Below are 57,671 nucleotides of genomic sequence, written 5' to 3'. Positions count from 1 at the left end.
GGATTAACCTGGCGAGCATCCGGTTGTAGGTTTTCACGTTGGCCTGGCCAGTGCCCATGGATTGGCCCTTCGTGAAGAACTGACCGAAATCGAAGGCCAGCTTGCCCTCTTTCTCCAGGGGGTCGATTCCGTTCGGATCCTGTGGCACGAACACGCCGACCACGCCGATGCGACCGGTTGCTTTCACCGACTGCACCAGGTTGTTCATCGTTAGGTTCGGTTCCTCTTTGCCGTGGTGCCCGCAGCATTGATAGCCGACGCACTCGCAGCCGCAGTCCGCACCTTTGCCCTCGGTCATGTCCTTTACCTGCTGCACCGCTGAACCATCCGAGTCGTCGATGGGGATTGCGCCCATCTTTTCGGCAAGCGCCAGGCGGTCCTTGTGCATGTCCACCACCATCACCTTGGCAGCGCCCTTGATGACTGCGGAATGTGCCGCCATCAGGCCCACCGGGCCGGCGCCGTAGATCACCACGTTGTCGCCTGGGCGCAAACGTGCCAGTTCGGTCGCGTGGTATCCAGTCGGGAAGATGTCGGACAGCATGACGTAGTCGTTCTCCTTCTCTTCGGCGTCTTCCGGGAGGATCAGGCAATTGAAATCCGCCCATGGGACGCGCAACAGATCGGCCTGGCCACCGGCGTAAGGTCCCATGTTGGCGTAGCCGTAGGCGGCGCCTGCCATTTCCGGATCGGGGTTGGCGTGCAGGCAGAATCCGGTGAGCCCACGCTCGCAATTATGGCAACAACCGCACGCAATATTGAACGGCAGGCAGACGCGGTCGCCCTGCTTCACTCGCCAGACGGCATCGCCGGCCTCGACCACCACACCCATATTTTCGTGGCCGAAGATCTTGCCCTGCTCGACGCCGGTGCGGCCTTCGTACATATGCAAGTCCGACCCGCAGATGTTGGTCGTCGTAATCTTAACCAGCACATCGGTCGGTTTCTCGATTGTCGCGTCAGGTACATCCTTGACGACGACCTTACGCGGTCCTTCGTAGACGACTGCTTTCATCGGTTGCTCCTCTGGTTCGTTAGTCCATGTGGCAGAACATGGCTCATACGATAGTCCCGTGAAGCGAAAGGGGGCGCCAGCTTGCCCAGGAAATAGCTAACCTCGATTACCAGGGGTATCGTGCGGCTCGACCACAAATCACAGCTAGGCTGGCATTCCGCGCCTGCTGCCGCGCTGGCGTCCAGGCGGAGTGGCGCTTCGGTTAAGGAGTCCGTCATGGCAGAGCAGCGATCCTGGCCGGTGCGGGCGCCCATGGCGCCGCCGACGAGCTGGTGCAGGTGGCCGAACTGCTCGGCGCCGGCGTGGCCAAGGCGCTGCTGGGCAAGATGGTGCTGCCGGACGACCTGCCCTTCGTGACCGGATCGATCGGCGTGATCGGCACCCAGGCCAGCTTCCAGATGATGAATGGGTGCGACACCCTGCTGATGGTCGGTTCCAGCTTCCCTTACTCGGAATTCCTGCCACCCGAGGGCAAGGCGCGACCCGAACATGCCGCCGCTGCCGCCCCACATCACGCGCTCACAGGCCGAACGTATTTCAAGGCGATCGAGGCGGGAGACGCCGAGGCCGATGCCGTGCGGCGTGCGCTGGAGCTGCGGGGGGCGGATTGACGCTTGTTTGGGGATGGGATTGCGCTCCATCGCACATTTTGTTGTCGAGTAGCCAATCTGTTGGCCGCCAGAACTAGAAAACTATAGAATTTTCTCTTTACGTCCACGCAATTTTATCGCGCTATTTACTAAGCTATCGATAAACATAACCATCACCCCGAAAACCGAAAAAATCAGCACGGCGTATAAAATTTCCTCTCTTCCTATCACACCCAATGAGAACAACTTAATGGAAAATAAAACAGCGAGACACAGGAGAAGAGTGTATTTGGCGAGAGAAATATTCATGATTACCTTATTTTTGGAAGTGGAATATGGATTTGATCTTGTATTTCTATCGGCGCCAAACGCCCAATGGCTTCTCTGGCGAATTACTGTCACAAGAATAACAGATTCCGACGTCCGCTAACGCTGCATTCCAGTCGTTCACTGGTCGCAATAATTCGGCCTGGCGTGCCACCACCCGCCCAAGACCGACCCATCAATATCCGCGCGCGGACTCATCTACGGCCGAGACTCCGCTCCATTACCAGCGTCTTGATATCGTTGAGCAGCACACCCTGGTGCAAAAACGCCGGCGTATAAATTTCGCGCACGCCACCACCGGTGTCGATCAGGTAGACCTTCAGCATATGCGTCAGCGTTGGCACGCGCTGGTTGGGCGGCTGCTCGGCCGCCACCGACACATCCTGGCCGAAGCCGTCCAGCAACGGCGCCAGCGCCTTGCCGGAACTGGTGGTCAGAAAATACCAGCGCACGCCGCCCCGGTCGCGCGCATCCGCATCCCCATAGCTGCGCATCGCCTGCGGCGTATCGTACTGCGGATCGAAGCTCATGCTGACGAAACGCACCCGCCCTCGCAGCGCGCGATCTCGATCAATGGTCTGCTTCAGGCCATGCAGCGTCTCATACGCCAGCGGGCAGCCGCGCGCATCCGTGCAGTAAGTGTAGATGAACGAAAACACCGTCACCATCCCGGTAGAAAACTCCGAGAAGCGGTGTGCGCTGCCGTCGCTGTCGAGCACCATGCCGTCGGGCGCGCGCAGGATGTGCTGCAGCTGGTAGCTGCCCGGCGGCGGCGGTACGAAACCAGTGGCCACCGCCGCCAGCAGCAAGGCGGCAATCGTCACCGCGCGGCGATGGCGCCGCCCTGCGCCTTCGCCCCCAGCTTCATGTGGTGCGCGCGGCCAAGCTTGAGCTTGTAGAAGTCAACCTTGAAAGTCTCGGTCAGCTCCTTGCCGTTCCAGGCGAACAGCTTGACGAACTGCTCGTCGTCGACGCCCTTCTTGTCCCATTTGGCCAGCAGCGAACTGCTGACGTAGACGCGCTTGCCGTCCCAGCTTTGCGAAATCATGTTGACCTGCGCGCCGGTATTCTTGGCGTACGTTTGCTTCGGCGCCTCCGGGTTGGAGATGTCGAAGTAGCGCGTGGTGCCGTCCATGAAGGTGTTGACCCACAGGCCGCGGCTGTCGGCCGTGATCGACATGTCCACCGGCAGCGGGATCTTGGCCGGGTCGCCGATGGCGCCGACCGCTTTTGCCTGCCACTCGCCGGCTGCGTCCTTCTTCACCAGCCACAGCTGCGACGTCAGCGCGCTGGCCGTAATGGCCCAGTCGTCGCCCTCCTTCAGCGACCAGCGGATCTCCAGCGGCGCGCCGGGCACGCTGAACACCTTCTCCGGCTGCATCGACTTCAGGTTCCACAGCACCATGGTCGAGCCGAACTGCTTCATCGCGCCGGCGTCCTTCATCAGCGCGCCGAGCTCCATCATGTAGTTCTTGTGGCCGGTGAAGCTCGACGTCAGCATCACGTTGCGGGCGGGATTGAAGGCGATGTCGTAGCCGTAGCCGTCGCCGCCTTTGCTGGTCGGCATGTCGACCTTGCTGATGAACTCGCCCTTGTTGTTGTACAGCGCCATGCCGGTGGCGCCGCCCTTGTCCTTCGCGTTCGACAACGCGCCGATCAGCATGCGGCCCGGCAGCGCGTGGAAGGTGTGCGGTCCGACCAGGCCCGAGCGCGCGGCGAAGTCGCCGATCGTCTTCACCAGCGTCGGCTTGCCCGGATCGCTGTGGATGTCGAACACGTAGATCTTGCTGTCGTCGAGTCCGCCGGCCCACAGGAAGCGGCGGTCATCGGTGAAGCCGGCGTGGTGCGCTTCGCCGCGCGTGCCCACCGACAGCTGCGCCACCACCTGGCTGAATTTCTTCGATGCCGGGTTGACGTCGAGCGTGACGAGCTTGTCGGAGCCGTCGCCCATGCCGGCCACGCCCAGCGTCCACACGTACAGGAAATCTTCCTGTCCCTTGATCAGGTTGGTGATGTAGGGCGAGTTGCACGTTTCGTCGGCCAGCACGGGCGCGCTGACGATACTGGCGCCGGCGGCGACAGCGGCGAGCGCAATGGCCCGCAAGAATGGTTTAGGATGCATGTGCCGATCTCCGGTGAACGAGGCGAATCTAGCAATGTACGCCTGCTCCTGTCTTTACAATCCTAGTACTTGAATCAGCTTGATTTATTCTGCGGGCGAAGGTTGCCATCGTTTATGATTCGCTATCGATCCCCAACCTGAACCCCTAGCGACCATGACAAGCAAGCACTGGCTGAGCACCCCCCTCCTGATCACCTGCCTGGCGGCGAGCCAGGCGCTGGCCGCAGCGCCGGAAGTCAAAGAAACGGCGCAGCCCAAACTGGTGGTGGTGCTGGTCGTCGACGGCCTGCCGAACGAACAGGTGCTGCGCTACCGCCACCAGTTCGGCGCGGGCGGTTTCCGCCGCCTGCTGGAACAAGGCGCGTCGTTCAACAATGCGCACCAGGCGCACGGCATCACCGTCACCGCCGTCGGCCACGCCGCGGTGCTGACCGGCGCCTATCCTTACCAGCACGGCATCGTCGGCAATGGCTGGGTCGATCCGGCCACCAAAAAGCAGATGTACTGCACCGAAGACACCGCCCACACCTACATCGGCGAAGCGACCGACCCGGACGACGGCACGTCGCCGGCCAACCTGCGCGTCGACACGCTGGGCGACCAGCTGCGCTACGCCAGCGGCGACCGCGCCAAGGTGATCACCGTGGCCGGCAAGGACAGGAGCGCCATCCTGCTGGCCGGTAAAACCGGCACCGCCTACATCTACATGGAAAAGACCGGCAACTTCGCCAGCAGCACCTACTACATGGCCGCGCACCCGCAATGGGTGCAGAGCTACCAGGCGAGCCGGCCGCAGGACCGCTACTACGGCAAATCGTGGACGCCGCTGCTGGCCGATTCGGCCTACGCCCAGGATGCCGGCGCGGAGTTCTATCCGGCCAAGCCGAACGTGCGCAACCGCCTGCCGATGCTGTATTCGAGCGACAGCGGCAAGCCCGATGCGGCCTACTACACGCGCCTGAAGAGCGGCCCCGCGGTCGACGAGCTGACGCTGGACTTCGCGCGCGCCGCCATCGAAGGCGAGAGCCTGGGCCGCAATCCGGCCGGCGTGCCCGACATCCTTGGCGTCAGCCTATCGGCGCACGACTACGTCAACCACTCGTTCGGCCCCGAGAGCAAAATGTCGCACGACCACCTGCAGCAGCTGGACCGCCTGCTGGCGAAGTTTTTCGGCTATCTCGACCAGCGGATCGGCATGGACAACGTGATGGTGGTGCTGACGGCCGACCATGGCTTTACCAACGTGCCGGAATTTGCCGCGGCGCGCAAGCTCGATGCCCGCCGGCTCGATGGCAAGAAGCTGGTCGCGTCGCTCAACAAGTACCTGGCCGACAAGTACGGCGCCGACAAGCTGGTGGCAGCCTTTTCGCTGCCGAACATCCAGCTCGACTACGCGCTGATCGACCAGCGCGGCCTAAAGCGCGCCGACGTCGAGGATGCGGCCGCCACGTTCCTGCAGGCGACCAACGGCATCGCGCACGTCTACACGCGCACGCAGATGGCGTCGGGCGCCCTGCCGGACACGCGCTTGTCGATGCTGATGCAGCGCGCGTGGGACCATCAGCGCTCCGGCGACCTGATGGTGATCACCAAGCCGTTCTGGTATTTCAGCGGCGGCAGCACTGGGTCATCGCACGGCACGCCGTACACGTACGACAGCAACGTGCCGCTGGTCTTCATGGGCAAGCGCTGGTTCAAGCCGGGCGTCTACGGCCAGTATGCGGAAGTGGCCGACATCGCGCCGACGCTGGCGCACCTGCTGCGCGTGCGTCCGCCGGCCGCATCCGAAGGCCGCGTGCTGACCGAAACGCTGCGCTGATCGCGCCTGGGGCTATCGGCGAGGTTCGTCACACCTGCGATCGCCGCTGACCATTCGATTTCGGCTCAGGCGGCGGGGCGCGTGACGCGGCGCAGGCGCCGCGCGCGCGTGGCCGGCTGGCGCAGCAGGCCGCTCACCTGCAGGGCCCTGCCCTCGCCGAGCATGCGCGCGCACGTCTCGGCGTCGACCGGCCGGCTGAAATAGTAGCCCTGGATCTCGTCGCAGCCGTTCTCCGCCAGCAGCGCCAGCTGCCCGGCCGTCTCCACGCCCTCGGCGATCACCGTAAGCCGCAAGCCGTGCGCCATGGCGATTACCGCGCGCGCGATCGCCAGGTCGTCCTGGTCGGTCGTGATGTCCTTGACGAACGACTGGTCCAGCTTCAGCTTGTCCACCGGGAAGCGCTTCAGGTAGTTCAGGTTCGAGTAGCCGGTGCCGAAATCGTCAATCGCCAGCTGCACGCCCATCTTCTTGAGCTCACACAAAATCTCGAAGGTGCGCTGCGGGTCTTCCATCGACGCGCTCTCGGTCAGCTCCAGCTCCAGCAGCTGCGGCGCCAGGCCGGTTTGGGCCAGGATGCGGCCGACAGTGTCGGCGATGTTGTCGGTGAACTGGCGCGCCGACAGGTTGACCGACACCGGCACCGGCGGCAGGCTGGCCCGCTGCCACTCGCAGCTTTGCTCGCACGCGCGCCGCATCACCCATTCGCCGAGCGGCAGAATCAGGCCGGTTTCCTCGGCCAGGCCGATGAAGACTCCCGGCGCGATCAGCCCCAGTTCCGGGTGCTGCCAGCGCACCAGCGCCTCCATGCCGATGATCGCGCCGCTCGCCAGACTCACCTGCGGCTGGTAGTGCAGCACGAACTCGTCGCGCTCGAGCGCGCGCCGCATCGCCCCTTCGAGCTGGAAGCGCTCGTGCGCCCCCTTGTTCAGTTCAGGGCGATAGAACTCGTAGCGCTCGGCGTCGTTGGCGCGCGCGCGCCGCACCGCCGCTTCGGCCGCGTGAGCGAGGCTGTCGTAATCTTCGCCGTCGTTGGGCAGCAACGCGATGCCGATGCACGGCTCGATGTACAGCTCCTGTCCTTCGTACTCGAACGGCTCTCGCATCACCGTCAACACCAGGCGCGCCAGCGACGACAGCCCGCCGACCGAGTCGCGCAGCGCGGCGATGGCGAAGGTGCGCTCGCCGATCCGGCCGACACTGTCGGCGCCCTGCGCCCACTGTCCCAGCCGCGCCGCCATCTGGGTCAGCATCGCCTTCTCCGCTTCGATGCCGAGACTGTCGCCGATCACCCGCAGGCGGTCACCCTTGAGCATCAGGAAACCGAGCACCTGGGTGCCGGGGGCCGCCTTCTCCTTCAATTGCAGCAGGCGCTCGCGCAGCAGGATCCGGTTCGGCAGGCCCGTGAGGACGTCGAAGTTGGAGACGTAGTTCAGGCGCGCCTCTGCGCCGCGCAGTTCGGTGGTGTCGATGCCGGTGGCGACGAAATATTCGATCGTACCGTCGGCGCGGTGCAGCCACGTGGTCGACCACAGGATCGAACGCACGCCGCCGTCCCTGGCCAGCCACTCGCCGCGCAGGTGCGACGGCTTGTCGGCATTGCGCGGCGCATGCTCGAAAAATTCGCGCAGCGCCGCGCTGCCATTGGCGCGGCCGAACACTTCCCAGCATGGCTGGCCAATCGCTTCGGCCGCCGTCCAGCCAAGCACCCGCTCGCAGGCGGGATTGAACAGGCGGATCACGCCGGCCGCATCGATCAGGCACACCAGCGCGCCGGTGGTATTGACCACCGCCGACAGCAGCTGGCGCTCGGACTGCCACGCATCGGTGCGGTCCCTGACCTGCGCTTCCATGTCGCCGTACAGGCGCGATCGTTCGAGCGCGACGGCGATCTGGCTGCCGACCGTCTCAAGCACATGCCACTGCTCCGCGCCGAGTGCGCCCTCCACCGTCAGCAAACACAGTACGCCGCGGCTGCCGGCGCCGGTGCCAAGTGCGATGCAGGCGTGCGGGTGCGGCACCATGCCGCACGATTGCACCAGCTGCGGCGCGCCGCGAACCGGCGCGTCGCCGCGGCAGCCGGCGCAGGCCGCGCCGTCGTCGGTTGTCGGCACGAAGTCGCGGCTGGCGACCAGGCGCGTCGCGCCGGCCGCGCCGAACAGCCGGATGCTGGCGCCCAGCACCCCGGGAAACGCCAGCAGGCGATCGAGCGCCAGGTCGGCCACCGCGCCTTCCGTCAGCGCAGGGTTAAGCGCCTCGGCGATCTTGTAGAGCCCTTCAAGCGCGTCGTAGGAGTGCGCAATGCGCTCCTGCTGCTGGCGCAGCTGCGCGGCCATGCGGATCGCTTCCTCATACGTCGACAGCAGCAGGTCGAAGATCTGGCGCCGCTCGGCCGTGATGGCGTGGGTCTGGCCGGCGATCGTCACTTGCATGGCGGACGGCGGCGCCGCGCTGCGCTGCGTGCGGCCGGCGAGCACGGCGCCGATGCGCCCGAGCAGGTAGCGGTCGTCGAAGGGCTTGCGCAGAAAATTGTCGGCGCCGCAGTCGAGGCCCTTGATGACGTCGTGCAGGCTGGAGAGCGCCGTCAGCAGGATCACCGGCACGTCGCGCAGCAGCGGATCTTGCTTGATGGCGTGGCACATCGCAAAGCCGTCCATCTCGGGCATGGCGATGTCGCTGACGATCAGGGTCGGTGCCGACGAGCGCGCGGCGTCGAGCGCGGCGCGGCCGTTGGCGGCGACGCGCACGCGGTAGCCGCCAGCTTCCAGCAGCTGCGCCAGGTATTGCGCCTGGGTGGCGCTGTCTTCCACCACCAGGATGTCGATGGTCGGCTCGCGGGCGGGTCTGTTCATGGCGTGGCAGTTCGGTGTTCGGGTGACCGATTGCAGGGAGTGACGACGGCCAGTTCGCGCGCCAGCGCATCGAGCTGCGCGACCAGGGTCAACGGCCGCTTGCCGGAGTGCTCGCCGGCCCCGCCCAGCAGCTGGTGCGCCAGCGCGACCGCTTCGGCCAGCAGGGCACGCCGGGGCGCGCTCAGTTCGGCGTTCGCTTTGGCGGCGGCGCCAATAACGCGCTCGAGCGCCTGCGACAGCCATTCGAGCTCGCGCAGGTCGACCGCGCGGGCAGCGCCGGCCAAGGTGTGCAAGGCGTCGAGCATCGCGTCTCGCGCGTGCGCCGCGGCGCCGCGGGCAAGCGCGGCCAGGCCGGCGTCGAGCGCTGCCATGTGCACGCGCGCTTCGCCGGCAAAGATGGCCCGCAGCGACGGCGCGGACGGGGCGGCCAGGTCGCTCATGCAGCCGGCCGGCACGGTGGGGAACACTTCATCATATGCAGGTTGGGTAGTCTGTCTCAGATAACAAAAATGATACTTTTGGGAACTAATTACCCATGGGGTCATGTTAGCGAACAATTTCACATTCGGGGTATTGACAGACGCATACGTGGGGGATTACGGACGCTGCAACAGGCTATCCCATACACTTGCAAGTTATTGATTTTAATGGGTGCTTTGCTCATCAGTTACGAAATTCGGGATACCGAATGTCGTGCAAACATTTGCTTGCTGTCACAAATTTAGCGACAGCAATACTACACAGATGGGCGTCGGCCGCCGAATTTAGCTCACCAGCCCGCTTTTGAGAGCGTAGCGGATCAGTGCCGCGTTCGACGCCAGCCCCATCTTGCGGAAGATCCGGTTGCGGTATGTATTGACGGAACTGACAGAAATACCCAGTTCGGCGGCGACCTGCTTGATCTGCATGCCGGCGCCGATCAGGGCGACAATCTCCGCTTCGCGCGCCGTCAGGCTGTGATGCGACGGCTGCGGCTCGGGCTCGAGCGCCTGGCGCGCCATCAGTTCGGCCAGCTGCGGCCCGATGTAGGTGGTCCCGGCCACCACCTGGCGGATCGCCTTGACCAGCTCCTCGGCCGCCATCGCCTTGGTGATGTAGCCGGCGGCGCCGGCGCGCAGCGCGCTGACGGCGTAGCGCTCCTCGCCGTACATGCTGAGCATGACGACGCGCTGTTCGGGAAACCGGCGGCGCAGCTCGGTGAGCCCTTCGAGGCCGTCGTGTCCGGGCAGGCTGATGTCGAGCACGACGACGTCGGGCCGGTGCTGCGCCACCAGCGCGATGGTGCGCGCCAGGTCGGCCGCTTCGCCCACCAGGCGCAGGTCGGCGCTGGAGCGGAAGATCTTCTTGACGCCCTCGCGGATCAGTTCATGGTCGTCGGCGATGACGATGCGGATCATTGCTACTTTCGGTGATGGTTGAACGGCGCCGCAGTATGCATGGGAATGAGCGCCGACACCAGCGTGCCTTTCGGGCGCAAGGGACCTACCGTCAGGCGCCCGTGCGCCAACGTGGCCCGCTCGCGCATGCCGGTGATGCCGAGCGAGCGAGCGCCGCGCGGGCCGCGCCGCGCGATGCCGGCGCCGTCGTCGCGCACGCGCAGCAGCAGCGCGCCGGCGCGCCGCTCGACGCTGACCCACACGTGGCCGGCGTGCGCGTGGCGCAGTACATTGGTCAGCGCCTCGTGGAAGATGCGCAGCAGCGCTTCGGCTGCCGCCGCGCCAGGCTGCTGCTGGCCGGCGCATAGCTCGACGTCGACCTTGATGCGGGTGCGCCGCTCGAAGTCGCGCGCATGCCAGGCGATCGCCGCGTACACGCCCTGCCCATCGAGGTCGGGCGCGCGCAGCTCCGTGGCGATGTCGCGCACCAAGTGCATCGCCCGGTCCAGGGTGGCGCAGGCCGAGGCCAGCTCGGCCAGGATCGTGTCGAGCGGCAGCGCGGCGCCGTGCTGGCGGATGTCCGCTTCGAGCAGCTTGACGTCGATCTTGGCGGCCGACAGGATTTGCCCGAGCTGGTCGTGCACTTCACGCGCCAGCGCGATGCGCTCTTCCTCGCGCACCGTCTGCAGGCGCTCGTACAGCACCTTCAGTTCGCGCTGCCCGGCGGCGCTTTCGGCCTCGCCGCGCTTGCGCGCGCTGATGTCGTTGGCGATGTGGACGAAGTAGCGCGGGCGGCGCTGCTCGTCGCGGATCAACGAGACGAAATTGTCGGCCCAGATCACGCTGCCGTCGGCGCGCCTGAAGCGCAGCTCCACCTGGAACGATTCGATGTCGCCCTCGCGCAGCGCGGCCAGCCGGGTGGCTGCCGGCAGGTAGTCTTCGAGCGCGGCCAGGTCGGCGACGCCGCGCTGCGCCAGCGCCGCCTCGTCCAGGCCGGCCAGCTTCTGGTAGGCCGGGTTGGCGCGCACGAAATGGCCGTCGGTGCCGGTGATGGCGATGCCACCCGGCGCGCGGTCGAACACCGCCGCCAGCAGCGCGTTGGCCTGGCGCAGCTCTTCGCTGCCGCGCTCGACGCGGCGTTCGAGGTCGCGCTTGGCCGTCAGCAGAACCTGCTCGGCCTGCTTGCGCTCGGTGATTTCGTTGGCGAACACGATCAGCCCGTCCGGCGCCGGAAAGCAGCGCACGTTGAACCAGCGTCCAGACGACTTGTGCGGCTGCTCGACCGTGACGGGGCCGCCGCCGGCCAGCGTGGCGTGCATGGCGCGTTCCAACGCGCTGCCGGCCAGGTCGGCGACGACCTCGACGAGCGGCCGGCCGATCAGGCCCTGCTTGCCCAGGCCCAGTTCGATGGCGGCCGACTCATTGAGCGAGAGCACCTTCAGTGCGCGGTCGACGCTGATGAAGGCGTCGCTGGTGCGTTCGAGCACGCTGGCCAGGTCGTGGCGCGCGGCGGCGACCTGGCGCTGCAGGCGCCGCTCGGCAGCGATGGCGGCAACGGCGACCACCGCGGTGGCGACCAGGCTGGCGATGGTGTCGATGAAGTGGCGGTACTCGGCGTCGAGCGGCGCGCGCGGGTTCAGGCCGACAAGCATGAAGGCGTGCGCAATGGCCTGGCCGGGCGCGGTAAACGGCAGCGCGAGCACCTGGCGCGGCGACTCCGGCCAGCCGCCGCGGCAGTCGGTCGCGCCGAGCAGATCGGCGCCGTCGACCAGCACCGGCTCGAACGCATCGGCCAGGTGCGACAGCGGGTGCGCGCCCTCGCGCTCGGCCGCCGGCCACGCCACGCGTTTGGGAACGCCGGCGCAACCGCCCTTCAGGCCGGTGCAAAACACCTGTTCGGCAAAGCCGGAACCCGGGGTGGCGACGTACAGCGCCGTCAGCGGCAGGTCGTAGGGATTGCCGGCCAGCGCCTGGCGCACCGGCTCGAGCGTGTGTTCGCCGGCGCCGCGCAGCGCCACCTGCGTGGCCAGTTCGCCGAGCGTGCGCTGGCGCCGTTCGCCGAGCACGCGCCGGCTCGTTTCCATCGCCGCCACGAACACGCCGACGGCGCTGCCGGCCTCGCACAAAATCGGGCTGTACGACAGCGTGAAGTAGGCTTCTTCGGGGTAGCCGTTGCGGTTCAGGACCAGCAGCCAGTCGTCCTGGCGCACCGCCTGGCCGGTCGCCAGCACCGTGCTGAGCACCGGCTCGATGGCGCCCCACGCTTCGGGCCAGACGTCGGCCACGCGCTGGCCGAGCGCCGCCGGATGCTTGTTGCCGAAGATGGGAATCGACGCGTCGTTGTAGATGTAGCGCAGGGTCGGACCCGGCAGCACCATGATCTGGAACTGCGACGCGAGGCAGATGCGCACCGCGGTGCGGATCGCCGGCGCCCACGTGGACATGTGGCCGAGCGGCGTGGCGCTCCAGTCCTTTTCGTTGATGGCGCGCACCATTTCGCCGTCGCCGGGAAAGAAGCTAGTCGTCGGCCGGGTGATTGAATCGTCCATGGTGGCTCGTTTGACGTGTAAGCCATGTTACCGCAGTAGCGGGCACGCCGGCGCAGCGCTGGCTTGGCGGTGAAGAACGACGAACTCGCTACGCACCGTTGCAGGACACCGGCGGCACCGGCGTATTGACAGGATAGGTAAGGCTGTACTTGCCGAACAGAACTCTTTATCCTGTCATACCTCGTATCGCACCCACCTCACATGACTTTGCGCCGCACCGTTTCGCCCGCCTGCCTTTCCCGCCTGCTGCTTGCCGGTGCGTTGACGTGCGCGGGCGTCGCGGCGCAAACCGTGCCGGCGCCGCCGCTTGAAACGAAGCCGCCGGTCAAGAAGGAAGAACCGGCGCCGCCGGCCGGTCTCGAAAGCGCCACCGTCACCGTCAGCGCCGAGCGGCCGACCAACCGCATCGACCGCCAGGTCTACGACATCAAGGCCGACGTCGGCGCCAGCAATGGCTCGGCCGCGGACGCATTCAACAACGTGCCGTCGGTGGCGGTGGACCCGGACGGCACGCTGACCTTGCGCGGCAGCCCCAACGTGACGATCCTGATCGACGGCAAGCCGTCGGCAATGATGCAAGGCGATAACCGCGCCGCGACGCTGGCGTCGATGCCGGCCGAAGACATCGAGTCGATCGAAGTGATCAACAATCCCGGCGCGCAGTACGGCAACGAAGCAGGCGGCGGGCCGATCCTCAACATCATCATGAAGCGCACGCGCAAGCCGGGCGGCTTCGGCGCCGTCAGCGCCAACGGCGGCTCGGCCGGCCGCTACAACGCGGCCGTCTCGGGCAGCTATCACGCCGGCCGCTTCGGCGTCCAGGGCGGCGCCAACGTGCGCCACGATGGCCGCAACTCGGTCGCCGCGGCCGACCGCATCCGCACCGACCCGGCCACCGGCATCGCCTCGCACAGCACGCAAGATTCGCGCGCGACGGGGCTGAACGACTCGGCCGGCTTCAACGCGCTGGTAACATACAACCTCGGCGCCACCGACACGCTCGGCGCCAACGTCGCCTACTCGCGCCGCACCAACGACGCCCGCGCCGAAGACCGCTACATCAATTTCGGCCAGGACGATATCGCCGACAGCAATTACCTGCGCACCACGACGCGCACCGGCAGCGGCGAAACGCGCAGCGGCGGCGCCCGCTACGAACACAAGGGACAGAACCCCGGCGAACTGCTCAAACTCGACCTGCGCATGTCGTCAGCCGGCAGCAGCAGCGACGCTGCCTACGTGAACGCCTACACGGTGCGCCCGGCCGGCGTGCGCGACAGCCGCAGCCGCCAGGCCAACCAGGCCGACTCGCGCATCGTCGACTTTACCGGCGACTACGAGCGGCCGGGCGATGCGGGCGTGCTCAAGCTGGGCTACAAGCTGGCGAAAAACAGCAACGAGTTCGACGTTCGCTACACCAACATCGATTCCGTGACGCAGGCCGAAAGCACCAACGCGCTGCGCAGCAACCGCTTCGCGCTCGACCAGACCACGTTGGCGCTGTACGGCTCGTACCAGATGCGGCTGAACGAATCGTGGGGCGTGCTGGGCGGCCTGCGCGCCGAATACACCGGCATGGAAGTGGCCCAGCTGACCAGCGCGCTGGTGTCCGACAACAACTACCTGAACGTCATCCCCAGCTTTTTCGTCACCTACAAGGCAACCGACCAGACCAACGTGCGCCTGAGCTACGCGCACCGCATCCGCCGGCCGGGCGCCAACGACCTCAATCCGTTCGTCGTCTACCGCGACGAATTCAACGTGTTCTCTGGCAATCCAGACCTGAAGCCAACCGAGACCGATTCGCTCGAGCTCGGCATCGAGACCAAGACCGGCGTGCTCGACACCAACCTGCGCGCTTACTTCCGCCAGGACACCGGCTTGATTTCCGAGCGCAAGGTATTCATCAGCGACACGGTGTTGTTGACCACGCGCGAGAACACCGGCGACAACCACGCGGGCGGACTCGAGTTCACGGTCAGCGGCAAGCTGCTGCCCAAGCTTACCGTCAACACCAGCGGCAACCTGGCGTACACCGAGCAGCGCATCTACAGCGCCGTGACCGGGCTGTACAACATGCGCAGCGCGACGTCGCTGACCGGCCGCGCGCGCTTTAATGTGACGTTGTCGGAGCAGGACCAGTTGCAGGTGAGCTTGAACGCGCAGGGCAAGACGCTGTTCGGCCAAGGGTATCGCGATCCGAACACAACGGTCAACTTCAGCCTGCGCCATGCGATTACGCCGATGCTTAATGTGGTGCTGAACGTGACCGATGCGTTCAATACGAACAAGGTGGCGATCAGCACGGACACGGATGTGCTCAGGGAGAGCAATGTGCGGCGCTACGACGGGCGCGTGATTTATCTCGGCTTGTCGTACCGGATGGGTGGCATCACGCCGCCGGCGCGCCGTCCGCCAAAAGCGTGACGCGCTCTCGGTAAAATCTCAGCGCCGCTGTTCCCGCTGCACGTGTTTCATGATGTTGAGGAAGGTATCGGTCCAGTACCGCTTGCGGTTGGCCGCGAGGAAGCGCACCAGCTCCTCATGTGCCTCGTTGGAAACTGACAGGTGGTCGCCGCCGACGCCGTGGAAGGTGAAGTTGACCATGGTGCCGCGCTCGCCCGCCTGCTTGACCTGCGCGATCAGTTCCTGCCCGCTGACATTGGTCGGCGTGGCCACCGGTACCCGGTGCAGATCGAGCGTGCGCATCGACGGCACGATGGCGCCGGAACCGACCTTGATGGCGACGAACTGGTCGTGTACCAGATCGACGTAGTCCTGTCCGCCGGCGATGCGGTCGCCGCAGGGGACGGTGAAGGTGCGTTCGCGCTTGCCGTCAAGCGCATGCAGCATTGTGTTGGCCAGGGTGACCTGGTCGCGCATCTGCTCGGCCGTGGTGCTCTTCAGATCGCGGTGCGACGGTACCCAGGTCCGGTCCGGCGTGCCGCCGGCGCACTGGTGGAACAGCGTGTGGTTGGCCAGCTCGTGGCCCTGTTTAGCGGCGGCACGCCATTCCTCTATGCGAGTCTGCAGTGTGGGCATGCCCAGCGACAGATAGAAGGTGCCGTGCAGGCCGTGGCGGTTCAGCGCGGGAATCGCGTTGTCGAGCTGGGTCGGGGCGGCATCGTCATAGGCCAGGCTGACCGCTGCGCGGGCGCCGTTCGGCCAGCGGAAGGGTTCTTCGGCCTGCGCGCTGGTGAAGCCAAGCGCGGCGAGAATGGCGCCGGCATAGGCGATTCGTGTGAACATCATCCTCCTCTGTTTTTGTTTGCAAGATTGAACCAAGTGCACAATTGCCGTCCGTTGAGGCAAAAATGCCCGGGTTGTGAAGTAAATATGCCGCGCCAGGAAGGGTGCGTTCCCTAGCGGATCCGGCCTTCGCCGAATGGCCGGATTCGACCCATTGCGGACATGCGCCGGTTAACTATTGCAACCGTTCAATTGCTGCCGCCTTACATCGCCGACTACCGCTCAGGCGGCCATGGCAGAAGTGTGTGAGTTAGTTGTTCTTCAAGCGACCAGTTCGGAGGGCGGGCTTTACGGTCAAATCAAGGGCATCCCTTCGCGACCCACTGCTCATAGTGCGCCACATTATCGTCGTTGCCATACTCACAGCCACAGCAACCGCAGATTTCGTATGACAAGCGCAATTCTTCCGGCGAATCGTGTCCAAGACCTGGGCCATAGCCGCAAACCGGACAATAATCAATCACCACGACGTCCCCCTTTTGTAACTACGGATTTTCCAGCTTGCTACGCGAAACGATACTCGTCCAACGAACGGACACACACATTGCGGACGGCCGCTTCTGGCCGACCGCAGCCGTGTAAAAAAGCCTCAGTGTATGGGATTGATGTTCTTACGACAAGAACAGGTTTTATTAGGCGCTTTCATTCAACACGACGGTCAACTTCAGCTTGGGCGATGCGATCACGACGATGCTCAACGTGGTGTTGAACGTTACGGATGCGTTTAATACCAACAAGATCGCGATCAGCACGGATACGGACGTGCTCAAGACGAGCAATGTGCGGCGCTACGACGGGCCCGTGATTTATCCTGGGGCTATCGTACCGGATGGGTGGCATCGCGCCGCCAGCGCGCCGTCCGCCAAAGCCTGTTCCGCCGGTTAGTACCACGGACTCAAAGACCGTCATTCCTGCCCTTGGCAGAAATGACTTCCCGCGAAGGCGGGCCTACCACGCTAGCTCATAGATGGTAAGGATTCCCGCCTGCGCGGGAATGATGGTTTTGAGGTTGGCGGTGAGAGCGCCGCCGCCGGGCCGGCGGCCGCCCGCCCGCGGAGAGATCCGCGCTCGAGCAAAGTTCTGGTGTCAGGTCTGACATTCGGACATTTCGCCTTGAAATGTCCGAATGTCAGACCTGACACCAGAACTTCCCGGCGCCAATAGTTGGTTCGGATATATTGCACTGCACGATAAATATTTGCGCGCGCCGTACTCCTGTCGCGTGAACAATTTGTTATTCTCTTGGGCGCACATCACCTTACCAAGGGGAAGCTTCATGAATCAGAGTAAGCCTCTGACACTGCACGTCCCGGAGCCTACCGGCCGCCCGGGATGCAAGACGGATTTTTCTTATCTTCACCTCAGCGCCGCCGGCGCGGCCCCGCGCCCACCAGTCGACGTGCTGGCGGCCGACACCGCCGAGCTCGCCTCCACGCTGGTCCGCGTGCTCGACGACGACGGCAATGCTGTCGGGCCATGGGCGCCGGAGATCGACAGCGACATGCTGCGATTCGGCCTGCGCACCATGATGAAAACGCGCATCTTCGACGCGCGCATGGTCATCGCCCAGCGCCAGAAGAAGATGTCGTTCTACATGACCTCGCTCGGCGAGGAAGCCATCGGCACCGCCCACGCACTGGCGCTGCAGGACGGCGACATGAACTTTCCCACCTACCGCCAGCAGAGTCTGCTGATGGCGCGCAATTTCTCGCTCGTCGAGATGATCTGCCAGCTGCTGTCGAACGAACGCGACCCGCTCAAAGGGCGCCAGCTGCCGGTCATGTACTCGGTACGCGAGAAGGGTTTCTTCACCATTTCCGGCAACCTGGCGACGCAGTTCGTGCAGGCGGTCGGCTGGGCGATGGCGTCGGCCATCAAGGGCGATACTAAAATCGCCTCCGGCTGGATCGGCGACGGCGCCACTGCGGAATCGGACTTCAACACCGCCCTCACCTTCGCCCACGTCTACCAGGCGCCGGTGATTCTCAACGTGGTCAACAACCAGTGGGCGATCTCGACCTTCCAGGCGCTGGCCGGGGGCGAGAGCGTCACCTTCGCCGCCCGCGGCGTCGGCAGCGGCATCGCGTCGCTGCGGGTCGACGGCAACGATTTCCTCGCCGTGTACGCCGCCTCGAAATGGGCCGCCGAACGCGCCCGCAGCAACCTCGGGCCAACGCTGATCGAATGGGTCACCTACCGCGCCGGCCCGCACTCGACGTCGGACGACCCGTCGAAATACCGGCCGGCCGACGACTGGGCGCACTTTCCGCTGGGCGACCCGATCGCCCGCCTGCGCAAGCACCTGACGCTGAAAGGCCTGTGGTCGGACGCCGAGCACGAGGCCACGCAGGCCGAACTGGAAGCGGAAATCGTCGCCGCGCAAAAGGAGGCCGAGCAGTTCGGCACGCTGGCCAACGGCCGCGTGCCGAGCGCCGCGTCGATGTTCGAAGACGTCTACAAGGACATGCCCGAGCACCTGCGCCGGCAGCGTCAACAACTGGGAGTGTGAACGTGCGCAGAGATCCAGACATTAAAACAGTGCCGATGACGATGATCCAGGCCTTGCGGTCGGCGATGGACGTCATGCTCGAGCGCGACAACAACGTCGTCGTCTACGGCCAGGACGTCGGCTACTTCGGCGGCGTGTTCCGCTGCACCGACGGCCTGCAGGCCAAGTACGGCAAGAACCGCGTGTTCGACGCGCCGATTTCAGAAGGCGGCATCGTCGGCACCGCCGTCGGCATGGCCGCCTACGGCCTGCGGCCGGTCGTCGAGATCCAGTTCGCCGATTATTTCTATCCGGCGTCGGACCAGATCGTGTCGGAGGCGGCTCGGCTGCGCTACCGCTCGGCCGGCGAATTCACGGCGGCGATGACGATCCGCATGCCATGCGGCGGCGGCATCTACGGCGGCCAGACCCACAGCCAGAGCCCGGAAGCGATGTTCACCCACGTCTGCGGCCTGCGCACGGTGATGCCGTCGAATCCCTATGATGCCAAGGGCCTCTTGATCTCGTGCATCGAGAACGACGACCCGGTGATCTTCCTCGAACCAAAACGCCTCTACAACGGCCCGTTCGACGGCCACCACGACCAGCCGGTGGTGCCGTGGTCCAAGCACCCGCTCGGCGAAGTGCCGGAAGGCTACTACACGGTGCCGCTCGACAAGGCGTCGATTTTCCGCGAAGGCGCCGCGCTGACCGTCATCACTTACGGCACCATGGTGTTCGTGTCGGACGCCGCCGCCCGCGAGACCGGCATCGACGCCGAGATCATCGACCTGCGCAGCATCTGGCCGCTCGACCTCGACACCATCGTCAACTCGGTGAAAAAGACCGGGCGCTGCGTGGTCGTGCACGAGGCGACGCGCACCAGCGGCTTTGGCGCCGAACTGTGCGCGCTGGTGCAGGAACACTGTTTCTACCACCTGGAAGCGCCGATCGAGCGGGTCACCGGCTGGGACACGCCGTATCCGCACGCCCAGGAATGGGCTTATTTCCCTGGCCCCGACCGCGTCGGCGAAGCCTTCAAACGTGCGATGGGAGTCTGACATGGGCATTCATGTGATCAAGATGCCCGACCTGGGCGAAGGCATCGCGGAAGTGGAAGTTGTCGCCTGGCGCGTGCAACCCGGCGACAGCGTGGTCGAAGACCAGGTGCTGGCCGACGTGATGACCGACAAGGCCACCGTCGAGATTCCGTCGCCGGTGCACGGCACTGTCGTGGCCCTCGGCGGCGCGCTGGGCCAGGCGCTGGCGGTGGGCGCCGAACTGATACGCCTGGAAGTGGAAGGCGCCGGCAACGTGGTGGCCGGCAAGGCTGCCGCTGCGCCGCGCGAAGCGGTGATGGCGGAAGCGCCGCCACCGCCGCCCGTTCAGATCAAGCAACAGGCGGCGCCGGCCGCCGTTCCGGTGCTGGCCGCCGCCAAAGCGGCAGCGCCGGCAGCGCCTGCCCACGCGACGCGCCCGGCTGGTGAAAAGCCGCTGGCGCCGCCCGCGGTGCGCCAGCGCGCCTGGGATCTCGGCATCGACTTGCAATTCGTGTTCGGCAGCGGCGCGGCAGGGCGCATCACCCACGCCGACCTCGACGCCTACGTGGCGCGCGGCGGCAAGCCGGCAGCCGGCGTGGTGGCCGAGCGCTACGCCGAACTGAGCGGCGAGCAGGCTGTGCCGATCATCGGCCTGCGCCGAAAGATCGCCGAAAAGATGCAGGACGCCAAGCGCCGCATTCCCCACTTTACGTATGTGGAGGAAATCGACGTCACCGAAATCGAGGCGCTGCGCCAGCAACTGAACACGCGCTGGGGCGCCGAACGCGGCCGCCTGACCTTGCTGCCGCTGCTGATGCGCGCCATCGTGCTGGCGGTGCGCAGCTTCCCGCAGGTCAACGCCCGTTTCGATGACGACGCCGGCATCGTGACCCGCTTCGAGCCGGTGCACATCGGCATCGCCACGCAGACCGATCCGGGCCTGATGGTGCCGGTGGTGCGCCACGCCGAAGCACGCGATCCATGGTCGAGCGCGCTTGAGGTGGCGCGCCTGGCCGAAGCTGCCCGCAACGGCAAGGCGCTGCGCGAGGAGCTGTCCGGCTCGACCATCACGATCACCAGCCTGGGCGCGCTGGGCGGCATCGTCACCACGCCGGTCATCAACAGCCCGGAAGTGGCGATCGTCGGCGTCAACCGCATGGTCGAGCGTCCGGTCATCCGCGACGGCGCCATCGTCGCGCGCAAGATGATGAACCTGTCGTGTTCGTTCGACCACCGCGTCGTCGACGGCATGTATGCGGCCCAGTTCGTGCAAGCGATCCGCGGCTACCTCGAAAGCCCCGCCACCCTGTTCGTGGAGTAAGGCATGAATTCAGCAACCACCACCTTGCTGGTGATCGGCGGCGGGCCTGGCGGCTACGTCGCCGCCATCCGCGCCGGCCAGCTCGGCATTCCCACCATCCTGGTCGAAGGCGACAGCCTGGGCGGCACCTGCCTGAACATCGGCTGTATTCCGTCCAAGGCGCTGATCCATGCGGCCGAGGAATTCGACAAGGTGCGCCACTACGCCAACAACTCGCCGCTGGGCATCAAGGCCGACGCCGCCCGCATCGACATCGGCCGCACGGTGCAGTGGAAGGACGGCATCGTCAAGAAGCTGACCGGCGGCGTTGGCGTGCTGCTGAAGAAGAACGGCGTGCAGGTGGTCAAGGGCTGGGCCAAGGTGGTCGACGGCAAGACCGTCGAGGTCAAGCTGGTCGGCGTCGACGAGCCGATGCGCATTCATTGCGAGCACCTGCTGCTGGCGACCGGGTCGCAGGCGGTCGAGCTGCCGTTCATGCCGTTTGGCGGCGCCGTCGTGTCGGCCACCGAAGCGCTGTCGCCGGAAACGCTGCCAAAGCGCCTGGTGGTGGTCGGCGCCGGCTACATCGGCCTCGAACTTGGCATCGCCTACCGCAAGCTGGGCGCGCAGGTGACGGTGGTCGAAGCGATGGACCGCATCCTGCCGGCGTACGACGAGGAATTATCGAAGCCCGTTGCCGCGGCCCTGAAGCGGCTGGGCATCGACGTGCACCTTGGCTGCAATGTGGAAGGCTTGAACGCGGCCGGCGACGCGGTGCGCATCCGCGACGCGGCCGCCAACGAGACCGGCCTGGAAGCGGACCGCGTGCTGGTGGCTGTGGGCCGGCGGCCGGCGACGACCGGCTGGGGCCTGGAAAACCTGCTGCTCGACATGAATGGGCGCGCCGTCCGGGTCGACAACCAGTGCCAGACGTCGATGCGCCACGTGTGGGCGATCGGCGACATCACGGGCGAGCCGATGCTGGCGCACCGCGCCATGGCGCAAGGCGAGATGGTGGCCGACATCATTTCCGGCAAGCGGCGCCACTTCACGCCGGCGGCGATTCCCGCCGTCTGCTTTACCGATCCGGAAATCGTCGTGGTCGGCATGACGCCGCAAGACGCCGAGCGCGCCGGCATCGATTTTATTACCGCCAACTTCCCGTTCGCCGCCAACGGCCGCGCGATGACGATCGAAAGCACCGACGGCTTCGTGCGCGTGGTGGCGCGCAAGGACAACCACCTGATTGTCGGCTGGCAGGCGGTCGGGCGCGGCGTGTCCGAGCTGAGCGCCGCGTTCTCGCAGTCGATCGAACTGGGCGCCGTGCTGGAAGACGTCGCAGGCACGATCCACGCCCATCCTACCCTGGGCGAGGCAGTGCAGGAAGCTGCACTGCGCGCGCTGGGCCATACTCTACACATCTAAAAGGAAAAACCGCATGAATGCTCTCCCCGCCGCCCGTACGCGCCTCATCCTGACGGCGTGCGCGCTCGTTTTCGAGCTCGTCCATCTAGGCTGGGAGCACACGCACGGCGGTGTCGCCGCCCATCACATCCTGAACCGGGCCGACCTGCCCGCGATCTCCAACTGGTGGGGCCTGCTGCTCATCCCGGTGCTGACCTGGTTTCTCGTCGGCCGCATGCTGCGCCGTGCCGAACAGCAGCCGGGCGCCAACACCGGCATGCTGGCCGGGTTCGTCGGCGCACTGGCCTACGGCGCAGCGCTCGCCTTTGCGTTCACGACCAATTCCCCGGTGGTGTCCACCTTCTTCCTCGGCCTGTTCGCGGTGTCGCTGCTGGTGCGCACCTACCGCGCCCAGTATGTGCTTGGCTTCGTGCTCGGCATGACCTTGACCTTCGGCGCGGTGCTGCCGACCGTCATCGCGATGGTGGTCGCCTCGGGCGCCGCCCTCTTCCACTGGCTCATCCGGTCGGTCCGCCGGTTGTTCTCGAAGCCCGTGGCGCCGCAGGCAGGCATTCCGGTCACGGCCGCCAAACCGGGGTCGGACCAACTGGTCTAGTCTGCCCCCTGTTTAGCCCAGCAGTATGCGAATCCAGGAGAGCTATACTTTTCGGCGGGCGATAACCGTCGAAAAGCGTTTCACCGTCGCGCGTGGCGCCTCGAAATCATGAAATGATGCCACAATGATTTCCCACTCCGCCATCGACTCTTTTAATTCATCGGCACCGAATAGGTAGTAGCTGGCCGGGTCGAACATATCCAGAAATGTCGTTCCCTCAATCAGCACATTGACCGACAAAATCCCTCCAGGGCGCACGCTGGACTGCATTTGAGCGAGCTGCGCCAAAGCGGTCTTGCGGTCGAAAAACATCAGCAGCCCGATGGAGACGACGGTGTCGAAGCAAGCCTCAATGCGGTAGGAGCCAAGATCAGCCTCGATGGCAGTAATAGGCAAACCGCGCTCGCCAGCAAGCTCTCGAAGATGAGCAATCGCTGTCGGCGATCCATCTAACGCCAGTACGTGACAACCGGCCTCGGCCGCCGCAACCGAAAGATTTCCGAGGCCGCAGCCAAAATCGAGGACCTCGCCGGCCAAGTACGGGAGCGTCAACGATTCAAACGGGTTCAGTAACTGCTGCTTTTGTAGAACCTGCTTTGAAAATTGATTCTCAAAAAATTCTACGCTCGATTGCATCGGTAAGCTCTCTTAAGCAAAAAGTGACAGGGGACGGCATATGTCAAATCGCCGCTGGCATTTTTGAAAATTGGCACAGAACTGGAAAAGCCATCAACAGCTGCCAGGATGACCGATTCCGGCCAGTACAGCGCCGGCGATTGTTCGCTCGCGGCTTATTCGTAGACGTAGGCGTAGGTGCGAACTTCTTCCTGGGTGGTCGGCACAAGGCCTTTGCCGGCGACCTGAAGATTCATCGAGATGATGCGCCGCACCTGCTCCGAATAGATCAGCATCGTCTTTGGATCGATCAGCCGCGTAAGCGAGCCCGACACGCGTGCGCCTTTGTTCGACGGAACGACCAGCCCCGCAGCGGCGGGTGTTGCAGCCGTCACACGCTGCATGACGCCATTGGCAATGTTCGCCAGCGCTGCCGCGTCCGACTCGTAAATCTGTTCGAGCCGAACACACTGGCCGGCCGGACACGGCTCCCACCCCGCAATCGTCGTGCGGATCGTGTAAGTGAGCGTTTCACCGTTGGGAAGCGGCTGAGGCGCCTTGACGTCGATGACCTGGCCGATCGCAAACTCGCCATCGGCCCAGTCCGCGTAGCGGGCGTTCCACTCGGCAGTTTCGCGGCCAGCCATGGCGGCCTCGTTGACGATCGGCGCCAGCGCCGCGGCGACCTGGGGCGACACCGTCGACTTCAGTAACGCCTCGACCTCACCATACCCCTTGATCGATGTTGCTTCGCCGCCAGCCGAGATCACGAAGGTGACCGGCACTTTCGACATCAGCGCGACGATTGGGTCGTTCAGCAAGTTGCCATTGCGATTCATCGTGCTCGACACAGTCCTCGGGGCGTACTCGAAGCCGGCGCCGACGCGCTTGAAAACGCCTTCCGTCCTCGTCTCGCCGACGTCTTTTACCTGGGGCTGCCCCTCGACCAGGCGCGTGCGCTCCAGGCGGTACGACATCTTTACCTTCACCCCATCGGGAGGCTGGAAGCGCATCACGAACTCCGCCGGCGCGACGGCGAGCTGCGCGAAGGCGGCCGACGGCAGCGCGACGAGGGACAACAAAACTAGCGGAAATTTAATCATGAAGGGACTGCCTTTTCACTGTTGAGTACGCAACTGGCTATCCGCCGCGGCCCAGCTGACCGCCAGGTCGCGCCGCGTGCGCTGGGCGTCCGCCGTCTTGTCTTGCGCCGCCAGCGCTTTCGACAACCCACTCAACGCCCAGCCGTTGGCCGGACGCAGGGCCAGGGCATCGCGGAAGGTCCTCTCGGCCGCTGCATAGCTGCTTGCTTTCAGCTGCATTTCGCCAAGCCGTTGCAGCGGCGCGCCGGCAAGCATCGGCGGCTCGCTGCGGTCGGCGTGCGCGGCGGCCTCGGCGGCAAGCGCCTGCATCTTGACGGCTTGATCGGCGCTGCCGTCCATCAAGGCGACCTCCGCCTTCAACTGCGCCAACGCGGTGGCGGAAAGGCTGCTCATCATCTTGCCCATCCAGTCCTTGTGGCGATGCTTTTTACGCAAAGCGGCGACCGCCGGCTCCAGCCGCGCAAGCGCTCCCCTGGCGTTGGCCGGCTGGCCGCTGCGCGCCTGGGCGATTCCGCGCGACATTTCACCAAGCACCATCGCGAGTCCTTTACCGCCGCGCGGCATCGGCTCCTTCAGCAGCGCATCCCAGCGCTGGAAGTGCAGCAAGGTCAGCATCGGCAAGCTGCGGTTGTATTCCGAAAACTCGTGCTCGCCGCGCGAGCGCTTGGCCGCCGCGCGCGCGGTGGCCAGCGCCAGGTCGCCGCGCCCTTCCATGACCGCGGCATACCACTGGAAGTGCGTGTTGTGGCCGCGCCAGTCTTTGGTGATGGAAAAATTTTGCCGCTTCAGCTCGGCATCCATCGCGTCGTCGTTGGCGTTGGCCATCTGGTTGGCGCGCGTGGCGTCGGCGTAGCGGCCCACCAGCGCAAACGTATGCGCCGGCATGTGCACCAAGTGCGGCGACTTCGGCGCCAGCTTGCCGAGCCGGTCGGCGGCGGCCACGGCGCGCGCGGCAACGCGCACATCGTCGACCGCATGGATCATGTAGTGGTTCAGGCCGACGTGATTGGGGTCGCGCGCCAGGCCCGCTTCCAGCTGCGTGGCGAGCTCCCCGGTGCGGCCCGACGGTTTGCCGGACACCGGATCCCACGGCTCTCCCGTGGTGACGACCATTTCGGCCTCGGCGTAGAGCGCCAGCACGTCGGAATCGGCCGGAAAGCGCGCGGTCAGCGAGCGCATGTAGTCGGCGTAGGAACTGTCGAGCGGATCGGCGGGCTCATCGCCGGCAGAGCCCGGCGCGCGGCAGACGGCGCCAGGCAGCGGCGCGATCGCCTTCGCCGAGCTGTGGCCGTAGCGCAGCGCCAGCGACTCGATCAGCGCCTGGTCGCGCGGGGAGGCGCCCTTGCTGTGCCTGATGGCATAGTCGGCGTACTGCTTGGCGACAGTCAGGTCGCCGCGCGTCGGGTTGTTGATGATCGGCCCCATCTGCAGCGCCACGCCCCAGGCGCACAGGCCGCAGTCGGGGTCGCTGGCCAGCGCCGCCTTGAAGGCGCGGATGGCCTCGGCCTCGTTGAAGCCGTACATCTGCGCCACGCCCTGGGCAAACAGGCGGCGTGCCGCATCGTTCGCCTGCGACGGCACCAGCGTGGTCGCGCCAAAGCCGTCAAGCACGGGTGCGCTCGCCTTGCTGTCTACCGTCAGCGGCAACACGGCGCAGGCGGCCAGCATGGTAAGCGACGACGCGAAGTACAGTTGCCGTGCAAAGTGGGAGCGAAGATGGTGGCGCATGCAAGACCCTTGCTGTAATTAGAGACGGACGAGCGGCTGGTAAAATTGCGTAGCTGCAATCTTGCTATTTTGCCCCAAACTCCCTGCGGAGGACACTACTATCTGGCGGCAGCCGGCGCGTTAGAACGCCTGACAAAACCGTTCGACATACAAATCGCCAACAAATGAGCGAGCAGGCAAATGAAAGAAACCCCTGATGAATGCCTCCTCGTCTCGCGTGTCGGATGCGCAGTCGGCGAAAGCGGTGTAGCCGACATAAGGTGCGCGCAACGACCCAACGCCGGCGGCCCAACCTTTTCACATAAAGGATTCCTCGGGTAGTGTCGAGCGGTCCCGATATCGACCCATTGCAGACGTCGACTTGTTATCAATAGGGGGCCAGGCCGACTTCATCTTCAACGGCGATTACAGCTTGAGATGTGACTTTTGCTCTGATGCTTCCGACATGGGTGGGCTGAAAGTAGCAATCGATAGTCAGGCGGCGGCCATTTGAAAACTCCAACGCAATGTGCGAGTCGCCGAGAGCATTAAGCTTCACCGTTTTGCTGCTTCCCGGGGGCATATAACCAAGCTTATATGATCTACCAGTAACTTCTACAACGACTGCATGGAGCGCATCAGACCCAACATTGTTCAGCGTAAACTCAACTCCAGCAGCTTCTGCTCTTTGTTGAAAAATACATAGTGCCTAGTGCCTCTGTTAGCCAGTTCAGGATCACTAGTACCAACGTTGCGATGACCAGGGTTCGTTTTTTCATTGACTTAGTTGGTAGCGACAAGAAACCAATGGATGATGTCTGCTTCTGGCCGATAGCGGACGGTCGGTATGGCTCAGTGTATGGGCGAGATGCCATCCCAGCAAGTAACCGGTTTCGTTTGGCGCTCTTAATCCCAAGCCTCGGACAAGCTGTGTCGGAAAATCAGATTTAACGGCGCCGCCAACTCAGCACGTTGCTGAGGTACCGGGACAAGCGCTTCAAGCCGGTCAAGCTGACTTTCTACAAAGTCGTGAATGCTGAGAACGGGCGGCTCCAATCCCATCTCCGGCGCGGCGCGTTTTCGATCCAGCAGGGCCGCGATGTCGGCGAGCAGCGGACGGTTGCTCTCGATCAGGTGCAACAGCTTGTGGAATTCGATGGGCGCGGCCACGCCGTAACGTTCGAGCCAGAGAACAGACAGCAATGGGCGCAGAACGTAAAAATACTTTTTCAGCGGCACAAGGTCGGCCTTCAGATAGCCGCGATAGTTGGTCCTGGCCATGCTGCGATAGTGATAGATTCCGTGCTCGCATGAGTATGCCGCTGGCAGCAAGTCGCGCGCCCGCGTGGCAAATTCCCCGCGCTCCTGGTAGACAATCGGCGACTGTATCCACTCGACGAAGGCCGGATTAGACTTCGAGAAAAGTCGCAACGCCTTGCGCAGGTCCCAACCATTCAAGTCGATGTCGTCGACAATCGGGTACTCGATCACGTCGCGCTGATCTTCCAGGCTGACCGACAAGTACCAGTCGCGCCTGTTCACGTAGATAAACCTCGCATCGTAGTCGCTATTGGACGATTCGAATCCCCACGCGCGGCTGCCCGATTCCACCGCCAGCAGGATCTGCACGTCGTGTTCGCTTTCAGCAGCCTTCATCCGGCGCAGTATCTCGAAACGTACATCGGCAGGTATCATTGGTGGCCCACATGGTTAATGCGACCAGAATATCAGATCACCCGCGGCACCTTCTCGGTTACCGGTCAAGTTCGATCCAGGTCGGCGCATGGTCGCTCGGCTTTTCGCGCCCGCGCACGTCGCGGTCGACGCCGGCCGCCTTCAGTTCGCCGGCCAGCGATGGGCTCAGCAGCAGGTGGTCGATGCGCAGGCCGGCGTCGCGCCCGTAGGCATCGCGGAAGTAATCCCAGAAGGTGAAGATTTTCTCGTCCGGATGCATGCTGCGCAGAGAATCGGTCCAGCCTTGCGCCATCAGCCGGCCGAACGCTTCGCGCGTTTCGGCGCGAAACAGCGCGTCGTTGACCCAACGCTCGGGCTTGTAGACGTCGAGCTCGGTCGGGATGACGTTGAAGTCGCCGGCCAGCACGACCGGCGAGCCGCTGGCGAGCAGTTCGGCGCCGCGCAGGATCAGCCGTTCCATCCACTGCAGCTTGTAGTCGAACTTGGGGCCGGGCGCGGGATTGCCGTTGGGCAGATACAGGCAGGCGATCAGCACGCCATTGACTGCCGCTTCGATGTAGCGGCTTTGCGCGTCTTCCGGGTCGCCGGCAAGGCCGCGCCCTGCTTCGACCACCGGTTCGGTGCCGCGCACCAGGATCGCCACGCCGTTCCAGCTCTTCTGGCCGTGCCAGATGGCCTGGTAGCCGGCTGCGTTGATCGCTTCCTCGGGAAACTTTTCGTGCGGCGTCTTCAGCTCCTGCAGGCAGGCGACGTCGGGCTGCTTTTCCTCCAGCCACTGCAGCAGGGCCGGCAGGCGGGCGTTCAATCCGTTGATGTTGAAAGTGGCAATGCGCATTGGTTCTCCGCAGTTAATAAACGACACGTCATTTTGAACGCAGAACGGCGAGCCTGCCGCGCGACTGCGATTCCAGCGCTTACTCCAACTTCACGTCTTCCTTCTTCGCCTGCGCCATCGCCTCGGGCTCGAGTAGTTCTGCCGCTTTATTGAACCAGATGAACGCGCCCCAGCCGGCCAGCAGGAAGCCGACCGAAACGAGAATGGTCGCCGCGTGCGGTAGCAGGTGCGGACTTTGATGCAGCGCCTTGAACGTGGCCACCAGTCCCTCCACCGCCAGCGCCACGACCACCACGACGAGAAAGCGCGACAGGTAGCGGCGCACCCGCGTCGGCGCGCTAACCTGCGCCTCGCGGATGACTTCTTCTTCCATGATCGTCTGGGCGATCTGCAGTGACACCACCGCCACCGCCAGCAGGCCGATCGTCTCGATGATGGCGTTGGCGCTCTCGCCGTTGTCAGCGCCAAGCGCCATCCAGGCGGTCTTGGTAGCAAGCACCACCAGCATCCCCGCGACACACACGAACAGGACCGCGATGACGGCATGCGCCCCGGCGAAAAAACGAATCAGCAATTTCATGGAATGTCTTTGTAAGTAGCGTAAGCAGTGCGATCGTATCATCAGTGTAATGCCCTGCAATGTCGCACGCGAAAGTGTTTACGCATCTTTACACCCAGAGTGTCTGCGCGACAGCTTGGTGGCAGCAGTCATATACTTATGAAAACGTCTAGAGGAAGCCAATGGACCACCTGCTTTCCCCGCGCCGGCGCCGGCTGCTCGCATCGATGCTGGCCATCGGCGGCGGCGCGCTGCCGTTCGGGCCTGCCGCCGCGGCGCCAAGCGCCCTGCTGACCCGGCCGATTCGGTCCACCCGCGAAGCGCTGCCCGTCATCGGCCTGGGCAGCTGGATCACCTTTAACGTCGGCAACGACCGCGCCGCGCGCGCCGGTTGCGCCGACGTCATGCGCCACTTTTTGGCCGCCGGCGGGCGTCTGCTCGACTCGTCGCCGATGTATGGCTCGGCGCAGGAAGTGATCGGCGACGGCTTGCGCCAGCTCGGCAAGCCGGCGACCCTGTTTTCCGCCGACAAGGTGTGGACCGGGTCGGGCGCGCGCGGCCCGGAACAGGTCGAGACCTCGCGCCGGCTGTGGGGCGCCGACAAATTCGACCTGCTGCAAGTACACAACCTTCTGGCGTGGGAAGCGCATCTGCCGGCGCTGTTCGCGATGAAGGCGGCCGGCAAGCTGCGCTACGTCGGCATCACCACGTCGGAAGGCCGGCGCCACGCCGAGATCGTCAAGATCATGGCCAGCCAGCCGATCGATTTTGTGCAGGTCACGTACAACATTGCCGACCGCGAGGTCGAGCAGCGTATCCTGCCGCTGGCCAGCGAGCGCGGCATCGCCGTCATTGCCAACCGGCCGTTTCGCCAGGGCGACCTGACCGAGGCGTTGAAGCGTCACCGCCTGCCGGCGTGGGCGGCGGAAATCGATTGCACCACCTGGGCGCAAGTGCTGCTCAAGTTCATCGTGTCGCATCCGGCCATCACTTGCGCCATCCCCGCCACGTCGAGCGTTGCCCACGTGCGCGAAAATATGCTGGCCGGCACCGGCCGCATGCCCGACGCCGCGCTGCGCCGGCGCATGGCCGAGCATGTGGCGCCCCTGGTATGAGTCAATGGTCGTCGTATTCGCTGTCGGACTTCCTGATGTTTTCGGCGAAGACCTACTACCGGATGTTCGAGCTGTACAACCTGGCCATCTGGCCGGCGCAGCTGGTCGCCTTGCTCGCCGCCCTGGCGACGCTGGGCTGCGTGGCGCGCGGCGGTGTTCCGGCCGGCCGGGTGGCGGCGGCGCTGCTGGCGGCTTGCTGGCTGTGGGTGGCGTGGGCGTTCCATGCGCAGCGGTATGCCGACGTCAACTCGGCCGGCGTCTTTTTCGCCATCGCCTTTGCGCTGCAGGCGCTGCTGTTGCTGTGGTTAGGCAGCGCGCGCGGGCAGTTTGCGTTCACGCACGCGCGGCCCGCGCTACGCAGGCCGGCGCTGGGCGTGGTGGCGTTTGCCTTCCTCGGCTATCCGATGCTGGTCGCCATTGGCGGCCGCTCCTGGAAGCAGATGGAGTTTTTCGGCGTGGCGCCGGATCCGACCGCGCTTGCGACGCTTGGCCTGCTGGCATTGGCGCGGCCCGGGCATTGGCTGTTGTGGCCGATTCCGCTGCTGTGGTGCGCGATCACCGGCGCGACGCTGTGGACCATGCACGCGCCCGATTTCTGGGTAGCGCCGCTGATGGCGCTGGTCGCGCTGCGGCTGGCATGGTCGGCGCGCATGCCGAAGCGCAAGGCTGAGATTTGATGCGCGCCGGTCAGCCGTGGCCGAGCGCCGCCACCTGCTCGAGGATGTGGCGCGGCACGGCGGCGTAGTGCTTGAACTCCATCGTGTAGGTCGCGCGGCCCTGGGTGAGCGAGCGCAGCGTCGTCGAGTAGCCGAACATTTCGGCCAGCGGGACCAGCGCACTGATCAGCTTGCCGCCGCCGCCGGGAATCTCGTCCATTCCCTGCACCATGCCGCGCCGCCCGCTCAGGTCGCCCATGACGTTGCCCATGAATTCTTCGGGCGTCTCGACTTCGACCTGCATCATCGGCTCGAGCAACACCGGCCCGGCGCGCCGCATCGCATCCTTGAAGGCAATCGAGCCGGCCATGCGGAAGGCGTTTTCGTTGGAATCGACGTCGTGATACGAGCCGAACGTCAGCGTGGCGCGCACGTCGACCACCGGGTAGCCGGCCAGCACGCCCGAGCGCAGGCTTTCCTGCACGCCCTTGTCGACGGCCGGAATGAATTCGCGCGGCACGACGCCGCCCTTGATGGCGTCGACGAACTGATAACCCTGGCCGGCGGCCATCGGTTCGAGCGTGAGCACGACGTGGCCGTACTGCCCTCGCCCGCCGGACTGCTTGATGAATTTCCCTTCGACATCCAGCACCGCCTTGAGGATGGTCTCGCGGTACGCCACCTGCGGCTTGCCGACCGATGCTTCGACGCCGAACTCGCGGCGCATCCGGTCGACCAGGATTTCGAGGTGCAATTCGCCCATGCCGGACATGATGGTCTGGCCGGTTTCGTCGTCGGTGTGGACGCGAAACGACGGGTCTTCCTGCGCCAGCCGGCTCAGCGCCACGCCCATCTTCTCCTGGTCGGCCTTGGTCTTCGGCTCGACCGCCTGGGAGATGACCGGTTCCGGGAACACCATTTTTTCCAGCACGATCACGTGCTCGGGCGCACTGAGCGTGTCGCCGGTGGTGACGCCTTTCAGGCCGACCGCCGCGGCGATGTCGCCGGCGTACACTTCGCGGATTTCCTTGCGCTCGTTGGCGTGCATCTGCAGGATGCGCCCTAACCGCTCGCGCTGGCCCCTGGTCGGGTTGTAGACGGTGTCGCCGGAATTGACGACGCCGGAATAGACGCGGAAAAACGTCAGCTGGCCGACGAAGGGATCGGTCATGATCTTGAAGGCGAGCGCGGCAAAAGGCTCGTCGTCGGACGGATGGCGTTCGATCGGGTTGTCGCGCTCGTCGTGGCCGGCGATGGCAGGGATGTCGAGCGGCGACGGCAGGTAGTCGATGACGGCGTCGAGCATGGCCTGCACGCCGCGGTTCTTGAAGGCGCTGCCGGCGAGCATCGGCACGATCTCGTTGCGGATCGTGCGCTGGCGCAGGCCCTGCTTGATTTCGTCCTCGCTCAGCGCCTCTTCTTCGAGGTATTTTTCGGTCAGTTCGGGCGTCGCCTCGGCGGCCGCCTCGACCATGCGGCCGCGCCACAGCTGCGCCTCTGCCCGCAGGCCGGCCGGGATGTCTTCGTAGGCGAACTTGACGCCCTGGGTGTCGTCGTCCCAGCGGATGGCGCGCATCTTGACCAGGTCGATGACGCCGTGGAAGTCGTCTTCGGTGCCGAGCGGTATCTGGATCGGCACCGCCACGCCTTTCAGGCGCGTGCGGATCTGCTCCTGGACGCGAAAGAAATCGGCGCCGACCCGGTCCATTTTGTTGACGAAGGCGATGCGCGGCACGCGGTACTTGTTCGCCTGGCGCCACACCGTCTCGGACTGCGGCTGCACGCCGCCGACGGCGTCGTACACCATGACGGCGCCGTCGAGCACGCGCATCGAGCGCTCCACTTCAATGGTGAAGTCGACGTGGCCGGGCGTGTCGATGATGTTGATGCGGTGTTCGTCGAAGTTGCCGGCCATGCCTTTCCAGAACGCGGTGGTGGCGGCCGACGTGATGGTGATGCCGCGCTCCTGTTCCTGCTCCATCCAGTCCATGATCGCCGCGCCGTTGTGCACCTCGCCGATCTTGTGGCTGACGCCGGTGTAGAACAGGATGCGCTCGGTGGTGGTGGTCTTGCCGGCGTCGATGTGCGCGCTGATGCCGATGTTGCGGTAGCGCTCGATGGGTGTCTTGCGAGTCATCACTAACTCCTGGTCCTGGGCGAACCATTCCATCATAACCCTGTTGACCGCGCCGCGCATCCACAACTCGGCTGGCGCCTCACTTTCCCAACAACGCCAGGGTCTGGTTCCATTGCCCATTCCAGTCGAACAGGAATTCGTGCGCGCCGAACGCCCGCTTCAACTGCGACATCGGCACCCGGTACAAGTCGTTCAAGCCGAGCGCCAGCGTCACCGGATTCCACAAGGCCTGCTTCTTCGACTTCCTGGCGCTGCCCTTGACGCGCGCGCCGTCGTCGCCGAACACGCCGGCGGCGCCGTCCAGTGCCTGCTCGAGGTTGATGCGCACCATGCCGCCGAAGGCGATGACGACCTGTTCGCGGCTGATGCCGGCCTGCGACTCCTTTGCCACCGCGGCCTTGACGGCGGGCGCCGGCTCGGCTTCGCGCTTGAGCCTGGCAACTAGCCGCTCGAGTTCCTTCTTCAGGAAGCGCAGCTCATGCAGTTCGCGCCGAAAGCCTGGCGGCGGCAGGCGCGTGACGATCTTGTAGACGTCCTTGGTGATGGTGATGAGCACGTCGGCGCTGCCGGCGGCCAGGCGCGCCGTGTCGCCTTCGAAGAAAATCGGCGCCGCGTAGCCGCCGTTGGCGTCGCCGAACATGTCGGCAAAGGCGGCGTCGTAGTCGAGCCAGACGTAGGGCGTCAGGCCGTTGTCGATCATGGCGGCCAGGGTCCATGGGGTGCCGGTCTGCAGCGCCAGCCAGGCACAGGCTTCGGCGGTGGTCGCCCTGAAGGGTAATTCGATGTCTGTCATTCTTCTCTCGGCATTGCGCGTGACCGACCGTACCGTTGTACTGGTCGAGGTTCTAGTGGATAATCCAGCCCATGAACGATACCACTACCCTCCCCCCTTTGCCTGACCGCCTTTCCGTCGATCCGAGCAGCCCCTTCCATGTCCCTGCCGTGTTCGAACACGAAGTAGGCATCAAACTGAACGGCAAAGAACGCAATGATGTCGAAGAATATTGTCTCAGCGAAGGCTGGGTCAAGGTCGCTTCCGGCAAATCGGTCGACCGCAAAGGCAAGCCGCTGCTGATCAAACTGAAAGGCACAGTCGAGGCGTTCTACCGCTAAAGCCCGGGTTGACGGGCCCCTTACCGATAGCAGGGTAACCATGCTATCCTCACTCCCGAGAATTATTGGCGTTTTTGTAATGTTGTATTACGCCTAAATAAATAGATCGGGATGAGCTAAATGGTGAGAGACCAGATGGACAGTTGCATCGTGTGCGGCGGCGCCAAACACGCAGGCCTGGCGGCGTGGCACGCGGTGTGCGCAGGTTGCCAGTACGAGAGCGCTGACCTGCAGCCGGCCATCAACGACGCAGCCACGCGCCACGTCATCGACGAAAAGGCGCGCGAAAAATCGCTCAAGGCGCTGCGGGTCGACAACTTCAAGTGGATCGTCGAGCATGCCGCCAAGCAGGTCCGTCCCGGCGCCAAGTCCCTGCTCGATGTCGGCAGCGCCCACGGCTGGTTTCTCGAAGAAGCGAGCAAGAAATTCACCGTGCTCGGCATCGAGCCGGACGAAACCGTCGGCGGCGCTGCGGCCAAACGCGGCCTGCCGGTGCGCGCCGGCTACTTCCCGGAAGCGCTCAACCCCGGCGAATCGTTCGACGTCATCGTGTTCAACGATGTCATCGAGCATATTCCCGCCATCGAGGGCGCCATCGCCGCATCCCAAGCCCGCCTCAACGATGGCGGTATCCTGATCCTTAACTTGCCGAGCAGCGCCGGCTTCTTCTACACGCTGTCGAAGCTGTTCGCCCGGATTGGCTGGCTAAGCCCATTCGAGCGGCTTTGGCAAAAGGGACTGCCGTCGCCGCACGTCCACTATTTCCGCCATAAGAACATTACCGAACTGGTCTGCAAGCGCGGCTTCGAACTGACCTCTTCGGCCGAACTGCCCTCCCTGCGCGCCAACGGACTGCTCGAGCGCCTGCGCTTTACCGGGGAAGTGGGCAAGCTCGCTTGCTACGTCCAGTACGTCATCTTGCTGTGCGCTATACCGATGCTGCGGCTCTTCCCTAGCGACATCATCGTCTGCGTTTTCCGCAAGAAGTGAGATCGCCACGACGGCGCGGCGCCGGGCCAGCACCAGATTGCCCGCGCCGTCGTTATAATCGATGCATTATTCACACCGGTGCCCGCCCGCCAGGACAGCGCATCATGAACCCATGCAATACGCCCTAGCGCCACGCACTTTCCTCTTCAGTCACTATTTCTATACCGGCTTGCGCATCGCCACCGGTATCGTCGGCCTCACCTTCCTGACCCTCGCCATCAGCGACGTGCCCACCGCGATCGCCGTGGCGATGGGCGCGCTGTGCACCAGCCTGATGGACATGCCGAGTCCCTTGCGCCACAAGTTCAACGAAATGCTCGCCGGCGTGGCGCTGTGTTCGATCGTCGTATTGCTGGTGAGCCTGTGTTCCCCGGTGCCGTGGCTGCTGCGCACCGTCATCGTGGTGGTGACCTTCCTGGCCAGCATGATGGTGGTGTACGGCCGCAAGGCGATGCCGCTGCAGTTCGCCGCGCTGTTTTCGATGATGCTCGCCAGCGAGGAAGCCTCCACGCCCGACCAGGCGCTGCGGCACGGCGCGCTGTTTTTCGCCGGCGCCGCCGGCTACATGGCGTACGCGATGGTCGTCGTGTGGGCGATGCAGGCGCGCCTGAAGCAGCAGGTGCTGTCCGAAGCGCTGTACGAACTGGCGAGCTACACCGAGATCAAGGCCGGCTGCTACGACCTGGCCAATCCACTGCCGGCGCAGATGGAAAAGCTGGTGCGCCAGCAGATCGTGCTGGCCGAGCGGCAGCAAGCATCGCGTGACCTGATCCTGCGCGGCAAGCCGTCGGCGGCGGACGCGGCGCTGGTGCAGGTGCACTACGCCATGTTCGACCTGTACGAGCTGGTGCTGTCGACCCACACCGATTACGTCTTGCTGCGCAAGCACTTCGCCGGCCGCAAGGTGCTGCCTTTGCTGGGCGAACTGATCGGCAAGGCGGCGCGCGACATCGAGTCGGCCGCCTATGCGATGACGCGCAACCGGCCGTCGCACGCCGCGTTCGACTATTCGGCCGAGATGCGCATGCTCGAGCAGGCGCTCGGCGAGTGCGCCGGCACCGCCTCCGGCGAGGCCGAGGCCGTGCTGCTGGCAACGTCGCACAAGGTCAACGACATGGTCAAGATGATCGGCCAGCTGCACGCCGCCAGCCAGGCCGGCGCGGTGGCGCTGCCGGTGGTGTCCGGCGCCGACCTGACGCCGTTCCTGACCCAGCAGCGCTACGGCGTCGGCATCCTCGGCGCCAACCTGCGCTGGAGTTCGCCGGCGTTTCGCTTCGCGCTGCGGGTGGCGATGGCGGTGTCGGTGGGCCTCGTGGCGGGCGACTTCCTGCCCTACCAGGCGCACAGCTACTGGATTGCGCTGACGATCGCCGTCATCCTCAAGCCGAGCTTCAGCATGACGCGCCAGCGCCGTGCCGACCGCGTCATCGGCACCGTCATCGGCTGCATCCTGACCGCGGTGATCCTGCACTTCGTCCATGCGCCGGCCGCGCTGATCGGTTTCCTGTTCGTCGCCACCGCCGCCGCGCCGGCGTTCCTGTACATCAAGTACCGCTACACGGCCATTGCCGCCAGCATGCAGATCCTGCTGCTGATCGGCCTGACCGTACCGCAGGTCGGCAGCGCCGTCACCGAGCGGCTGCTCGACACGCTGGTCGGCACGGTGATCGCCACCTTCTTCAGCTATGTGCTGCCGAACTGGGAATACCAGAACCTGCCGCGCCTGGTCGAGTCGGTGCTGCAGGCGAACCGCAAATATATCGATTCCGCCAGCGACCTGCTGCAAGGGCGGGCCGGCGACGATTTCCGCTACCGCATCAGCCGCAAGGGCTTCATGGACAGCCTCGCCACGCTCAGCGCGGCGCTCGGCAGGATGCTCGACGAGCCGGCCGCCAAGCATCGCGCACCGGACGAACTGAACCGCTTCACGGTGCAGAACTACCTGCTGGTGTCACATATTGCGGCGCTGCGGTTGCTGCTGCAGCGTTACAAGGACGGCTTGCCGCGCAGCGAGGTGAACGCGGCCATCGACCAGGCTTGCCATCAAGTGCGCGCAAGGCTCGGTTCGGCGCCGCCGGATACGCCGGCCAGCGTGCCGGCCACGATGCCCGCCACCGTCAACTGGGCCGGCTGGGCGCCGCTGCAGCGGCGCCTCAAGATGCTGCTGCAGGATGCCGACCAGCTGGCCGTTGCCCGCGGCGCGATCGGCACGGCGTTCGGGCCAGCCTAGCGCAGCTCGTTGACGACCAGCTGGCGCTTGCCGCTGGCCGACAGCGGAATATCGGCAACTTCGTCGAGGTCGATGTCGAAGCAGCCGCCCCAGCGTTTCAGCTGATAGTCGAGCAGGAATTTTCGTTGTGCCGCATTCAGCGCGCCGTGCTTCGGCACGACGAAGATGGTGATGGCGCCCGGCCTGGTCTGGCGTACCTGGTACAGGCGCACAAAATCCCAGGCGCCGCCGTTGACGATCAACAGCAAGCCGGGAATGCGGTTGCCGCTGCGGTCAAGCAGGAATTCCTGCGCGCGTCCGTGGATGGCGCGGCAGGCGCCGTCGGCGTCGACGGCGCCGAAATCGTCGGTGCAATAGCGAATCAGCGGCATCACGTCGTTCCAGCACGAGGTGCCGACGATCTCCGGCCGGCCGTTGTTCCAGCGGTTTTCGGTCACGCCATACAGCGGCTCGAACCGGAACGGCCGGCACTTGCCCGCCACGCTGGTGGCGAACGCGAGGTTGCTGCGCTCGGTCAGGCCGTAGCTGATCGACACCGGGCAGCGGAACAGCCGGCCGATCGACGCCAGCTGTTGCGGCGTGGCCGGCTCGGAGGCGAGCAACACCGCGTCGACGGCGAAGTCGAGCTCGCCGGGTGCAATCAGTTCGGCCAGCGACGCCGCCGCGCTCGGATAGGCGTGGACGAACTGCGGCCGGAACGCGTTGAGGGCGGCAACGATTGCCGCCTTGTGCCGCGGGAGGATGTGCGATGGCGACAGCAGCAGCCGGTTGCCGCTGATGGCGGCGCACGGTTCGTGCGGCAGCCGGCGCGCGTCCGAGCCCATCCGCAGGTAGCGCGCCTTGTCGAAGCTGAAGCCGAACTTGCCCCACTCGTGGTTGTAGAACGCCTTTTCGATATCGGCCAGGCGCTTGGTGCGCCAGACGCCGATGCCGCGGCCGGACGAGCCTTCGCTGGTGGCGTAGTTGAGCCGGCCTGGATCGAGCCGCTGGTCGAGGAAGTCGCGCTGGCACTCCATCACCTGCGCTTTTTCGACATACGGAAAACTGTCGAGCAGCTGGCGCGGCGGTTCGTGCGCCAGTTCTCTGGCGGAAAGCCTGACCGAGCGCTGGTAGAACGGCACCCACGCGACGGCGGTGCGGAGCACGTGGCGCAGCCGCCGCGCGGCCTCGGCGGCGATAGTGTCGGCGCTTCCTTCCAGCAAGTGCCGGATGTGGAAATAGTCCGCGTGGTACAGCAGGCGCGACGGCACGTAGGCACGGTAGTCGTAGTACCCTTTCTGCAGCCATTCCTTGTAGCGCGCGTCGAACATAGCTCCGATTGTTATGGCAGTTCGCGGTCTCAGCCTTGACGTGCGCCAGACGCAGCAGTGCGCGCCAGGGCGTCGTACAATCGAGCATTCAAAACTGACAACATGGAGCGTTATAATGATTACGGAAATCGCAGAAATCGCCGTCAAGGCTGGTACCGATCAGCAATTCGAGGCTGCGGTGGCGATGGCGGCGCCGCTGTTCGAGCGCGCCCGCGGCTGCCGTTCGATGCGGCTCGAGCGCGGCATCGAGCAGCCCGACACCTACCTGCTGATTGTCGAGTGGGAGACACTGGAGAACCACGAGGTCGATTTTCGGCAGAGCGCCGACTTCCAGGAATGGCGCCATCTGGTGGGCGACTTCTTTGCGTCGCCGCCAAAAGTCATCCACACGCGCAAGGCGCTGACGGGGTTCTGAATATTCATCACTGAACTTAGGTGGTAGGGGGTACCTGCCTGAGCTGAGGCGGGAACCCCTGCCATTTGTCGCATTCGCACAGGCCAAAGCGCTGAAGCAGCGCCTGGTCGTGTGGGCTGTTCGCGGTGACGTCCACCTGAAGCGGACGCATGGTCTCGAGGTCGGTGCGCACCTCCGGGTAACCTGCGGCGCCGGCCCGGCTGCTAATATGCGGCCACCTTAACGCTACCGTAATCCCCTCGCTGTAGACTCGGCGCCTGGTTCAACGAGGAGACCGATGATGCGCACAAGCTTGCCGCGAAATCAACAACCGCGCCCGCCGCACGGCGCACCGTACCGCGATAGCGCCAAGGGGCGCCGCTAATGGACGCGATCAATATCGGGCCGCTGTCTTTTTCGATCCCATTGCTGACCACCTTCGGCGCCGTCATGGCGAGCACCTACGTCGGCAGGCGGCTGGGGCGCGCGCGCGGAGTCGACGCCGAACCGACTCTGTGGTTCGTGATTCTGTTCGCCCTGCTGGTCGCCCGGGCCGCGTTCGTGGCCAGTTACGCCGAACTGTACCTCGCGGCGCCGCTGGGTATCATCGATATCCGCGACGGCGGTTTTTCCGCACCGGCCGGCATCGTGACCGCGCTAACGGCCGGCGCCTGGTTTGCCTGGCGCCGGGCCGCCATACGCAAGCCGCTGCTGGGCGCCGTTGCCGCCGGCGGCCTGGTGCTGCTGCTCGGCGCAGCGATCACGCTGACACCAAGGGGCGAGCCGGCGCCGATTCCGGCCCTGACCCTCAGCGGGCTCGATGGCCGCCCCGTGCAGCTCGCGTCCCTGGCCGGCAAGCCGGTGGTGATCAATCTGTGGGCCAGTTGGTGTCCGCCGTGCCGGCGCGAAATGCCGGTGCTGCGCCAGGCCCAGCTCAGCCACCCGGAAATCACCTTCGTGTTCGCCAACCAGGGCGAGACGGCGGACGCGGTGCGCAGGTACATGGCCGCGGAACACATCGCGCTCGAAAACGTGCTGCTCGATGCCGGCTCCCGGCTCGGTACCGTGACCGGCTCCGGGGCGCTGCCGACCACCTTGTTTTATGACGCCAAAGGGGGCCTGGTCGAACGCCGCCTGGGCGAGCTGTCGGCCGCCACGCTGGCCGAACGGCTCGACTCGTACCGCAGCGCCACGGGCGCAAAGGAGAAATGACAATGACAATGACAGTGACAATGACAATGACCGCGACTGCCACTGCCACTGATACGGCCGCGAATAACGCGTCCACCGGCCGCGGCAGCGCAATTCCGGGCGCCGCGGCATGGATCGCGCGCACGATGCTGGCGCTGCTGGCAGCGATGGCGATGCAGTTCCCGGCCATGGTCCACGCCGCCGACGATTACCTTGAACCCGAAAAGGCGTTTCGCTTCTCGGCGCGGATGATCGACAAGGCGACCGCGGAAGTGCGTTACGAGATCGCGCCCGGCTACTATATGTACCGCGAACAGTTCGTTTTCAAGGCCCGCGGTGCGCAGCTCGGCAAGCCGGCCATTCCGCCCGGCAAGGTCAAATTCGACGAAACCTTCGCCAAGAATGTCGAGAGCTACCGCGACTCGGTGGCGATCCGGATTCCGGTCGAAGCATTCGGCCCGTTCACGCTCGAGGCGAGCGCGCAGGGCTGCGCCGACGCCGGCCTGTGCTACTCGCCGATGGCTTCGTCGGAGCAGCTCGACCCGGCCGATGCGCCCGCCGGCGGTGCTGCCGCAACGCTCGCCGCCCCCGACAGCGAGATGGGCCGCATCGAAGCGGCGCTTCAAAGCGGCAAGCTGCTCGCCATCCTGCCGCTGTTCCTGCTGCTCGGCCTCGGCCTCGCGTTTACCCCGTGCGTATTGCCGATGATGCCGATCCTGTCCTCGATTATCGTCGGCGAGCGCGCAACCGGCTCGCGCTCGCGCGGCCTGGCGCTGTCGGCGTCGTATTCGCTCGGCATGGCGATCGTCTACACCCTGCTCGGGGTAGCGGCCGGACTGGCCGGCGAAGGCCTGGCCGCGGCGCTGCAAAATCCATGGGTGCTCGGTGCGTTCGCGCTGCTGATGGCGGCGCTGTCGCTGTCGATGTTCGGGGTCTATGAACTGCAGATGCCGGCCGCGATCCAGTCGAAGCTCGTGTCCGCATCGGGCAAGCAGCGCTCCGGCAGCCATGCCGGGGTGTTCGTGATGGGCGCGCTGTCGGCGCTGATCGTCGGCCCCTGCGTGGCGGCCCCGCTGGCTGGCGCGCTGGTATACATCAGCCAGACCCGCGACGCGCTGACCGGCGCCGCCGCCCTGTTCGCGATGGCGGCCGGAATGAGCGTGCCGCTGCTGGTCATGGGTGCGTCGGCCGGCGCCCTGCTGCCGCGCGCCGGCGCGTGGATGGAGGCGATCAAGCGCTTTTTCGGCATCCTGATGCTCGCCACCGCGCTCTGGATCGTCTCGCCGGTACTCGCGCCCAAGGTCCAGATGCTGCTCTGGGCCGCGCTCGCTATCGGCTACGCGCTCTCGCTGGTGCTGCCGCTGGCAAAGCTGCGCCGGGCAAGCTGGAAGTCCACGACCGCCGCCATCGTGTTCGCCGGCCTCGGACTGGTGCAACTGGCAGGCGTGGCCACCGGCGGCAACGACCCGTTCGCCCCGCTCGCGCAGCTCGGCGCGGGCACCGCCCATGCGACAGAATTTCGGCGTTTCAAGTCGGTCGCCGAGCTCGACGCCATTTTGGCGGCGGCGCCGGGCAAGACGGTCATGCTCGACTTCTATGCCGACTGGTGCGTGTCCTGCAAGGAGATGGAAAAATTCACCTTCAGCGATCCGCGCGTCCAGGCCGAGTTTGCCGCCATGCTGCTGCTGCAGGCCGACGTCACCGCCAATGACGAGCACGACAAGGCGATGCTCAAGCGCTTCGGGCTGTTCGGCCCGCCGGGCATCATTTTCTTCGACCCGGCCGGTGCCGAAATCGCCAGCACGCGCGTGATCGGCTACCAGGACACCGCCAAGTTCCTGCGTTCGCTGGCGGCGACACGCGGCCGTTGAAACTGCGGCTGCACCCAACCGAATATTCACTTACCGATGGAGTAACAATGCGCAAACCTTATTTGATGTCCCGCCTCGCCATGGGCGCGCTGGTGCTGGCCGCGGCAGCGCCGATGAGCGCCGCCGAAACCTATCCGAAGGCGATCGCCCATGCGGTCAAGTCCGGGGTCAAGGTGGTAAAAAGTTTCCCTGCCGCATCCGGCCTGACCGGATGGGTGCTGTCGCAGGGCGGCAGCCATTCGATCGTGTTCACCACCGCCGACAGGAAGACCCTGCTGGCCGGCGCCCTGGTCGGTGAGAACGGCGAAAACCTGTCGGCCAAATACGAAGACAAGTACGTGCCGAAACCGGACCTGTCCGGCCTCTACAATGGCCTGGAAAAATCCTCGCATGTCGTCGAAGGCACGCTCAAGGATCCGAACAGCGTCATGTACGTCTTCGTCGACGCCAACTGCCCGTTCTGCCACTACACCTGGAAGGCGCTGCAGCCCTACGAAAAGGTCGGACTGCAGGTGCGCTGGATCCTGGTCGACACGCTTGGGCCGACCAGCTTGCCGAAGGCGATCGAGGTCATGGCCGCCGCCGACAAGGCGGCCGCGTTCAAGAAGATGGAGCTCAACCATGGCAAGCCGTGGACCGCACCTGCGCAGGCTACCGCAGCGGCCCAGCCCGCCGTCGCCGCGGCCATCAGGAACAACAACGCGTTGATGGGTGGTTTCGGCATCGGCGGCACCCCGGGCGTGATCTGGAAAGACAAGGCGGGCAAAGTGCACGTCAAGGCCGGCATGCCGCGCCTGTCCGAACTGCCGGCCATGACGGGCTTGCCCGAGCAAAAGATGGACGACAGTTCGCTGGAAAAGTTTCGCTGACCTCCCGCCTGAAGACTTTCACCGGTGGCAGTTAACCCTGACTTAACGTTACACCGATAAAATGGGTGGTTTTGTTGGGGAGCCAGGAACGCCATGCGCGTACTAGTAATCGAAGACGATGAACTCGTCGCAAGCGGCATTGTTGCGGGCTTGAAACTGTCGGGCATCGACACCGACCACGTGGCGAGCGCGGCATTGGCGAATGCGGCGACCCGGGTCGGGCGCTTCGACGTGCTCATCCTCGATCTTGGACTGCCGGACGCCGACGGCTTGTCGCTGCTGCGGCAGTGGCGTGCTGCCGGACATCATTGGCCCGTCCTGGTGCTGACGGCGCGCGACGAGCTGGGCGACAAGGTGGCCGGTCTGCGCAGTGGCGCGGACGACTACCTGGTCAAGCCTTTCGAACTCGACGAGCTGGTTGCCCGGCTCCATGCGCTGCAGCGCCGCAGCGCCGGGCGCAGCGTCGACCTGATCGTGCATGGCCCGCTCTCTTTTGATCCCGTTACGTGCGAAGCGCTGCTGCATGGCGTACGCGTCGATCTTTCGCGCCGCGAACTTAGCTTGCTCGGCGCGCTCCTTCAGCATGGCAAGCGCGTGTTGAGCACCGAGCAGGTCAAGGACGCCTTGTACGGGTTCGGCGACACCGTCGAGAGCAATGCGATCAACGTGCATATCCACCATCTTCGCCGCAAGCTCGGGCCAGGTATTGTGGAAACCGTGCGCGGACTGGGATACCGACTCGGGCCGGCGGGAGAATGAACACTCTGCGCATGCGGCTGCTCATTGCGATCGGCGCGAGCTTCGCGCTGTTCTGGACCATGTCGTCCGTGTTCACGCTGGTAAACCTGCGCGGTGAATTCCGCGATGCGCTGGACGAGCGCCTTGCCGCCTCGGCGACGATGGTGGCGGCGCTGATCGCCGATGCGCCCCAGCTGGCCCTGCGCGGCGGCGCGCCGCCGGCCGGCGTCGTTCCGGCGTTGAGCGACACTGCCAGCGTTGCGTGCGAGATTTCCCTGTACCGCGGCGGCGTGATCGGGAAGACCAGCAACAGTCCAGCCAGACTGGGGGCGGTGACGCCCGGGTTTCACACACGCACTATCGACGGCGTCACCTGGCGAAGCTATACGATCGAGAAACATGGCTTTCGGATCACGACGGCCGATCGGGTCGAGCGACGGCAGCAGCTGTTCAGGAACATCGCCATGGCAACGTTTGTGCCGTTCATCGTCGCCATGTTTGCCACGCTGGCGGCGCTCGGTTTGGCCATTCGGGTCGGGCTCAGGCCGCTGGAGCGTATCCGCCATGCGCTCGCATCGCGCGACCCGGATACGCTGCATCCACTTGAGGCGCAGCGTCTTCCACAGGAGCTGCTCCCACTGGTCTCGACCGTCAACGGCTTGCTGGCGACAGTGGAACGCGCCATTGCAAGGGAGCGCCGATTTACCGGGGACGCCGCGCATGAGCTGCGCACCCCCCTCACCGCGGTCAAGACGCATCTCCAGGTCGCGCGGATGAGCGTTGATCCGGCTGGCATTGCGACGGCGCTGGAGCATGCGGAACACGGCGTGCGCCGTCTGCAGAGCACGATCGACCAGTTACTGGTACTTGCCCGGGTTGAGGGCGCGGCGGCGTTCGCCGATGACGAGAGGCTCGACGCCGGCGCCATTGCGCAGCACGCCATCGCGCAGTTGCCGCCAGCCCAGGCACAGCGCGTCCGCATCAGGAACGATGCGGGATCCGCGGTTCCGCGGCTGCCGTCAGCGCTTGCCGTTACTGCTCTGCGCAATATCCTCGACAACGCTTTCCGCCATGGGTCGCACGTCGATGACGTTCTGCTCGATCTGGTGGCAGCGAATGGTCGAGTGCTTTTCATAGTCACGGACGATGGACCTGGTATATCCGAAGATGATCTGGCCAAAGCACGACAGCGATTCTGGCGCAAGGGTTCTGGTCACGGCAGTGGTCTTGGCCTATCCATCGTTGAAGCGATCGCCGCGCGGTATGGAGGTTCGCTGTCATTGGCGCGCAGCGTGTCTCGCGGTTTGAGGGTGGAGATCGCATTTCCCGCCCTTTAGTTTTTACGGCTGTCAACTTTTGGTTGCGTCTGGATGAAGCGGAGATGAGACTTTCGGCCGCGCAAGGCGCTGACGGGTTTCTAGGAAACAATCGCCCCGCCGGCGGACCCGACTTCCCGCGTAGACGCGAACCCTTGGCACATGTGATTAGTAGCGACCTTCGCCCTCACCTGGCTGGCACGCTCAATCAGCGGCAACCATCACTTGGTCGCGGCCGGCGCGCTTGGCCGCGTACAGCGCCTGGTCGGCCGCGTCGATCAGCGCGGCGGCGCCATTGCGCCGCTGCTTGTCGAAGCTGGCCAGGCCGATGCTAAGCGTGACGTGCGCCCGCGCCGCGCCCGGCGCTTGCGGCAAGCCCAACGATGCGACGTGCTCGCGGATCAGGTTCGCGTGCGCGCGCGCCTGCTCGGCCGACGTGTCGGGCAGGATGGCGGCAAACTCCTCGCCGCCGTAGCGCGCGGCGACGTCGGCGGGACGCTTGAGCATCGCCGCCAGCGCCTGGGCCACCGCAGTCAGGCAGGCGTCGCCCTTCAGGTGGCCGAAGTGGTCGTTGTACAGCTTGAACGTATCGATATCCATCAGCAGCAGCGACAGCTCGCCGCCCAGGCGCTGGGCGCGGCGCAGCTCGCGGTCGAGCGCGACGTCGAAATAGCGCCGGTTGGCGATGCCGGTCAGGCCGTCGACATACGAGCGCGCGCGCAGCGATTCGGCATGGTCGAGCAGGCGCCGCTCGCGCTCGAACACGCCGCTGATGTCGCGGATCTCGATCAGGCAAAAGCGCTCCTTGCCTTCGTTGAACGGCGTGACCGACACCGCCTGGTCGATGCGCGCGCCGTCGAACTGGCCGGCCTCGCGCAGCGGAAACGGCGCGCTGCTTTGCGACTGCGGGATATTCGCTGCCGTCCCGCTTTTCAGCGCCGCCTGCACCGCCGTCTCCACGCGCGAACCGCGCAGCTCGGGGAACACGTCGAACAGCGACTGGCCGCGCACCCGCGCCGCCGACTGGCCCGAGCGCGGCACCATCCAGGTATTCCACAGCACGATCTGCTCGCTGCTGTCGACGCCGATGATGCCGCAGTTGACCAGGTTGACGGCGTGCGCCGACAGCTCGCTCACGGCGCCGCTCTCTTGCCGGTCAGCGCGCGGCGCGACAGCTTGCGCTGTTCGGCCTGCGCGAAGCGCTGCCGCTGTTCGTCCGTCACCAGCTCGAGCGGCGGCACCGCGATCGGTTTGCGGTTCTCGTCCACCGCCACCATCGTGAAGTAGCAGCTGTTGGCATGGCGCGCGGTGCGCAGCTGGATGTTTTCCGTCAGCACGCGGATGCCGATCTCCATCGAACTGGTGCCGGTGTAGTTCACCGACGCCAGGAACGTCACCAGCTCGCCGACGTGGATCGGCTGCAGGAACATCACCTGGTCGACCGACAGCGTGACGACGTACGTGCCGGAATAGCGGCTGGCGCAGGCGTAGGCGACGCTGTCGAGGTACTTCAGGATGGTGCCGCCGTGGACGTTGCCGGAGAAATTGGCCATATCCGGGGTCATCAAGACCGTCATCGTCAGTTCGTGGGTGGGCCTGCCTGCCTGGTCGTGCATCGTCGGCGCTTTCGAGTAGGAAGAAGCTCAACATTATGCCGCGCTTTCTGGAACCCGGCTGTATCTGCCGGCAACAAACTTTTTCCATCCCCCCGGGGGTTTGAAGTGACCGTAGCGTCGAGCCCGTGTGCGTTTGCCGGCACTGCCCCCGCCGGTTTCCCGACCCCGCTGGTTTCCCGTTTGCCGGCACTGACCCCGCTGGTTTCGGGGGTTTCGGTCGAGCCCGTGTGCGTTTGCCGGCACTGACCCCGCTGGCTTCAGACCCCGCGGGTTTCACCCGTCGAGGTTACAATATTGAGCATTCAACCACGCGCGCGGTCTTGCCATCGGCGACCGCGCCCCCATCTAGTCGGGAATGAACAAGCGCGCGCAAGACGACAGCGTCTGGCAGGATTTCCATCCCGCCGTCGCAGCCTGGTTCGGCGCCACCTTCCCGGCCGCGACCGAGGCGCAGCTGCGCGCCTGGCCGTTGATCCAGTCCGGCCGCGCCACCCTGGTCGCCGCGCCCACCGGTTCGGGTAAAACGCTGACCGCCTTCCTCGCCGCGATCGACGCGCTGGTGTGCGAAAGCAGCGAAGGCCCGCTGCCTGATGAAACCCAGGTGCTGTACGTGTCGCCGCTGAAGGCGCTGTCTAACGACATCCGCGTCAACCTGCAAGGCCCGCTCGAAGGGATCGGCCGCCAGCTCGAGGCGATGGGCCTGCCGGCGCACGGCATCCGCGCCGCCGTGCGCACCGGCGACACCACCACGCCCGAACGCAACGCCATGCGCCGGCGCGCGCCGCACATCCTCGTCACCACGCCCGAATCGCTGTACGTGCTGCTCGGCTCAGACAGCGGCCGCGCCATGCTGTCGACCGTGCGCACGGTGATCGTCGACGAGATTCACGCGGTGGCCGGCAGCAAGCGCGGCAGCCACCTCGCGCTCAGCCTCGAGCGGCTCGACCAGCTGTGCGGGCGCCGCCCGGTGCGCATCGGCCTGTCCGCCACCCAGAAGCCGCTGTCGCTGGTGGCCGACTTTCTGGTCGGGCGCGCCGGCGCCGAGTGCGCGGTGGTCGACGTCGGCCACGTGCGCGCGCGCGACCTGGCGCTCGAACTGCCGCCGGTGCCGTTGGAAGCGATCATCCCGAACGAAGTGTGGGAGCGCGTGTACGACCGGATGGCCGAACTGGTGGCGCAGCACCGCACCACGCTCATCTTCGTTAACACGCGGCGCATGGCCGAACGGGTGGCGCGCCACCTGGGCGACCGGCTCGGCGCCGAACACGTCGCCGCCCACCACGGCAGCCTGGCCAAGCAATCGCGCCTGACCGCCGAACAGCGCCTCAAGGCGGGCGACCTGCAGGTGCTGGTCGCTACCGCGTCGCTCGAACTGGGCATCGACATCGGCGACGTCGACCTGGTGTGCCAGGTCGGCTCGCCGCGCAACATCGCCGCGCTGCTGCAGCGGGTCGGCCGCTCCGGCCACCAGGTCGGCGGCATGCCGAAGGGCCGGCTGTTTCCGACCTCGCGCGATGACCTGATCGAATGCGCGGCCTTGCTCGACTGCGTGCGCCGCGGCGAACTCGATGCGCTGCGCATCCCGCGCGCACCGCTCGACGTGCTGGCACAGCAGATCGTCGCCGAAGTGAACTGCCGCGAATGGGGCGAGGACGAGCTGTTCGCGTTGGTGCGCGCCGCCCAGCCTTACGCGCAGCTGGAACGCACAAGCTACGACGCCGTGCTGCGCATGCTGTCCGAGGGCTACGCCACGCGCCACGGCGTGCGCGGCGCCTACCTGCACCGCGACGCCGCCACCCGTTCGCTGCGCGGGCGGCGCGGCGGCAAGCTCACCGCCGTCACCTCCGGCGGCACCATTCCGGACAATGCCGACTACGCCGTCACGCTCGAGCCGCAGGGCCACTCGGTCGGCACCGTCAACGAGGACTTCGCCGTCGAGAGCCTGGCCGGCGACGTTTTCCAGCTTGGGAACACGTCGTACCGCATCCTGCGCATCGAGTCGGGCAAGGTGCGGGTGGAAGACGCCCATGGCGCCGCGCCCAACATCCCGTTTTGGCTGGGCGAGGCGCCGGGCCGCAGCGACGAGCTGTCCGCCGGCGTAGCGCGGCTGCGCGGACAGATCGACCAGCAGCTGGCAGCGCCCGCATCCGATCCGCAGGCAGCGCTGGACCGCGCGGTGGCCTGGCTCGACGAACACCTGGGCCTGTCCGAAGACGCCGCCCGCCAAATTGTCGATTACCTGGCCCGCTCGCGCGCCGCGCTGGGCGCGCTGCCGACCCAGGACACCTTGGTGATGGAGCGCTTCTTCGACGAATCGGGCGGCACCCAGCTGGTGCTGCACTCGCCGTTCGGCAGCCGCGTCAACCGCGCGTGGGGCCTGGCGCTGCGCAAGCGCTTTTGCCGCACCTTCAATTTCGAGCTGCAGGCCGCCGCCACCGAGGACGCCATCATCCTGTCGCTGTCGACCGCGCACAGCTTCCAGCTCGACGAAGTGTGGCGCTACCTGAAATCGTCCAGCGCCGAGCAGATCCTGGTGCAGGCGCTGCTCGACGCGCCGCTGTTTAACGTGCGGTGGCGCTGGAACGCCACCACCGCGCTGGCGCTGCCGCGCTTTGCCGGCGGGCGCAAGGTCGCGCCGCAACTGCAGCGCATGAAAAGCGACGACCTGCTGGCCGCCGTCTTCCCCGACCAGGCGGCGTGCCTGGAAAACATCGTGGGCGAGCGCGAGCTGCCGAGCCACCCGCTGGTCGACCAGACGCTCGACGACTGCCTGCACGAAGCGATGGACAGCGAAGGCTGGCTCGCGCTGCTGCGCCGCATCGAAGCGGGGGAAGTGCGCTTGCTGGCGCGCGACCTGCCGGCGCCGTCGCCGCTGGCGATGGAGATCCTCAACGCCCGCCCGTATGCCTTCCTCGATGACGCCCCGCTCGAAGAGCGCCGAACGCAGGCCGTCATGAGCCGGCGCTGGACCGACCCGGCATCGACCGACGACCTGGGCGCGCTCGACCTCGACGCCATCGCCGGCGTGGCCGAGGAAGCGTGGCCGGCCGCGCGCAATGCCGACGAGGTGCAGGAAGCGCTGGTGTCGCTGGCGTTCATCACGCGCGCCGAAGCGATCCGCCAGCCCGGCTGGCCGGCCTGGCTCGAAGTGCTGGCCGAGGGCGGGCGCGCCACGCGGCTACGTGACGGCGACGGCGCCGATTTCTGGGTGGCGCTCGAACGGCTCGACTGCATGCAGGCGGCCTACCCGCAAGCGCAGGCCACGCCGGCGCTGGCAGTCCCCGACAGCCACCGTGGCAATGGCGACGAAGCGTGGACGCGCGAGGCGGCGCTGGTCGAGATCATGCGCGCGCGCCTGTCCGGTTTCGGGCCGCAGCCGCTGCCTACCATCACCGCCGAAATGGCGCTGACGGACAGCGACGCCACCATCGCGCTGACCCAACTGGAGTCTGAAGGCTACGTCATGCGCGGCCACTTCACGCCTGGCGTGGCGGACGAGGAATGGTGCGAGCGCCACCTTCTGGCGCGCATCCACCGCTACACCATCAAGCGGCTGCGGCGCGAGATCGAGCCGGTCGAGCGGCAGGATTTCATGCGCTTCCTGTTCGACTGGCAGCACCTGTCGGCCGACACGCAGCTGCAGGGCCAGGACGCGCTGCCAAAGGTGCTGGAGCAGCTGGAAGGCTACGAGGCGGCAGCCGGCGGCTGGGAAAGCGATCTGCTGGCGCTGCGGCTGCGCGACTACTCGATCCTCTGGCTCGACGACTTGTGCCGCGCCGGCAAAGTGGTATGGACGCGCATCGGCGCGCCGCGTTCGGCAGCCGGCGGGCCGGTGCGCGGCACGCCGATCGTGCTGCTGCCGCGCCGCCGGACGTCGCTGTGGCATTCGCTGCCGGCCGATGGCGGCCCGCGTGACATTTCGCCGCGCGCCAATCACGTGCTCGAAGCGCTCAGGCGCGACGGCGCCATGTTCTTCGACGAACTGCAGCAGGACGCGCGCATGCTGCCGGTGGAGCTGGAGAATGCGCTGGGAGAACTGGTGTCGACAGGGCTGGTCAACGCCGACAGCTTTGCCGGCATGCGCGCGATGCTGCTGCCGGCGGCCAAGCGCGCCAGCAACGACAAGAAGCGCCGCCGCGGCGCCGGCCCGACGATGGAGGAAGCGGGCCGCTGGGCGCTGGTGCGCCGCGGCGGCACTGACGTAGTCGAAGAAGCTGTCGCAGCCAAACCGGCGCGCCGCAAGCGCATCGACGCGGACACGCTGGAGCACATCGCGCTGACGCTGCTGCGCCGCTACGGCGTATTTTTCTGGCGCCTGCTCGAACGCGAGGCGGCCTGGCTGCCGTCGTGGCGCGAGCTGCTGCCGGTGTTTCACCGCCTCGAAGCACGCGGCGAGATCCGCGGCGGGCGCTTCGTCGCCGGCTTTTCGGGCGAGCAGTTCGCGCTGCCCGAAGCGATTCCGCTGCTGCGCGAAGTGCGGCGGCGCGGCCACGACGGCGGCCTGGTGTGCATCTCCGGCGCCGATCCGCTGAACGTGTGCGGCACGCTGCTCCCGGGCGACAAGGTGCCGGCACTGGCCGGCAACCGCATCCTGTTCCGCGACGGGCTGCCGGTGGCGACCATCATCGCCGGCAAGATCAACTACCTGTCCGATCCCGGCACCGAGCGCGAGCTGCTGCACGCCCACCTGGTCGGCCGCCAGTTTTAATGCGTTTGGAGCCCACCAGGCTCAGCAGACTCAGCAACCGCTGATCGCCGGCCTTCAGATCGCCATCCTCGCGCCGAGACCGGTGTAACAGGCACCGCCTGCGCTCGCGCACGCTTCAGCGCCGGTCGCCATCCATGCTATTGATGACAACGTTACAATTACGGTCAACGCCGAATCGGCGAATACGAAAGTGCGCACTGTAATGCCAGCAATCCCTCCCCTGCCAGCGGCCCCGCTGTTTATCATCCTGAACGCCGGATCGGGCCACGCCGAGACCGAAGGACAGCGCGCGACCATCGAGGAGGCGCTGCACGAGGCCGGCCGCGAGTTTGAGCTGACCGTGGTTGAATATCCGCAACAGCTGGTCGACACCTGCCAGCGGCTCGTCGAGCAGGCCAAGGCGTGCGGCGGCATCCTGGTGGCCGCCGGCGGCGACGGCACCATCAATGCCGTTGCGCGCCAGGCAGTGGCCGGCGGCTGTCCGTTCGGCGTTTTGCCGCAAGGAACGTTTAACTATTTCGGCCGCACCCACGGTATTCCGGAAGACCTCGGCGACGCCGTGCGCGCCTTGCTGAGCTCGCGCCTGCACCCGGTGCAGGTCGGGCTCGTCAACGACCGGGTGTTCCTCGTCAACGCCAGCATCGGCCTGTATCCGAAATTGCTCGAAGAGCGCGAAATCGACAAGAAGCAGTTCGGCCGCAGCCGCCTGGTCGCGTTCCTGTCGGCGCTGAAAACCATCCTCAGCCCGCACCGGCGCCTGCGCATCACCATCGATGTCGACGGCAGCGTGCACCGCCTGCGCACGGCGACCTTTTTCGTGGGCAACAATCGCCTGCAAATGGAACAGGTCGGCATCGTTCCGCTGAGCGAAGCGCTGGAGGACGGCAAACTGGCGGCGATCGCGCCGAAGTCGGTCGGCAAGCTCGGCATGCTGTGGCTGCTGGCGCGCGGCGCGTTCGGCCGGCTCGGGCAGGCCGACGACCTGGTCGCCTTCAGCTTTCGCACGATGACGGTGACGCCCCACAGGCTCTCGCGCAAGCGCCGCATCAAGGTCGCCACCGACGGCGAAGTGACCTACATGTCGACGCCGCTGCAGTTTCGCGTGCTCGATGAACATTTGTTGCTATTAAAGCCGGAGCCGACCGCCTCGCCCCCAGCCGACTGAAGCGGGCAAAACAAAATGTTGACTTAGGGCATTATTGGGATATCATCCCAGCAATGTTGCAACATTTTCTCGTCCCACCGATGACGTCATTCACGTCGCCCGCCCCTTCAGGAGTAGTCCAATGAAAACCCTCACGCTCAAGCTGTCGTCGATGCTCGCCACTGCCCTGATACTGTCCGCGTGCGGCGGCGGCGGCGGCGATTCACCGGCGATGGCGTTCCCGGCACCAATTCCAGCGCCGACACCAACGCCAACGCCAACTCCAACTCCGACGCCAACTCCCACGCCGACGCCAACGCCAACTCCGACGCCGACTCCAACGCCGACGCCGACGCCGACGCCAACCCCGCCGCCGACAACCACCATGTCGACCATTTCGGCGGTGAGTGCGCCGAAAGCAGCTAGCAACGCTTACGCCGCCAATGCCGCCATCAGCGGCTCGTCGTCGGCAGTGACTGGCGCCCTGACCGGCGTGAGCATCCAGGGCATGCCGATCAACGCAGTGACGCCCACGCTAGACCTGATCACGCGTGTCTACCAGCACCGCCTGCCCGTGCTGCTTACCGGCATCGCGCTTACAGAGAACTGCGCTGGCGGCGGTACCATCGCGCTTAACGGAACCGTCAAGAGCGACCTCGTTGCCACCAACGGCGACACCATCACTTTCACCGCAACCAATTGCGTCGAGAGCGGCATCAGCATGAATGGCGCCTTCAAGATCACGTTGTCAGGCGTGTCGGCCGCTGCCTTCACCGGCAACGCCTGGAGCGCCACCATTGACGTGCTGTTCACCGCCTTCACCGTGACCACCGGAAGCGACGCGGCAACCGTCAACGGCGACATGAAAATTGCCATTTTCCAGACGTCGTCGACGGCCAGTTCGGTCGCCATAACGGGCAAGTCGCTGCAGACATCCGATCGCAAGGTCGGCATCAACGTCGCCAGCCGCACGCTGACCGATTATTCGGTGACCGGATCGGCCCAGGGGACGGCAGCCACCAGCAGCGCCAATTTCACCGTGTCCGGCAATACGAGCGCACTCGGCAACTTTGAGTATCAGGTCAAAACGCTGCAGCCTTTCGTCAGCAATGGCGGCGCACCAACGGCCGGCGCGCTGAGCGTCAGCGGCAACGCGTCGTCGGTCACGATGACGGTGGCCGCCCCTTCCAGCGTGCGGCTCGACTACAGCGCCAAGGGCGATGGCGTGACTACCCAGACGACGACCGTCGGCTGGGCCGCATTCCTGGCCAATCTCTGATCGCGCCAGCTTGAAACTGTTCAGCGGCGCCGCACTGGCAGGAACGCTGCAACTGGTGTTGCTGCTGCCGGCCCACGCGCAATGGCAAGGCTCGGTCGGATTGGGTGAGCGTCACGTCATCCATACCGAATACGACAAGGCTGGCAGCACGCTGGTGCGCGAAACGGGCTGGCTTCCCGGGCTTGTTCTCGGCGCGGGGTATCGCGCCGGCCCGATCAGCTGGTTCACCGAAGGCGAAATGTACCGGCGCGATATCGCCTACCGTGGCCAGACCCAGGCCGGCGCCCCGGCAGAATCGACCACGTCGACGTCGCTCGCGCTCGTTCGCGTCGGCGGCGCGCATGCTTTCGGGTCCGGTTACGCGGCGGTCGCCGGGCTCGAGTGGCAGCAATGGCGGCGCGATATTCTCGGCACCGCACAGGCCGCCGGCCTGCAGGAACGCTACCGCTCCACCCGCCTGGTCGCCGGCGCGCGCAAGACCTGGCAGCCGGCCGCCGGCGCGGTGTCGGTCGACGCCGCGGTCGTCCTCGGCCTTGGCGAGCGTCTCCATGTCGGCTTCTCGGGCTTGCTCGATCCGGCGTCGCTGGAGATGAAACGGTCGCAAGGAATCCGGATCGGCGTGAGCATGCGGCCGGTAACTTTGCCTCGTATCGAGCTCCACGGCGGCTTCGACTGGACGACGATTGCGCGCAGCGATGACGCACCGGTCAGCCGCGGCGGCAGCTTCATCGGCATCATTGCCCAGCCTGAGCTGAACAAGCGTGCCATGACTTTCACGATCAAGTATATTTTCGGTTGCCGAAAGACGTCGTGCGCCGCCCCACGGTGATAGAGTCGTGAAGTCCAGTCAAACCACCTCGCCATGAAAATCGCCGTTTTCAGCGCCCAGCCGTACGACTCCCGCTTTCTCGAGGAGGCGCGCGCACGGCACCCTGCCGGCGCCGGCGTCGAACTGGTGTGCCACACAGAATCGCTGACCTTGCAGTCGGTCGCGTTGGGCCAGGGCTGCGGCGCGGTGTGCGCGTTCGTCAACGATGTGCTCGACGCGCCGGTGCTCGAGGCGCTCGCCGCACTTGGCGTCGGCGCCATCCTGATGCGCTGCGCCGGCTACAACAACGTCGATGTCGCCGCCGCCAAACGGCTCGGCCTGTTCGTCGCAAGGATCCCGTCGTACTCGCCCGAATCGGTGGCCGAGCACACGCTGGCACTGATCCTCACCCTCAACCGCCAGACCCACCGTGCGTATGCGCGCGTGCGCGAAGGCAATTTTTCGCTCGACGGCTTGCTCGGCAGCACCTTGCACGGCAAGACCGTCGGGCTCGTCGGCCTCGGCAAGATCGGCCTGGCGGCGGCGCGCATCTTCAACGGTTTTGGCTGCCGCGTGCTCGCCTTCGATCCGCAGCCGTCGCCGCAATTTGCCGCACTCGGCGCCATCGCCACGCTGCCCGACTTGCTCGCCGAAGCCGATATCGTCTCGCTGCACTGCCCGCTGAACGCCGCCACCCATCACCTGATCGACGCCGCCGCGCTGGCGCGCATGAAGCCTGGCGCCATGCTGGTAAACACCTCGCGCGGCGCGCTGATCGATACGAGCGCCGTGATCGAGGCGCTGATCGCGCGCCGCCTCGGTGCGCTGGCAATCGACGTCTACGAACAGGAAAACGAGCTGTTCTTCCAGGACCGCTCGGCCGAAATCATCACCGACGATGTATTCCAGCGGCTCATGACGTTCCCCAACGTGCTCGTCACCGGGCACCAGGGCTTTTTCACCCGCGAAGCGATGCGCGAAATTGCCGAGACCACCTTCGACAACCTGGCCTGCTTCGTGGCGGGCTCGCCTTGCGCGAACCAGGTGCCGGAAACTGTGGCCAAGCCGCCGGATGTTCAGTGCATGGCGCCGACACAGCTACCGACTTCATAGTTCCAGGCGCCGCCCCGGTCCAGGCAGCTGTCGATACGAATGCAGCCGCGCAGCCAGACAGCGAGCGCGCCGGCCAGCAACAGCAACACGGCATACCCCAGAAGCTTCCTTCTATTCATCCTGCCCTCTTTCGATCGCATGATTTCTGGTAGGCTTGAGCCTGACCATCTGCAATGCAATTATCGCTTAACCACGGGAGCTATCATGATTCGACGCAATTTTACAAAGGCCTTGCTCGCTGCCGCGCTCGGCATCCCCTTGCTGGCCACGGCCGCCGTGCCCGTCATCGAGGTCTACAAGAGTGCGTCTTGCGGCTGCTGTGAGGAGTGGGTCAAGCACCTGCGCGCCTCCGGCCTGAAGGTCAACACCCACGACGTCGACGATACGGCCGCCTACCGTAAAAAAGGCGGCATTCCCGACGAACTTGGCTCCTGCCACACCGGCATGGTCAACGGCTATGCGCTCGAAGGCCACGTGCCGGCCAGCGACATCAAGCGGCTGCTGGCGGAAAAGCCGAAAGCGAAAGGCCTGGCGGTGCCGGGCATGCCGCTCGGTTCGCCAGGCATGGAAGCGCCGCGCAAGGATGCCTACGACGTGCTGCTGGTAAAGGCGGACGGACGCACCGCGATCTACAAACACTACAACTGATCCATGGCCATCAAACTCAATAAAGACACCGAGGAGCGGCTGCTGACGTCGCTCCAACGCTACTGCGCCCAGAACTTCGACGAAGAGATTGGCGGGCTGAAGGCGCGCATGCTGCTCGATTTCTGCCTGCGCGAAATCGGACCTTCGGTTTACAATCAGGCGGTGCAGGATGCGCAATCGGTGATGCAGGAGAAGATCGCCGAGGTGGAGACAAACTGCTACGAAACCGAATTCGGGTACTGGGGCAAGAAGTAGCCGCATCACGCATCAACCGTTCAGGAGCGCGCCATGTCCGACGTAACGCCGATCCGCGATCCCTTGACCGATGCCCTGTTGACGCCGCAAAACGCCGTCCTCGCGCTGATCGACTACCAGCCGGAGCAATATGCCGGCGTCGGTTCGGTCGACCACGAGGAGCTGCTGGCGCACGTCACTATGCTTGGGCGCATCGCCACGACGTTCGAATTGCCCGTCGTGCTCAGCACGGTGTACGTCAAGCATGGCATGTCGGGCACCAACAAGGAGTTGCTGGCGGCATTGCCTGGCGTTCCCGAAATCGATCGCACGTCAATGAATTCTTGGGAAGATCCGGATTTCCGTGCTGCAGTCGAAGCAATGGGACGCAAGAAGCTGATCATCGCCGGTCTGTGGACGGAGGTCTGCGTCGCTTTCCCGACGCTTGACGCGCTGCGCGAGGGCTACGAAGTGTATGTGGTGGTCGACGCCATTGGCGGCGTCAGCAAGGTTGCCCACGAATCGGCGATGCAGCGCATGATCCAGGCCGGCGCCGTGCCGATTTCCGTGCTCGGCCTGGCGTGCGAGTTCCAGCGCGACTGGGGCCGCCCGCAGGCCGACCGGCTGCGTGGCGTGATGCGCGAGTATTTCGGCAAGCTCAAGGCCATCAAGGCAGAACGATAGAAATGCGAACGTCGTCCTGGCTTGCCGGGACGACGTTTTTCGTGTGCGCCCAGCATGGGCGCACTCTTGCGGGTGCAAGTCCCGCCGCGAGCTGACCACAGCGAGCGAAGCGAAGCGCAACTGCGGAAGGGCGACCGACTGTGGGGAGGAAGCGTGGAGCGAAACTGCGAGCCGATGAACAAGAATCGGATACAAGGCGCTGCTTTGCAGGGCGAGCGGGCACGAAACCGCGAAGCTCTTGTGGTCAAT

At 65.4% G+C, this 57,671-nt stretch carries 47 protein-coding genes and 2 pseudogenes (1 of these 49 running past the window's edge); 29 read left to right on the top strand and 20 right to left on the bottom strand.

The features are described 5' to 3' along the window. Nucleotides 1–1,015, bottom strand: the 5' portion of a protein-coding gene (locus tag CR105_RS22970; protein WP_099792577.1) for a glutathione-independent formaldehyde dehydrogenase. Its footprint begins 131 nt before the window's first position; 1,015 of the gene's 1,146 nt are visible here — the first part of the coding sequence; it begins with the start codon at nt 1,013–1,015; its stop codon lies off the left edge, out of view. Between the two features lie 221 nt (nt 1,016–1,236). On the opposite strand from CR105_RS22970, the pseudogene CR105_RS22965 reads away from it, so the two are divergent. Continuing rightward, nucleotides 1,237–1,497 (top strand): annotated as a pseudogene (locus CR105_RS22965) (thiamine pyrophosphate-requiring protein); the annotation flags it as partial. Between the two features lie 629 nt (nt 1,498–2,126). Here CR105_RS22965 and CR105_RS22960 read toward each other — a convergent pair. Both CR105_RS22960 and mtoX read right to left on the bottom strand, forming a co-directional pair. Further along, on the bottom strand, nt 2,127–2,756 hold the full coding sequence (locus CR105_RS22960) for an SCO family protein (protein ID WP_099792575.1): 630 nt from the start codon (nt 2,754–2,756) through the stop codon (nt 2,127–2,129). After that, nucleotides 2,753–4,054, bottom strand: a complete 1,302-nt coding sequence (gene mtoX, locus CR105_RS22955; protein ID WP_099792573.1) for a methanethiol oxidase — start codon at nt 4,052–4,054, stop codon at nt 2,753–2,755. The genes CR105_RS22960 and mtoX overlap by 4 nt, the downstream gene beginning before the upstream one ends. A 154-nt stretch (nt 4,055–4,208) precedes the next feature. On the opposite strand from mtoX, the gene CR105_RS22950 reads away from it, so the two are divergent. Continuing rightward, complete coding sequence (locus CR105_RS22950) at nt 4,209–5,873, top strand: alkaline phosphatase family protein (RefSeq protein ID WP_099792571.1); 1,665 nt, start codon at nt 4,209–4,211, stop codon at nt 5,871–5,873. 65 nt (nt 5,874–5,938) lie between these two features. Here the strand turns inward: CR105_RS22950 and CR105_RS22945 are convergent, their stop codons facing one another. From CR105_RS22945 to CR105_RS22930, 4 genes are all read right to left on the bottom strand, one after another. After that, entirely contained in the window at nt 5,939–8,722 is a 2,784-nt protein-coding gene (locus CR105_RS22945) for a GGDEF/EAL domain-containing response regulator (protein WP_180288280.1), read from the bottom strand. Next, nucleotides 8,719–9,189 carry an Hpt domain-containing protein gene (locus CR105_RS22940; RefSeq protein ID WP_180288279.1) on the bottom strand — a complete coding sequence of 157 codons (471 nt, stop codon included), beginning with the start codon at nt 9,187–9,189 and terminating at the stop codon, nt 8,719–8,721. Before CR105_RS22940 ends, CR105_RS22945 begins: the two co-directional genes overlap by 4 nt. Nucleotides 9,190–9,486: 297 nt before the next feature. Further along, complete coding sequence (locus CR105_RS22935; protein WP_099792567.1) at nt 9,487–10,119, bottom strand: response regulator; 633 nt, start codon at nt 10,117–10,119, stop codon at nt 9,487–9,489. 2 nt (nt 10,120–10,121) lie between these two features. Then, nucleotides 10,122–12,647, bottom strand: coding sequence for a sensor histidine kinase (locus tag CR105_RS22930; RefSeq protein ID WP_099792565.1), 2,526 nt, complete (start codon nt 12,645–12,647; stop codon nt 10,122–10,124). Nucleotides 12,648–12,848: 201 nt separating this feature from the next. Here CR105_RS22930 and CR105_RS22925 point away from each other — a divergent pair, with 201 nt between their 5' ends. Next, the gene (locus tag CR105_RS22925) at nt 12,849–15,074 is read left to right on the top strand and encodes a TonB-dependent receptor domain-containing protein (RefSeq protein WP_099792563.1); all 2,226 of its coding nucleotides are present in this window, start codon (nt 12,849–12,851) and stop codon (nt 15,072–15,074) included. Nucleotides 15,075–15,092: 18 nt separating this feature from the next. On the opposite strand, the gene CR105_RS22920 is transcribed toward CR105_RS22925, so the two are convergent. Continuing rightward, complete coding sequence (locus tag CR105_RS22920; protein WP_229414086.1) at nt 15,093–15,896, bottom strand: polysaccharide deacetylase family protein; 804 nt, start codon at nt 15,894–15,896, stop codon at nt 15,093–15,095. Between the two features lie 669 nt (nt 15,897–16,565). On the opposite strand from CR105_RS22920, the gene CR105_RS27990 reads away from it, so the two are divergent. From CR105_RS27990 to CR105_RS28490, 6 genes are all read left to right on the top strand, one after another. After that, the gene (locus tag CR105_RS27990; protein WP_131021811.1) at nt 16,566–16,781 is read left to right on the top strand and encodes a hypothetical protein; all 216 of its coding nucleotides are present in this window, start codon (nt 16,566–16,568) and stop codon (nt 16,779–16,781) included. A gap of 391 nt (nt 16,782–17,172) precedes the next feature. Next, complete coding sequence (locus tag CR105_RS22915) at nt 17,173–18,405, top strand: 3-methyl-2-oxobutanoate dehydrogenase (2-methylpropanoyl-transferring) subunit alpha (RefSeq protein ID WP_099792559.1); 1,233 nt, start codon at nt 17,173–17,175, stop codon at nt 18,403–18,405. Between the two features lie 35 nt (nt 18,406–18,440). Then, the gene (locus CR105_RS22910; RefSeq protein ID WP_099792557.1) at nt 18,441–19,445 is read left to right on the top strand and encodes an alpha-ketoacid dehydrogenase subunit beta; all 1,005 of its coding nucleotides are present in this window, start codon (nt 18,441–18,443) and stop codon (nt 19,443–19,445) included. Between the two features lies 1 nt (nt 19,446). Then, nucleotides 19,447–20,745, top strand: coding sequence for a dihydrolipoamide acetyltransferase family protein (locus CR105_RS22905; RefSeq protein WP_099792555.1), 1,299 nt, complete (start codon nt 19,447–19,449; stop codon nt 20,743–20,745). A 3-nt stretch (nt 20,746–20,748) separates the two neighbouring features. Then, nucleotides 20,749–22,149, top strand: a complete 1,401-nt coding sequence (gene lpdA / locus CR105_RS22900; protein ID WP_099792553.1) for a dihydrolipoyl dehydrogenase — start codon at nt 20,749–20,751, stop codon at nt 22,147–22,149. A gap of 13 nt (nt 22,150–22,162) precedes the next feature. Then, nucleotides 22,163–22,744, top strand: coding sequence for a hypothetical protein (locus CR105_RS28490; RefSeq protein ID WP_180288278.1), 582 nt, complete (start codon nt 22,163–22,165; stop codon nt 22,742–22,744). Between the two features lie 42 nt (nt 22,745–22,786). Here CR105_RS28490 and CR105_RS22890 read toward each other — a convergent pair whose 3' ends face one another. The 7 genes and pseudogenes from CR105_RS22890 to CR105_RS22865 all read right to left on the bottom strand — a co-directional run bounded on the left by CR105_RS22890 (nt 22,787) and on the right by CR105_RS22865 (nt 29,279). Continuing rightward, the gene (locus tag CR105_RS22890) at nt 22,787–23,380 is read right to left on the bottom strand and encodes an SAM-dependent methyltransferase (protein ID WP_099792551.1); all 594 of its coding nucleotides are present in this window, start codon (nt 23,378–23,380) and stop codon (nt 22,787–22,789) included. A 155-nt stretch (nt 23,381–23,535) separates the two neighbouring features. Beyond that, nucleotides 23,536–24,462 carry a hypothetical protein gene (locus CR105_RS22885; RefSeq protein ID WP_131021810.1) on the bottom strand — a complete coding sequence of 309 codons (927 nt, stop codon included), beginning with the start codon at nt 24,460–24,462 and terminating at the stop codon, nt 23,536–23,538. A gap of 15 nt (nt 24,463–24,477) precedes the next feature. Then, entirely contained in the window at nt 24,478–26,190 is a 1,713-nt protein-coding gene (locus CR105_RS22880) for a hypothetical protein (protein ID WP_131021809.1), read from the bottom strand. A 142-nt stretch (nt 26,191–26,332) separates the two neighbouring features. Next, nucleotides 26,333–26,506 (bottom strand): annotated as a pseudogene (locus CR105_RS29100) (IS5/IS1182 family transposase); the annotation flags it as partial. A gap of 569 nt (nt 26,507–27,075) precedes the next feature. Continuing rightward, nucleotides 27,076–27,864, bottom strand: coding sequence for a nucleotidyltransferase domain-containing protein (locus tag CR105_RS22875; RefSeq protein ID WP_099792546.1), 789 nt, complete (start codon nt 27,862–27,864; stop codon nt 27,076–27,078). Nucleotides 27,865–27,922: 58 nt separating this feature from the next. Continuing rightward, nucleotides 27,923–28,699: an exodeoxyribonuclease III gene (xth, locus tag CR105_RS22870; protein ID WP_099792544.1), complete on the bottom strand. Its 777-nt coding sequence runs from the start codon at nt 28,697–28,699 to the stop codon at nt 27,923–27,925. Between the two features lie 79 nt (nt 28,700–28,778). Continuing rightward, a complete protein-coding gene (locus tag CR105_RS22865) occupies nt 28,779–29,279 on the bottom strand; it encodes a hypothetical protein (RefSeq protein WP_099792542.1) in 501 nt (166 codons plus the stop codon). A gap of 161 nt (nt 29,280–29,440) precedes the next feature. Between CR105_RS22865 and CR105_RS22860 the strand changes: the two genes are divergently transcribed. Next, complete coding sequence (locus CR105_RS22860) at nt 29,441–30,373, top strand: aldo/keto reductase (RefSeq protein WP_229414085.1); 933 nt, start codon at nt 29,441–29,443, stop codon at nt 30,371–30,373. After that, nucleotides 30,370–31,050 carry a DUF6064 family protein gene (locus CR105_RS22855; RefSeq protein ID WP_099792540.1) on the top strand — a complete coding sequence of 227 codons (681 nt, stop codon included), beginning with the start codon at nt 30,370–30,372 and terminating at the stop codon, nt 31,048–31,050. The genes CR105_RS22860 and CR105_RS22855 overlap by 4 nt, the downstream gene beginning before the upstream one ends. 10 nt (nt 31,051–31,060) lie before the next feature. Here the strand turns inward: CR105_RS22855 and fusA are convergent, their stop codons facing one another. Together fusA and CR105_RS22845 are read right to left on the bottom strand one after the other, a co-directional pair. Next, entirely contained in the window at nt 31,061–33,166 is a 2,106-nt protein-coding gene (gene fusA / locus CR105_RS22850; protein WP_099792609.1) for an elongation factor G, read from the bottom strand. A 79-nt stretch (nt 33,167–33,245) separates the two neighbouring features. Then, the gene (locus CR105_RS22845) at nt 33,246–33,959 is read right to left on the bottom strand and encodes a hypothetical protein (protein WP_099792538.1); all 714 of its coding nucleotides are present in this window, start codon (nt 33,957–33,959) and stop codon (nt 33,246–33,248) included. A 71-nt stretch (nt 33,960–34,030) separates the two neighbouring features. On the opposite strand from CR105_RS22845, the gene CR105_RS22840 reads away from it, so the two are divergent. The 3 genes from CR105_RS22840 to CR105_RS22830 all read left to right on the top strand — a co-directional run bounded on the left by CR105_RS22840 (nt 34,031) and on the right by CR105_RS22830 (nt 37,499). Beyond that, the gene (locus tag CR105_RS22840; protein WP_099792536.1) at nt 34,031–34,279 is read left to right on the top strand and encodes a DUF3297 family protein; all 249 of its coding nucleotides are present in this window, start codon (nt 34,031–34,033) and stop codon (nt 34,277–34,279) included. A gap of 135 nt (nt 34,280–34,414) precedes the next feature. Continuing rightward, nucleotides 34,415–35,269, top strand: coding sequence for a class I SAM-dependent methyltransferase (locus tag CR105_RS22835; RefSeq protein ID WP_099792534.1), 855 nt, complete (start codon nt 34,415–34,417; stop codon nt 35,267–35,269). Between the two features lie 112 nt (nt 35,270–35,381). Beyond that, a complete protein-coding gene (locus CR105_RS22830) occupies nt 35,382–37,499 on the top strand; it encodes an FUSC family protein (protein ID WP_099792532.1) in 2,118 nt (705 codons plus the stop codon). On the opposite strand, the gene CR105_RS22825 is transcribed toward CR105_RS22830, so the two are convergent. Beyond that, nucleotides 37,496–38,809, bottom strand: a complete 1,314-nt coding sequence (locus CR105_RS22825; RefSeq protein WP_099792530.1) for a phenylacetate--CoA ligase family protein — start codon at nt 38,807–38,809, stop codon at nt 37,496–37,498. The two genes, CR105_RS22830 and CR105_RS22825, sit on opposite strands and share 4 nt — an antisense overlap. Nucleotides 38,810–38,924: 115 nt before the next feature. On the opposite strand from CR105_RS22825, the gene CR105_RS22820 reads away from it, so the two are divergent. From CR105_RS22820 to CR105_RS22795, 6 genes are all read left to right on the top strand, one after another. Further along, the gene (locus CR105_RS22820) at nt 38,925–39,224 is read left to right on the top strand and encodes an antibiotic biosynthesis monooxygenase family protein (RefSeq protein WP_099792529.1); all 300 of its coding nucleotides are present in this window, start codon (nt 38,925–38,927) and stop codon (nt 39,222–39,224) included. Between the two features lie 363 nt (nt 39,225–39,587). Beyond that, nucleotides 39,588–40,415 (top strand): TlpA disulfide reductase family protein, encoded by an 828-nt coding sequence (locus CR105_RS22815; protein ID WP_099792527.1) that lies wholly within the window; start codon nt 39,588–39,590, stop codon nt 40,413–40,415. A 125-nt stretch (nt 40,416–40,540) separates the two neighbouring features. Next, nucleotides 40,541–42,265 carry a protein-disulfide reductase DsbD gene (gene dsbD / locus CR105_RS22810; RefSeq protein ID WP_099792607.1) on the top strand — a complete coding sequence of 575 codons (1,725 nt, stop codon included), beginning with the start codon at nt 40,541–40,543 and terminating at the stop codon, nt 42,263–42,265. Nucleotides 42,266–42,312: 47 nt separating this feature from the next. Further along, a complete protein-coding gene (dsbG, locus tag CR105_RS22805; protein ID WP_099792525.1) occupies nt 42,313–43,134 on the top strand; it encodes a thiol:disulfide interchange protein DsbG in 822 nt (273 codons plus the stop codon). A gap of 93 nt (nt 43,135–43,227) precedes the next feature. Continuing rightward, nucleotides 43,228–43,893 (top strand): response regulator, encoded by a 666-nt coding sequence (locus CR105_RS22800; protein WP_099792523.1) that lies wholly within the window; start codon nt 43,228–43,230, stop codon nt 43,891–43,893. Beyond that, nucleotides 43,890–45,209, top strand: a complete 1,320-nt coding sequence (locus CR105_RS22795) for an ATP-binding protein (protein ID WP_099792521.1) — start codon at nt 43,890–43,892, stop codon at nt 45,207–45,209. The genes CR105_RS22800 and CR105_RS22795 overlap by 4 nt, the downstream gene beginning before the upstream one ends. 183 nt (nt 45,210–45,392) lie before the next feature. On the opposite strand, the gene CR105_RS29095 is transcribed toward CR105_RS22795, so the two are convergent. Then, a complete protein-coding gene (locus tag CR105_RS29095; protein WP_229414084.1) occupies nt 45,393–46,325 on the bottom strand; it encodes a GGDEF domain-containing protein in 933 nt (310 codons plus the stop codon). Further along, nucleotides 46,322–46,804 carry an acyl-CoA thioesterase gene (locus CR105_RS29090; RefSeq protein WP_229414083.1) on the bottom strand — a complete coding sequence of 161 codons (483 nt, stop codon included), beginning with the start codon at nt 46,802–46,804 and terminating at the stop codon, nt 46,322–46,324. The genes CR105_RS29095 and CR105_RS29090 overlap by 4 nt, the downstream gene beginning before the upstream one ends. 355 nt (nt 46,805–47,159) lie before the next feature. Here CR105_RS29090 and CR105_RS22785 point away from each other — a divergent pair, with 355 nt between their 5' ends. The 9 genes from CR105_RS22785 (at nt 47,160) to CR105_RS22750 (ending at nt 57,422) form a co-directional block, all read left to right on the top strand. Further along, a complete protein-coding gene (locus CR105_RS22785) occupies nt 47,160–51,512 on the top strand; it encodes a DEAD/DEAH box helicase (protein ID WP_099792517.1) in 4,353 nt (1,450 codons plus the stop codon). Nucleotides 51,513–51,714: 202 nt separating this feature from the next. Then, entirely contained in the window at nt 51,715–52,677 is a 963-nt protein-coding gene (locus CR105_RS22780) for a diacylglycerol/lipid kinase family protein (protein ID WP_099792515.1), read from the top strand. Nucleotides 52,678–52,857: 180 nt separating this feature from the next. After that, entirely contained in the window at nt 52,858–53,082 is a 225-nt protein-coding gene (locus tag CR105_RS22775) for a hypothetical protein (protein ID WP_218968746.1), read from the top strand. Further along, nucleotides 53,042–53,935, top strand: coding sequence for a hypothetical protein (locus CR105_RS28485; protein ID WP_180288276.1), 894 nt, complete (start codon nt 53,042–53,044; stop codon nt 53,933–53,935). The genes CR105_RS22775 and CR105_RS28485 overlap by 41 nt, the downstream gene beginning before the upstream one ends. 10 nt (nt 53,936–53,945) lie before the next feature. Next, nucleotides 53,946–54,764, top strand: coding sequence for a hypothetical protein (locus CR105_RS22770; protein ID WP_099792513.1), 819 nt, complete (start codon nt 53,946–53,948; stop codon nt 54,762–54,764). A 33-nt stretch (nt 54,765–54,797) separates the two neighbouring features. Then, nucleotides 54,798–55,856, top strand: a complete 1,059-nt coding sequence (locus CR105_RS22765; RefSeq protein WP_099792511.1) for a 2-hydroxyacid dehydrogenase — start codon at nt 54,798–54,800, stop codon at nt 55,854–55,856. 204 nt (nt 55,857–56,060) lie between these two features. Next, nucleotides 56,061–56,504, top strand: coding sequence for a DUF411 domain-containing protein (locus tag CR105_RS22760; protein WP_180288277.1), 444 nt, complete (start codon nt 56,061–56,063; stop codon nt 56,502–56,504). Nucleotides 56,505–56,507: 3 nt separating this feature from the next. Further along, on the top strand, nt 56,508–56,759 hold the full coding sequence (locus CR105_RS22755; protein WP_099792509.1) for a DUF2164 domain-containing protein: 252 nt from the start codon (nt 56,508–56,510) through the stop codon (nt 56,757–56,759). Between the two features lie 33 nt (nt 56,760–56,792). Continuing rightward, complete coding sequence (locus CR105_RS22750) at nt 56,793–57,422, top strand: hydrolase (RefSeq protein WP_099792507.1); 630 nt, start codon at nt 56,793–56,795, stop codon at nt 57,420–57,422. Nucleotides 57,423–57,671: the final 249 nt, after the last annotated feature.

The organism is Massilia eurypsychrophila (assembly GCF_002760655.1).
Taxonomy (GTDB): Bacteria; Pseudomonadota; Gammaproteobacteria; order Burkholderiales; family Burkholderiaceae_D; genus JAFCUW01.
This window is presented reverse-complemented; position numbering and strand designations above follow the sequence as displayed.

Excerpts from the sequence above, each read along its gene's own strand:
- CR105_RS22950 (WP_099792571.1), top strand. The coding sequence starts at position 4,209 with ATGACAAGCAAGCACTGGCTGAGCACCCCCCTCCTGATCACCTGCCTG.
- CR105_RS22865 (WP_099792542.1), bottom strand. The coding sequence starts at position 29,279 with ATGAAATTGCTGATTCGTTTTTTCGCCGGGGCGCATGCCGTCATCGCG.
- CR105_RS22815 (WP_099792527.1), top strand. The coding sequence starts at position 39,588 with ATGGACGCGATCAATATCGGGCCGCTGTCTTTTTCGATCCCATTGCTG.
- CR105_RS22860 (WP_229414085.1), top strand. The coding sequence starts at position 29,441 with ATGGACCACCTGCTTTCCCCGCGCCGGCGCCGGCTGCTCGCATCGATG.
- CR105_RS22840 (WP_099792536.1), top strand. The coding sequence starts at position 34,031 with ATGAACGATACCACTACCCTCCCCCCTTTGCCTGACCGCCTTTCCGTC.
- CR105_RS22925 (WP_099792563.1), top strand. The coding sequence starts at position 12,849 with ATGACTTTGCGCCGCACCGTTTCGCCCGCCTGCCTTTCCCGCCTGCTG.
- CR105_RS22945 (WP_180288280.1), bottom strand. The coding sequence starts at position 8,722 with ATGAACAGACCCGCCCGCGAGCCGACCATCGACATCCTGGTGGTGGAA.
- CR105_RS22875 (WP_099792546.1), bottom strand. The coding sequence starts at position 27,864 with ATGATACCTGCCGATGTACGTTTCGAGATACTGCGCCGGATGAAGGCT.
- CR105_RS22780 (WP_099792515.1), top strand. The coding sequence starts at position 51,715 with ATGCCAGCAATCCCTCCCCTGCCAGCGGCCCCGCTGTTTATCATCCTG.
- CR105_RS28485 (WP_180288276.1), top strand. The coding sequence starts at position 53,042 with ATGTCGACCATTTCGGCGGTGAGTGCGCCGAAAGCAGCTAGCAACGCT.
- CR105_RS22820 (WP_099792529.1), top strand. The coding sequence starts at position 38,925 with ATGATTACGGAAATCGCAGAAATCGCCGTCAAGGCTGGTACCGATCAG.
- xth (WP_099792544.1), bottom strand. The coding sequence starts at position 28,699 with ATGCGCATTGCCACTTTCAACATCAACGGATTGAACGCCCGCCTGCCG.
- CR105_RS29090 (WP_229414083.1), bottom strand. The coding sequence starts at position 46,804 with ATGCACGACCAGGCAGGCAGGCCCACCCACGAACTGACGATGACGGTC.
- CR105_RS22765 (WP_099792511.1), top strand. The coding sequence starts at position 54,798 with ATGAAAATCGCCGTTTTCAGCGCCCAGCCGTACGACTCCCGCTTTCTC.
- dsbD (WP_099792607.1), top strand. The coding sequence starts at position 40,541 with ATGCTGGCGCTGCTGGCAGCGATGGCGATGCAGTTCCCGGCCATGGTC.
- CR105_RS22905 (WP_099792555.1), top strand. The coding sequence starts at position 19,447 with ATGGGCATTCATGTGATCAAGATGCCCGACCTGGGCGAAGGCATCGCG.
- CR105_RS22830 (WP_099792532.1), top strand. The coding sequence starts at position 35,382 with ATGCAATACGCCCTAGCGCCACGCACTTTCCTCTTCAGTCACTATTTC.
- CR105_RS22910 (WP_099792557.1), top strand. The coding sequence starts at position 18,441 with ATGACGATGATCCAGGCCTTGCGGTCGGCGATGGACGTCATGCTCGAG.
- lpdA (WP_099792553.1), top strand. The coding sequence starts at position 20,749 with ATGAATTCAGCAACCACCACCTTGCTGGTGATCGGCGGCGGGCCTGGC.
- CR105_RS22800 (WP_099792523.1), top strand. The coding sequence starts at position 43,228 with ATGCGCGTACTAGTAATCGAAGACGATGAACTCGTCGCAAGCGGCATT.
- fusA (WP_099792609.1), bottom strand. The coding sequence starts at position 33,166 with ATGACTCGCAAGACACCCATCGAGCGCTACCGCAACATCGGCATCAGC.
- CR105_RS22890 (WP_099792551.1), bottom strand. The coding sequence starts at position 23,380 with ATGCAATCGAGCGTAGAATTTTTTGAGAATCAATTTTCAAAGCAGGTT.
- CR105_RS22920 (WP_229414086.1), bottom strand. The coding sequence starts at position 15,896 with ATGTTCACACGAATCGCCTATGCCGGCGCCATTCTCGCCGCGCTTGGC.
- CR105_RS22880 (WP_131021809.1), bottom strand. The coding sequence starts at position 26,190 with ATGCGCCACCATCTTCGCTCCCACTTTGCACGGCAACTGTACTTCGCG.
- CR105_RS22885 (WP_131021810.1), bottom strand. The coding sequence starts at position 24,462 with ATGATTAAATTTCCGCTAGTTTTGTTGTCCCTCGTCGCGCTGCCGTCG.
- CR105_RS22845 (WP_099792538.1), bottom strand. The coding sequence starts at position 33,959 with ATGACAGACATCGAATTACCCTTCAGGGCGACCACCGCCGAAGCCTGT.
- CR105_RS22825 (WP_099792530.1), bottom strand. The coding sequence starts at position 38,809 with ATGTTCGACGCGCGCTACAAGGAATGGCTGCAGAAAGGGTACTACGAC.
- CR105_RS22915 (WP_099792559.1), top strand. The coding sequence starts at position 17,173 with ATGAATCAGAGTAAGCCTCTGACACTGCACGTCCCGGAGCCTACCGGC.
- CR105_RS22760 (WP_180288277.1), top strand. The coding sequence starts at position 56,061 with ATGATTCGACGCAATTTTACAAAGGCCTTGCTCGCTGCCGCGCTCGGC.
- CR105_RS22935 (WP_099792567.1), bottom strand. The coding sequence starts at position 10,119 with ATGATCCGCATCGTCATCGCCGACGACCATGAACTGATCCGCGAGGGC.
- CR105_RS22750 (WP_099792507.1), top strand. The coding sequence starts at position 56,793 with ATGTCCGACGTAACGCCGATCCGCGATCCCTTGACCGATGCCCTGTTG.
- CR105_RS22755 (WP_099792509.1), top strand. The coding sequence starts at position 56,508 with ATGGCCATCAAACTCAATAAAGACACCGAGGAGCGGCTGCTGACGTCG.
- CR105_RS22795 (WP_099792521.1), top strand. The coding sequence starts at position 43,890 with ATGAACACTCTGCGCATGCGGCTGCTCATTGCGATCGGCGCGAGCTTC.
- CR105_RS22930 (WP_099792565.1), bottom strand. The coding sequence starts at position 12,647 with ATGGACGATTCAATCACCCGGCCGACGACTAGCTTCTTTCCCGGCGAC.
- CR105_RS22855 (WP_099792540.1), top strand. The coding sequence starts at position 30,370 with ATGAGTCAATGGTCGTCGTATTCGCTGTCGGACTTCCTGATGTTTTCG.
- mtoX (WP_099792573.1), bottom strand. The coding sequence starts at position 4,054 with ATGCATCCTAAACCATTCTTGCGGGCCATTGCGCTCGCCGCTGTCGCC.
- CR105_RS22785 (WP_099792517.1), top strand. The coding sequence starts at position 47,160 with ATGAACAAGCGCGCGCAAGACGACAGCGTCTGGCAGGATTTCCATCCC.
- CR105_RS22835 (WP_099792534.1), top strand. The coding sequence starts at position 34,415 with ATGGACAGTTGCATCGTGTGCGGCGGCGCCAAACACGCAGGCCTGGCG.
- dsbG (WP_099792525.1), top strand. The coding sequence starts at position 42,313 with ATGCGCAAACCTTATTTGATGTCCCGCCTCGCCATGGGCGCGCTGGTG.
- CR105_RS28490 (WP_180288278.1), top strand. The coding sequence starts at position 22,163 with ATGAATGCTCTCCCCGCCGCCCGTACGCGCCTCATCCTGACGGCGTGC.